The sequence below is a fragment of the Agrobacterium sp. SOY23 genome (assembly GCF_027212525.1).
Lineage (GTDB): Bacteria > Pseudomonadota > Alphaproteobacteria > Rhizobiales > Rhizobiaceae > Agrobacterium > Agrobacterium tumefaciens_I.
The window spans coordinates 342,979-400,649 of record NZ_JAPWDT010000003.1 but is presented as its reverse complement, the minus strand read 5'-3'; the positions used below and the strand labels follow the sequence as shown (position 1 = coordinate 400,649).

The window sequence follows — 57,671 nt, the reverse complement described above, 5'->3', positions numbered from 1 at the left end:
AAAGCCTGCGGCATGAAGGCGGTTGACCATGCCGCTCAGCATCAGCGTCTCGTTGCCGTGAAGATGGTCCGCACCCGCCGTGTCCAGCACCAACCCGTCCGGCGGATCGGCGGCAACGATCGGGGCATAGATGCGCAGGAAATGAAATGCCAGCTGCTGCAGGGCGCGTGCATCGGCCACTGCGTCCAGATTTTCGACGAGAAGACCGGGCACCAACGCCTGCGCCTTGCTGACCGGCGTGCCGGGCCGGATGCCCGCCGCCTTTGCCGCCCTGTCGAGCGCCAGCACCAGCCGGCGACTGCCCTGGCGGCCGATCATGACCAGTGGCTTTTCAACCGGCGGCGCGTCCTTCCCCAAAAGACGCCGGAAGCGATCCGTCGGCCATGTCGGCAGGTAGAGCGAGACGACCCTTTGCATCACAGGCTTCCACTTCAAATTCGGCACTTTCGCCGCCGCGACATCGCAAAAGTTCGAGAAACCAGCGCGGCCTGCCCACCCCCGGCACCGGCAGGGGGGATGAAGGCCGCACGGAAATGCGCCAGCGGGTCACCGCCGCCGTCGGCTCGCCGAACAACGCCACATCGGCCGGACGCCGGAAACGGCGGATGGCGATGCCGGTCACACCGGAGGTTTCCGCCGCCAGTTGCAGCCGCCGCGAGGCGGTCATCGGCAACTTCGCCAATTCGCCCATCACCGCACCGAAACCATTGCAGCGCAGTCCCTCCTCGAAACAGTCGAGCACGCCTTTTTCATCGCGGCATTCGACGATGATGAGCCGGTTCTGAGATAGGCCGGCCTGCATCAGGCCCGGCATGAACAGATCCCGACGGGTGACACACCACAAAACCTTGCCGGAAAGCCTTGCTGCCACACCGGCCGCAAACAGCGCTGCCGCCGCGCCATCGGCAGCGCCATTGCCGCCACCGCTCAGCTCATGCAGGCAACCGAGCTTCAGCCCGCCTCCCGGCAGGTGACGGTCGATGGCATCCACGCCGAAAGGCAAGGTTTCGTGCAGCCGCTCAGGGCCGTTACCGATCCTTTCCAGCCTTTCACGCAGCTCTTCGACAACGAGCAACTGGTCCGCGCGCTTTTGCATGGCATGACAGGTTTCAATTCCGGTTATTCATCTTTATTGTTCTTGTTTTGTTCCTATTTCGACCAAGAGTCAAGCAACGAGCTGCCGCTCTTCAACAGTTTGCACGGGAAGAGGAGATTCTGGCCTTGCAGCTCTTCGTCCCACCGTTAAAACGGAATTGTCCGTTCGCCGTAAAAAACGCGGCGGGGGCATCATGGTTTGGAGGAACCTGCCGATGATCGCCAGCATTCTAATTGCCGTGGTTGCGGCCATCCATATCTACATCGTCATTCTGGAAATGCTGCTGTGGGAAAAGCCGGCCGGCCGCAAGGCGTTCGGTCTTTCAGCGGATTTTGCCCGGCAGACGAAGGTGCTCGCCGCCAATCAGGGGCTTTATAACGGGTTTCTGGCGGCCGGGCTGATCTATGGGCTCGCACAGGGCGATGAAGGGCTGAGCTTCAAGGTGTTTTTCCTGCTGTGTGTGCTGGTGGCCGGTATTTTCGGCGCCGTTACCGCCAATGCTATGAAGATCCTGTTCATTCAGGCGCTGCCCGCCCTTTTGGCGCTTGGCGCGCTCTGGATTGGAGTATGAACCGATGACCGCATGGAACGACAGCCGAGCCAAAGACGCCCTCAACCGGATATTCATGGCGGCAGTCGCAAGCGCTGATCCGGCGAAGGTATTGCAACAGCATCTTCCCTCCCCGCCCAAGGGTCGCTGTGTGGTGGTTGGGGCCGGCAAGGCATCGGCCGCCATGGCAGCAGCGCTCGAAGCGGCATGGCCGCATGTCGATCTCTCGGGTGTGGTGGTGACGCGTTATGGCCATGCGGTCCCAACCTCCCGTATCGAGATCATCGAGGCCTCGCATCCCGTACCTGATGACAAGAGCGCAGAGGCGGCCAAACGCATTCTCGCCGCAGTCGAAGGGCTCACCGACGACGACATGGTGATCGCACTGATTTCCGGCGGTGGTTCCGCGCTGATGGTCGCCCCCGCCGAAGGCATGACGCTTGCCGACAAGATGGCCGTCAATCGTGCCCTTCTGGCCAGCGGTGCGACGATCTCCGAAATGAACGCCGTGCGCAAACATCTCTCCCGCATCAAGGGCGGGCGGCTGGCACTGGCCGCCAAACCGGCGAAGGTGGTCTCGCTGCTGATTTCCGACGTGCCGGGTGACGACCCCTCCGAAATCGGCTCCGGCCCGACGGTTGCCGATCCGAGTGATATTGAAACCGTGCGCGAGATTGTCGCCCGATATGCGCTCGATCTTCCCGAAAATGTGCGCAGGGTGCTGGAAAAAGGTGAGGAAACCCCGAAGTCAGGCGATATCGAAGAGGATGTCAGGATGATCGCGGCGCCCTCGCTTGCGCTGCAGGCCGCGGCGGATGAGGCCGTAAAGCTCGGCCTTACGCCACTGATCCTCGGGGATTCCCTCGAAGGCGAATCCAGGGATGTGGGTGCCGTCATGGCCGGCATCGCGCTTTCCGCCAGCCGCAAGGGTCTGCCGGTCAAAGGCCCGGCCGTGTTGCTTTCCGGCGGCGAAACCACCGTCACGATTGGCAAGGGACCAGCCGGTAAGGGCGGCCGCAACACGGAGTTCCTGTTAAGCCTCGCGCTGACACTGAAAGGCGCAGCCGACATATGGGCGATTGCCGGCGATAGCGACGGCATAGATGGTGTAGAAGATGCGGCGGGTGCCGTGGTGACGCCGGATACGCTGGCGCGCATGCGCGCCGCCGGTGTCGATCCGCGCCAGTCGCTGGTGAACCACGACAGCTATACCGCCTTCAAGGCGGCGGGCGATCTTGTCGTGACCGGTCCGACCCTGACGAATGTCAATGATATCAGGGCGATTTTGATCGGCTGAAAGCGGAAGCCTTCGGGCCGGCTCTCCCGCCCGGTCGCGCGCGTCACCAGGCAGGGGCCGTTTTGACTATGCCGCCCGACAGGTATAAATTAACGACATATCTTTGGGAGCCTCAGCCATGCGTCTTGGAGTGCTCGTACCCGGCCTGATCATGGCCCTTAGCCCCGCTTTGGCGGATGCCCATAATTGCAAATGTCGTAATCGCGGCACCATGTTCGAACTCGGCCAGACATCCTGCCTGAAGGTCGATGGCGTTTCTTATCTCGCGCGCTGCGAGATGAAGCTCAACGTGTCATCCTGGACCAAGATCGAGGATGGTTGCCCGGTGACAGAGCGGACACAGCCGCAGTCGACACGCGTTAATTGATGTCGCCGTTAGGTGGCGGCAGACCGGGCTCCGAAGCGCGGAGGCTTATGCCGCAGCTGCCAGCTTCCGATTGCAATCCATCCCGGGCAGAACTGAGCGATGACAAAGGAAGCGAGCGGATGCCGCTTGCTTCTTCTCCCCGAGGGGGAGAAGGTCGCGGCAGCGGGATGAGGGGGCAAGCTTTCCGCATGTCGCTAGCGTTGCCCCCTCATCCGACCCTTCGGGCCACCTTCTCCCCGGCGGGGAGAAGAAAGACGCGGCAATGTCGTTTTACAGCTTCACCCATCCGCCATTCTTCTTGCCGGATTCGATGCAGGCCGTGACGAAGGCGACACCTTTTACGCCGTCGTCCACCGTCGGATAGATGACCGCCTTGTCCAGCGCCGAACCGGTGCGGCGCGCCTCGATGGCATGCGCCGCCTCGGTATAGATGGTGGCGAAGGCTTCCAGATATCCTTCCGGATGGCCGGAGGGAATGCGGGTAACCCGCGCTGCGGCGGCTCCTGCCCCGGCACCGCCGCGGGTGATCAACTGCTTCGGTTCGCCGAGCTTCGTGAACCACAGGTAATTCGGGTCGGCCTGCGTCCACTCGATACCGGCCTTGTCACCATAAATGCGGATCTTCAGCCCGTTTTCATGGCCAACCGCCACCTGGCTGCACCAAAGCATGCCCTTGGCGGCCTGCTTGCCGCCCTTCGGCTTGAAGCGCATCATCACATGGGCATTGTCATCCAGGCGACGGCCTTCGACGAAGGTGTGCACATCCGCTGCCAGCTCATCCGCTTCCAGACCGGAAATGAAACAGCCGAGATTATAGGCATGGGTGCCGATATCGCCGGTGGAACCGCCAACGCCGGATTGGGCCGGATCGGTGCGCCAGACCGCCTGTTTCGCGCCGGTCTGTTCCACCGCTTCCGTCAACCAGTCCTGCGGATATTCCATCTGCACCAGACGGATGGTGCCGAGTTCACCGGCCTCCACCAGCTCGCGCGCATGCCGCACCATCGGATAACCGGTGTAGTTATGCGTCAGGATGAACAGTGCATCGGCCTTGTCGGCCACCTGCTTCAGCTTTTTTGCATCTTCCAGATTGGAGGTCAGCGGCTTGTCGCAGATGACATGGATGCCACGCTCCAGAAAGGCCTTTGCAGCAGGATAATGCACATGGTTGGGCGTGACGATCGCCACCGCCTCAATACCATCCTCGCGCAGCGCTTCCTTTTCGGCCATTTCTTCGAACGAACCGTAGCAACGCTCAGGGTCGAGCCCCAGCTCACGCCCGGAAGCGAGGGATTTTTCCGGTGTCGAGGACAGGGCCCCTGCCACGAGATCGAAGCGGTTGTCGAGCCGCGCCGCCATGCGGTGAACGCCACCGATAAAGGCACCCGAACCACCGCCGACCATACCAAGACGAATCCGCTTGTTCGCCCCGTCGGTTGTCTTTCCTTCAATAGCCATAATATCTCCCCTGAAATGCTTTCAAAGCCCAAGCATACGGCGGTTGGCCGCATCGTCGGTGCCACCAGATGCGAAATCGTCAAAGGCTTTTTCCGTGACGCGGATGATATGCGCCTTGACGAATTCGGCACCTTCGCGCGCGCCATCTTCAGGGTGTTTCAGCGCGCATTCCCACTCGACCACGGCCCAGCCGTCGAAATCATTGGCCGCCATTTTCGAGAAGATCGCACCGAAATCAACCTGCCCGTCGCCCAGCGAGCGGAAACGACCGGCCCGGTTCACCCAGCCCTGATAACCGCCGTAAACGCCCTGCCGTCCGGTCGGATTGAACTCCGCATCCTTGACGTGGAACATCTTGATGCGATCCTTGTAGATGTCGATATTGTCAAGATAATCAAGGCATTGCAGCACGTAGTGCGAGGGGTCGTAGAGCATGTTGGCGCGGGGATGGTTCTTCACCCGTTCCAGGAACATCTCGAAGGTGACGCCGTCATGCAGATCTTCGCCCGGATGGATTTCGTAGCAGACATCCACACCCTGCTCGTCGGCATAATCAAGGATCGGCGTCCAGCGTTTCGCCAGTTCGTCAAAGGCGGTTTCCACCAGACCGGCCGGGCGCTGCGGCCACGGGTAGACGAACGGCCAGGCAAGCGCGCCGGAGAATGTCGCATGCGCCTTGATGCCGAGATTTCTCGAGGCTTTCAGCGCAAGCTTCACCTGCTCCACCGCCCATTGCTGGCGCGCCTTGGGATTACCGCGCACTTCCGGTGCGGCAAAACCGTCAAAGGCCTCGTCATAAGCGGGATGAACCGCAACGAGCTGACCCTGCAAGTGGGTGGAAAGCTCGGTCACCTCCACGCCGTTCTGGCGCGCCACACCGGCGAACTCGTCGCAATAATCCTTCGATTCCGCCGCTTTTTTGAGATCGATCAGCTGGCCTGCCCAGCTTGGCACCTGAACGCCGACATAGCCTTTTTCCGCCGCCCATTTGGTGATTGCATCCCAGCTGTTGAAGGGGGCAACATCACCGGCAAACTGGCCGAGAAAAAGACCCGGCCCCTTGATCGTTCTCATAAAAATCTCCTCCTGCATCGATACAGTTGCGCGGTAACCCGCTTTTTTCTCCAGCGCCAAGCTAACCGCTCGTGATTTTCAAACAAGCCCCAAAAGCGGAGGGACAAAAGAATTTTCGCACTTCATTAAAAATGCGCATGGCGCTTAAAGCGCCAGGCCGCTGGCCCTGTCGAAGACATGCACACGTTCATGATGCACGGTGGCGGCAAAGGGCGTATTGACCTTCACCGGTTGCTCGCCATCCACCACCGCCGTGACCTGATCACCCGCCAGTTCAAAGACCACATGCGTCTGCGCGCCCGTCGGCTCCACCAGCAGCGTCCTGCCGGATAGCGAAATATCGCCGCCGATGGTCGAGCCGATATGTTCCGGTCTCAAGCCAATCGTCACCGGCTGGCCGCGTTTGACCTTTCTTGAAGCCGCAATGCGGATCGCGGTTCCATCCTTCAGCCGGGCGGCCGGCTGGTCGCCCTCGCCATCGACCACGCCTTCGATGAGGTTCATGGCGGGCGAACCAATGAAGGCGGCAACGAAGAGATTGGCGGGCGTCTTGTAAAGCTCGAGCGGTGTACCCTGCTGTTCGATGCGACCGTGATTGAGCACCACCACCCGGTCGGCCAGCGTCATGGCTTCAATCTGGTCATGGGTGACATAGATGGAGGTCGTACCGACCTTCTGGTGCAATGCCTTGATTTCGCTGCGCATCTGCACGCGCAGCTTGGCATCCAGGTTGGACAGCGGCTCATCGAACAGGAAGACTGCGGGGTTGCGCACCACCGCGCGGCCCATGGCGACACGCTGGCGCTGGCCGCCTGAGAGCTGCGAGGGCTTGCGATCCAGAAGCTTGCCGAGATCGAGCATGCGGGCGGCTTCCGCAACGCGCTCTTCGATGACGTTTTTCGGCTGGCCGGCAAGCTTCAGGTTGAAACCCATGTTTTCGGCCACCGTCATATGCGGATAAAGCGCATAGGACTGGAACACCATGGCGATGTTGCGTTCGCGCGGGGTCATACCGTTGACCACCTTATCGCCGATGAGAATATCCCCATCGGTGATTTCCTCCAGCCCGGCGATCATGCGCAGAAGCGTGGACTTGCCGCAGCCCGAAGGCCCGACCAGTGCGATGAATTCGCCGTCCGTTATATCAAGCGAGATGCCGTGAATGACATCGAGCGCGGCATAGGACTTGCGGATATCCCTAAGTTCGACGGAAGCCATGTTTTGCTCCTTTCACGTCACGATTTGACGGCACCGGCCGTCAGGCCCGCGATGATGTGTTTCTGTGCGAGGAAGAAGACGATGACGGTCGGCAGGATCGTCAGCGTGATGAAGGCAAGCACGAGCTGCCATTCCGTGCCGAATTCGCCGCGATAAACCATGATGCCGAGCGGCCAGGGATATTTCGATTCCGAATTCAGCATGATGAGCGGCAGGATGTAGCTGTTCCAGCTGCCGACAAACGAAACGATGCCGACGGTCGCCACGATCGGCCGCGAAAGCGGCACGGAAATATGCCAGAAGAAGCGCAGATAACCGCAGCCATCCACGAAGGCCGCCTGGAACAGCTCGTCCGGCAGATTACGGAAATAATTGCGGAACAGAAGAATGCTCATGCCAAGCCCGAAAGCTACCTGCGGCAGAACCACACCCCAATAGGTATCGAGCAGGCCGAGATCGCGAATGCGGATGAACAGCGGCAGGATGGCGGTGGCCGCCGGGAACATCAGCCCCAGCAGGAAATAATTGAGCAGGAAGGACGAGCCGAAAAACTTCACATGCGCGAAGGTGAAGGCCGCCATGGCCGAGACCGTCAGCGTCAGGAACACCGTCAACAGCGCGATGACCAGAGAATTGAATATCTGCAGCCAGTAGCGTTTGCCGAGCAGAATGTCCCCGTAATTGGCCCATTGCCATTCGGCCGGAATGCCGAACGGGTTGACGCGCAGGTCTCCCAGCGTCTTGAAGCCGCCGAGCGCCGTCGTCAGAAGCGGGATGAGCACGATGGCCGCAATCAGGCTCAGCGATATATAAAGATAAAGCTTGGTTTGCAGCGGCATGCGGACGGAAGTGGATGTGTCAGTCATGGCGCATGAAAATCCTTTTGTAACCGAAGGCGAGCGTCACGCAGATGACGAAGAGAACGACGCCGACCGCACTGCCAAGCCCCACCTGCATGCGCATGACGCCGTAGGTGTAGAGGAAGGTGACCATGGTCTGCGTGGAGTTGGACGGGCCACCGCCGGTAAGCGGCATGATCATGTCGAACAGCTGCAGCGAGCCGATGACCGCAAAAAACACGGAAAGGCGCACCGTGGAGCCGAGCATCGGCAGCGTAACGTAACGGAATTTCTGCCAGCCGGACGCGCCGTCGATTTCGGCCGCTTCCAGCACGTTCTTGTCGACGGATTGAAGGCCGGCGATGAACAGCATCATGTGGAAACCGAAATATTTCCAGACGATGACACCGAGCACGGCATAGATCGCCACATCCTTGTCGGCCAGCACGTAAGGATTGGCGAAGCCGAAGAAATTGGAGATGGCGGCGAAGAGACCGTAATCACCATCATAAACGAAACGCCAGATCAGACCTGCCGCGACGTCAGCCAGAACATAGGGCAGAAAAAACACCAGCCGGAAGGCGACGACGCCGGGAATACGGTGCGCCAGCATCATGGCAAGCCAGATCGCCAGCGGAATCTGGATCAGGATCGAGATAAGGATGATCAGGCCGTTATTGATCAGGGCCTGCGAGAAGGCGGCATTGCCGAACAGGACCTGGAAATTCTTCAAACCCACAAAATCGGTCGGCGTGCCGTAACCGTTCCAGCGGTAAAGGCTGTACCACGCCGCCTCGCCCATGGGCAGGATGACGAACAGGGTAAAAAGCAGCAGCGCCGGAGGCAGAAACACCAGCAGGGTCAGCGCCCGGTCATGCGCGACCGAACTTTGCTTGCGCCTGGTCTTTGTCGCGCCGCGCGCCGGTATGGACGCAGAAGTCATGGAAATATCCGTCATCTCTATCCGCTTTCATTGAGGCAGATAAGCGGCGCCACATGTTCGGCGGCGCCGCCATGGAAATCATCAGATCAGCGCAGTTCGAATGCGTCCTGAATCTGCTGGGCACCTTCTTCCGCGGTCATCTGGCCGGACACGATCTCGACCGAAATATCGTTGACGACGCGGCCAACGGCGGCACCCAGTGTCTGGTCGAAGAAATTCTGGTGCCAGGTAGAGGCGGCAAGCTGCTTGGCGGAATCCGCGAGCAGCGGGTTCTTCACCGCACCGGCAGCACCCGTCGCAACCGGCAGGATCATGCCGGCGGTCGCCATCTTCTCTTCGCTTGCCTTGCTGGTCAGGAAGGTTGCGAAATCGATCGCTTCCTTGGAAGCATTCTTGGTGACCGCCCAGCCGTTCAACCCGCCCAGCGTATCGGTGGCCTTGCCGGCACCGCCTTCAACGACCGGGAAAGCGAAACGACCGATATTTTCAGGTGCGAGACCCTTGCCGTCGCCGGCATTCTTGCGCTGGTTGGCTTCAGTATTGTCGAAGCCGAGAATAATGGCGGCCTTGCCGTCGCCGAAGACGCCGAGCGCCTGTGGCCAGGTGGAGCCGAGATAACCAGGCTGGAAGGGTTCGAGCTTGCCGAACTCGGCCAGCTGCTCACCCGCCTTGATGATGGCCGGGTCCATGAAGCCTTCGCCTTCGCCCTTGCGCGCGGCATCGAAAACGGCCTGCCCGCCATTGCGCATGACGAGATAGCTCCAATAGAAATGGATCGGCCATTTTTCACCGCCGCCACCGGCGATCGGCACGATGCCCGCTTCCTTGATCTTCTTGACCGTGGCGCTGAAATCGGCCCAGGTCTTGATGTCTTCCGCCTTCACACCGGCCTTGGCAAACAGCGCCTTGTTATAAAAGAAGCTGACGAGGCTGACGCGATAAGGCACGGCCCAGGCCTTGCCGTCAAAAGACAGGCCATCGATGGCCGATGCATTATAGGCCTGACGCAGCTTGCCGCCGTCGGCATCGAAAACCTCGGTCAGATCCTTCAACGCGCCGGTCTTGGACTGTTCCTCAAGGACGCCGCCGCCCCAGCTGTAGAAGAAATCCGGCACGTCGTTGGATTGCAGCAGCGTCGGCAACTTTGCCTTGAATGCCTCGTTTTCGAGGAACTGCAGCTGAATATCGACATCGGGGTGCTTGGCCTCATATTCCTTGGCAATCTCCTCCCAGACGGCCACGGATTTGGGGTCCAATTCCACATGCATCCATTTTACGACCGTCGCGGCCGAGGCGCTTGCGGCGCCGAGCATGAGAGCAATGCTTGTCGTTGCGGCAAAGGCAATCCGCCTGCCGCTCAGGCTTGCGCCTGCGTGCCAATACGTCATGATCGTGATCCTCCCTGGGGTTCCTCACCATTTATTCCCCAATGCGGATTAATTCACCCCACACCCTGCCCGATGTCAAGGCGGCATGCCGATTTTTTACGCGAATGGCTTGACACACCCCTCCCGAGAGACGTTATTTAATCCGCAATCCGATATAAATTCGTTTTAGATCGCACCCGATCGCAGCAGGACCTCATGAAGACCGCAGACCCCGAATTGATGCGCGCGATCAACAGGCTGAGCGTGCTGGACAGCATCCGCCGCCATGGGCCAATCTCGCGGGTGGAAATCAGCGAAAGAACGCAGCTCTCCACCACGACCGTTTCGGCAATCACCGCTTCGCTGCTGGATGACGGGCTTATCCTCACCCGCCATATCGGCGATATCCGGACGGAAGGTGCACGCGGCAGACCGCGCGTGATGCTGGAACTGAACCCGGATGCCGCCCGCGTGGTGGGCGCGAAGATCGCTGCGAACCGCATGGTCTTCGTCGTCACCGATTTTTGCGGCAATGTGCTGTCTACCCTTTCCCTGCCGATCCGCGTCGATCGCCAGCCGATCGGCGTCATCGCAGATCTGGTGGAGGACGGGGTGCGCCGCTGTGTCGTCGATGCCGGTTTTTCGCTTGAGGACGTGGACATGGTCTGTCTCGGCCTGCCCGGCGTCATCGAACACCGCACCGGCAAGATCCGCAGCAGCCCGATCCTGCGGGAGGTGAATGTCAATTTCGCCGAAGAAATGACGGCGCGGCTGAATTCACCAACCATCATCGAAAGCGACGCACACGCCATCACACTCGCCCATCATTGGTTCGGCCATGCGCGCGATCTGGAAGACATGGTGCTGATTTCGCTCGAACAGACGCTTGGGCTTGGCGTGCTGCATCAGAACCAGCTCTTCCGCGGCGCGGGCGGCCTCAGCCACAATCTCGGCGACCTCGTCATCGGCCTTGCCAATGAGGGCACGGTGCGGCTGGCGAGCCAGGCGGGTGAAAATGCCATTTTAGGCTCGCGCCCGGCGGACGGGCGTTTTGCCGAGGCGATCCGGCTCGGTCGCGGCATGCAGCATGCCCATGCGCTGATTGCGGCGGAAGACCACGATCTTATCGCGGCCGCTTTGCGCGCCGGAGCTGCGCTTGGCCTGACACTTGCCAATATCGTCACGCTGTTTGCGCCACCACGGGTCATCATCACCGGCTCCAGCCTTGAACTGGGCGAGCCATTCATCACCAGCATTCGCGACAGCTACAACGCTGCCGTACCGCCCTCGCTGGCCGGTGTCGCGGAACTGGTTTTCGACGTTGCGAGCGACGAATTATGGGCGCAGGGGGCTGCGGCCGTCGCGCTTTATGAACTTTACGAATCGCCATGGAACACCACGGGGCCGGCGCTTTAGCCCACAAGGTTGAGCACGGGATTCGGCATTTCTGATTTACGGGAGGAATCACATGAAAAAGGTCGGTATCGGCATCATCGGCTGCGGCAACATCTCCAGCGCCTATCTCAAGGCCATGGCCTCGTTTCCGATTCTCGATATTCGCGGTCTTGCGGATATGAACGAGGAGGTGGCGAAGGCCCGCGCCGCAGAATTTGGCCTTCAGGCAACGAGCGTCGACGCGCTTCTTTCTGACCCTTCGGTGGAAATCATAGTCAACCTGACAATCCCCAAGGCGCATGTGGAAGTGGGTCTGCGGGCGCTGGATGCCGGTAAACATGCCTATTCGGAAAAACCGCTGGGCATCAATTTCACTGAAGGCAAACGTCTTGCGGATGCCGCAAAAGCGAAGGGCCTGCGCATCGGCTCGGCCCCCGATACATTCCTCGGTGGCGGCCACCAGACCGCACGCCGGCTGATCGACGAGGGCGTGCTTGGCCAGCCGGTCGGCGGAACGGCCACCTTCATGTGCCCCGGCCATGAGCGCTGGCACCCCAATCCTGCTTTCTATTACGAGGTTGGCGGCGGGCCGATGCTGGATATGGGCCCCTATTACATCACCGATCTCGTCAATCTATTCGGCCCGGTCGCCAAGGTGGCGGGTTTTGCCATTGCACCGCGCAATGAGCGCCTCATCACCAGCGAACCGAAAAACGGCGAGAAAATCCCGGTCCATGTCGCGACCCATGTCTCCGGCGTTCTGGCTTTTGAGAATGGCGCCGTGGTGCAGGTGGGAATGAGCTTCGATGTTGCCGGCCATAAACATGTGCCGCTGGAAATCTACGGCACGGAAGGCACGCTGATCGTGCCCGATCCCAACCACTTCGGCGGCGAGGTGCAATTGCTGAAAAAGGGCGGCCAGTTCGAGCCGCAGGCGCTGTCATCCCCCTATGCCGACGGCAATTACCGTTCCATCGGCGTGGCAGACATGGCCCATGCCATCCGCGAGAACCGCCCTCACCGCGCCAATGGCGATCTTGCCCTGCATGTGCTGGAGGTCATGGAAGCCTTCCAGACGGCATCGGACCGCGGCACCACCGTTTCCATCACCACCAAGGTGGAGCGCCCTGCTCCGCTTGAAACATCGCTGGTCGACGGCCAGCTCGGCAAATAATCCTGAGGAGGAAATAAATGCGCGAAGCACTCATCGTCTGGGGCGGCTGGAGCGGCCATGAGCCACAGGAATGCGCCACCATCGTCAAGGACATCCTGGAGGAAGACGGGTTCAAGGTTTATGTCGAGCACAGCACGGAAGCCTTTGCCGATCCTTCCGTGCATGATCTCAGCCTCGTGGTGCCGATCGTCACCATGTCGAAGATCGAGAAGGAAGAAATCAAGAACCTGACGGCCGCCGTCGAGAACGGCGTCGGCATTGCCGGCTTCCACGGCGGTGCGGGCGACAGTTTCCGCGAATGCGTGGAATATCAGTTCATGATCGGCGGCCAATGGGTCGCGCATCCCGGCAATATCATCGATTACACGGTCAACATCACCCGGCCGGATGATCCGCTGATGCAGGGAATTTCCGATTTTCCCTATACGTCGGAACAATATTACATGCATGTCGACCCGTCGAACGAGGTTCTGGCAACAACGAAATTCACCGGCGACCACGCCTGGTGGATCGACGGTGTTGTGATGCCGGTGGTTTGGAAGCGCAAATACGGCAAGGGCCGCGTCTTTTATTCGGCACTCGGCCATCAGGCCAAGGAATTTTCCGTGCCGCAGATGAAGACCATGTTCCGCCGTGGCGCCAACTGGGCGGCACGGTGAGGCTATCGGAGCGACAGCCTTTACCAAAGCGCTATCCGCTCACTCGACGTCATCCTCGGGCTTGTCCCGAGGATGAGGGAGGAGAGGTTTTCACGAACTCGTGGGGTGAGCTACAGCCCCGTCTCAGCCCCGCACGATCTTCTCCGCAGCCATCGCCACACCCAGAACGTGATCATCCGTCCCATGCAGCCCGGAAAGCAGCAGGCCGACCGGCATACCCGCCTCGCCTGCCCCACAGGGGATCGACACGCCGCAGTGATCCAGGAAATTGCCGATCTGGGTGTTGCGCAAGGTCTTGGCATTCATGGCAAAAAAGGCGTCGTCATCCTGAAGCAGCGGCGCCACCTTGGCCGCGACATGCGGCAAAGTCGGCGAAACCAGAAGCTCATCCCTGCCGATCATGCCGGAAAACGCCGCCGTCATGCGTTCGCGCGCCTCGAGAATGGCGATATAGTCAGCCATTGAGATATTCGCGCCGAGCCTTGTTCGGGCAACAACGCGCGGGTCCATGCGTGTGGCATCCGCACCTTCCAGCCGGGCTTTATGCAAGGCGAAGGCTTCCGCCGTTACCAGCGCGCCCTTTTCCCTGATGAGATCAAACAATTCCGAAAAGACCGGAAATGCCTGCCGCCGCACCGAGGCGCCGGCGCGCGCCAGCCGTTCCACGGCCTGCTCGAAGGCAGCCGCGACACCCGCCTCAATACCATCGAAAAACACCGTTTCCGGCACCACCAGTGACAGGCCGGAGAGAGATGCATGCTGCAAATCGGCAGCCGTCCTGCCGCGCATGGCGGCATCCACCCAGACGGCGTCCTGCACGGTGCGGGTGAGCGGCCCGAGCGAATCGAGGCTTTTTGCCAGCGGAAAAACACCACGCATCGAATAACGGCCGCGGCTTGCCTTGTAACCCACCACGCCATTGAAGGCGGCGGGAATGCGTACCGATCCGCCGGTATCCGTGCCGATCGCCACCGGCACCAGACCGGCGGCCACGGCCACACCCGCGCCGGAGGAAGAACCGCCGGGCAGACGGTGGCCATCCGTGGAAGCGGGGTTGCGCGGCGTACCGTAATGCGGATTGATGCCGAGGCCGGAAAAAGCGAATTCGCTCATATTGGTGCGGCCGATGGAGACCATGCCCGCCTGTTGCAGCGCCGTCACCACATCCGCGTCGTGAGATGCCGCAGCATTCTCCGCCAGTACCGTCGATCCGGCCGTGGTCGCCATGCCCTCAAGATCGAAGAGGTCTTTCCACGCCACCGGAATACCATCGAGCACGCCGCAGGAACGGCCCTCGCGAATGCGTTTCGAAGCCGCTTCCGCCTCCGCCATGGCCCGCGCCGCCGTCAACCCGACAAAGATCGCCTGATCATCCTCTTCCCGGATCATGTCGAGCGTCTCTTCCGCCAAGGTACGCGGATCGAGATGGCCGCTCTGGATGAGAACGGAAAGCTGCGCGATGTTTTTGCCCCTGTATGCCATGATATCTTCCCTGAAAACGGCGTGTTACGCACAACATGCCGTTTGGCGGCGGATTGGCAAGGCCAGTCACCACGCCTTTGATGATCCGGCGAGGAGATCGTGACGTTTTGGGCTGCGGGCATCGCAACCGTCTTCAATCCATGATTTTTTCAACCGGAGGTGTAGCGTCGCAGTTTCTTATATAAGCTACGACTATAAAAAGACGGATTAATTCTTAATCGCATCTAAACTTTGTTGAATTATTTAGCAGACACCATTGAAATGCATGCCCTATAAAATTCCATAAAACAATTATAACGCGACATCGCGGGGGACTATCGCGAATGGAAGAGACTGCCTATCGCGGGGATAGACAGGTTGAACCGGGCCACACGCTTCGCTCAACGACGCAACCGGAAACAGGCCGGTTTTCGCGACGGCGCTCGCTCGCCAGCAAGATAACCCTGATATTCCTCGGCGGCGTGATCTTTTCCTACAGCATCGGCGCGCTCGTCGGCTGGTACATGTTCGTTGCCGCCGCCAGCGAACAATGGCTCAACCAGGCCCGCGTCAATTCACAGATCGCCAGCGCCACGCTACGCAGCATCTATACCTATGTCAGCGTCACGGCCGATACCGACGGACAGGTCAACGGCATATTGACCGACAAGCCGATCGGTGATGACGAATCCATTCTCGTCACCGGCTTCAATCCCAGCGACGTTCTTGCCCTCATCGGCGCGCAGACCAAAAATGCGGTCTGGCTTTTCCGTTATGACGAGGCCGATTCCGGCTTCCGGCAGATCGCGGCCGCCTTCGACAACGCCACCGATGACGATGAAAAACCGCTTGCCACCGATCCGATCTTTTCCAGAGATGCGGTCGCCGCGCGCTTTTCCACCGGTTTTGCGACCATCGGCGAATCCAACCATTATATCGGCCTGCTGCCGATCATCAGCACGGAAACGAAGAAGCCGATCGGCGCCGTCGCCGTCAGCATCGGCGGTTCGGACGCGCTTTATGGCGCGCAGCGCAAGCTGATCTACAATTCGCTCGCCGCATTGATCGTGGTGCTGACCGTTACCGGCGTGCTGGTAACGGTTATCGCAAGGCATTTCCTCAAACCGGTCCCGGCACTGGTGCAGGCGACGCTCCGGATCGCCCGCGAGGAAACCGATGTCGCTACGCCGTTTCAGGAGCGGCGGGACGAGATCGGCGACATGGCCACCGCCATCGAAACACTGCGCGAGGCAGTTCTGGAACGCGGGCGCCTGCGGCAGATACGCGACATGGCGCAGCAACTGGAGCACATGGCCCATCATGACGCGCTGACCGGGCTGCCCAACCGTGTGCTGTTGATGAAGACGCTGGAAAACCGGCTCGAACATCTTTCCGCGTCGGGCCAGCCTTTCAATGTCATGCTGCTCGATCTCGACCGCTTCAAGGCCGTCAATGACACGCTGGGGCACGCCGCCGGTGATGCCCTGCTGGTGGCCGTGGCCTCGCGGATTTCTTCCGTCCTCGGTGAAAACGATATGGTGAGCCGCCTCGGCGGCGACGAGTTCGCGATCATACAGGCGACAAACGGTGACTGCGAGAGCGATGCGGCAATGCTGGCCGCGCGGGTGGTGCATGCCGTCTCGCGCAGCTTCAGCCTGGAAGGCAGTGACATCAGCATCGATACCAGCATCGGCATTGCCTGCGCACCGGGCCACGGCACATCCGCCACGCAGCTTTTACAACACGCCGATCTTGGCCTTTACCGGGCGAAATCCATGGGCTGCGGTTATTTTGTGTTTTATGAACCGGGCATGGACATGGCGGTGCAGCACAAGCATGCGCTGGAAATAGACATGAAATCCGCGCTCGAAAACCACGAATTCGAGCTGCATTACCAACCCGTGGTCAATCTGCAGAGCGGCCGCATCGTCGCTTATGAGGCATTGGCCCGCTGGCGGCATGGCAAGCTCGGCCTCATCTCGCCCGATCGCTTCATCGCACTTGCCGAAGAAAACAACTTCATCAAGCCGTTGGGCGAATGGGTTCTGGCACAGGCCTGCATGGACGCGATGACATGGCCGAAAGATATTCGGCTCGCCGTCAATCTATCCGCCGTTCAGCTCTGCAATGACGACATCGTCCCGATAGTCGACCGGGCGCTCGAGAAATCCGGTTTCCCGGCGGAGCGACTTGAACTGGAAGTGACGGAAACCGCAATGCTGGAACGCGACAGCAGTGCGAGAGCTTTGAAGCTGCTGAAGGAAAGGGGCGTCCGCCTCGCGCTCGACGATTTCGGCACGGGTTATGCCGGGCTCAGCACGCTGACCCATGTCGCCTTCGACAAGATCAAGATCGACCGCGAATTCGTCTCCGGCCTGCCGGCCAATCCCATGTGTTCGGCCATCGTCAACACCATCATCGATATGGCCGAACAGATTGGCCTGAAGGTTACTGCCGAGGGTGTGGAAGACCGGGAGCAGCTCGAAGCGCTCAAGCTTTCCGGGTGTGACGAAGCGCAGGGTTATTATTTCGCCCAGCCCGCACCGCTTGCCCGGATTCTCAAAAACCGCGCCGTCATCGCCCCGATCGGAAAAGATGAATTCAGCGATATCGCCCGGCCGACACAGGAAACCTATTGCCCCCCGCAAAAAGCCATTTGAGAAACCGGCCGCCGGCCAAGAGGACATGAAATGCGCCTTTCAGTATTTTGCCTTTTCCTCACATGCTTTGCCCCCATCACCCCGCTACAGGCCGCCGGTGAAGTCGATACGCTTCAGCAGATCGCCAGGACCGCAAAAATCCGTATCGGCTACCGCGAGGCCGAGCCTCCCTTTTCCTATCAATTGCCGAATGGCGAAGTCACCGGTTTCTCAACCGATCTCTGCCGGGCGATCAGCGACGATATTCGCAGGCAGCTGAAGCTCGAGAGGCTCGAACTTGAATATGTCAAGGCGACGCCCGCCACCCGCTTCATTCTCGTTCGCAGCGGCCAGATCGACATTGAATGCGCAGCAACGACCAATAATAGCGAACGCCGCAAGATCGTCGATTTCTCCTATCCCAACTTCATGACCGCGACGCAATTTCTCTCCCGCAGGCAGGACAATCTGAAAAACCTCGCAGACCTCGCCGGCCGATCCGTCACATCCGCCTCCGGCACCGTCAATATCGAGCAGCTCAACGCGGTGAACCGGGCAAAGAACCTCAATATCTCGGTGATGCCGACAAAGACCAACGAGGAGGCCTTCGAACTCGTCGTTTCCGGCAAGGCATCCGCCTTCGTCATGGATGGCATATTGCTCGCGGCGCTGGCGGCAACATCGGAGAACCCGAACCTCTATGCGCTCTCGGAAGAAACGCTGAGCGCGCCCGAACCCTATGGTCTGGTTTTCCGGCGCAACGACCCGGCATTCAAGGCGGCGGTCAATGAAAGCCTTCGGCATATCTTCACCGGACCCGCCATCCACGGGCTTTATGAGAAATGGTTCACCAAACCCATTCCGCCAAACGGCATGAACCTGAACCTGCCGATGGCCGCCTCTTTGAAACAGGCCTACGAAAACCCGAGCGAATACCAGGACTGAGAGCGCTGGGCGCCAACCCGCATTGATTTTCATGAAAATGTTTTGATGGATTATTTTGGCTGGAGATGCGCGATGCAGAGATCGACATTGTGGCTTTTGCCTGTTTTTTTAAGTCTTCTGCCGGCCCCTGCGGTCAGCAATGATGCCCAACCGCCGACACTGGAAACCATTGCCAGAACCGGCACCATCCGGCTCGGCTATGGCGACCGGAATATTCCGTTTTCCTATCTGGGCACCGGCCCGGAGCCGATCGGCTACAGCATCGAGCTGTGCCTGAAGGTAGCCGATTCCATCAAGAAGAAACTCGGCCTGTCGGAACTGAAGGTCGAGTTCGTCAAGCGCACGCCCAGCAACCGCATCATGCTTCTCAATGACGGCACGATGGACATGGAATGCGTGGCGAGCACAAATACGGAGGAACGGCGCAAGGCCGTGTGGTTCTCCTACAGCCATTTCATCACCGGCACCCGTTATGTCGCGCTGAAATCCAGCGGTCTGAACACCGTCGCCGATCTTGCCGGCCGCACCGTGGTCGTGACGACGGGAACCATCAACATCAGCCAGTTGAATGTGCTCAATCGCAAATTGGGACTGAACATCGCCGTTCTGCAAAATGACAGTACGGAAGGCGGTTTCGACATGGTGACGGAAAACCGCGCATCAGCTTTCGTCATGGACGATATCCTCCTGCGATCCTTCGTCGCCGAGACCGGTAGACCGGGAGATTATGTCATCTCGAACGAATATCTCGCCCCGCCGCAGCCCTATGGCCTGATGCTGCGGCACGGCGATACCGGTTTCCGGGATGCGGTCAATGAAGCGCTGAAGCAAATCTACGCCAGCGGCGAAATCGAGGAAATTTACGACAAATGGTTCAACAAGCCGATCCCGCCAAACGGGATGAACCTCCAGCGTCCCCTGCCCGGCGATCTGGCCGAGGCGTTTCGAAGACCCGTGGATACCACGGCGGAATAGGAAACGGCGGCAAGCGTGAGTGTGATGAGTAGGCTTGCCCTCACACTCGACGTCATCCCTTGGGCTTGTCCCAGGGATCTAATCACATCGCGTTAAATCATGACGTTGCAGATGCTCGGGACAGGCCCGAGCATGACGGAAGAGAGCTCTCATTTCGTCGACAGTTTGGCGCCGCCCGGTAGCGGGCGGCGTCCTTCATCGAAGACCTCATGCAGCGCGCAGATCGGCGCCCAGCGGGATTTCAACATCGATCTCCAGGATGGAGACATGTTCGTCGCGATCCATCTTCACATGCACCCGGTCATTGTCGATCTGCACATGTTTGGCGATGACGCCGAGAATTTCTTCCCTGAGGATGGCGACGAGATCGGAGCCCGACGACGCCCTTTCGTGGGCGAGCAGCACCTGCAGGCGTTCGCGCGCAAGCGGTGCCGACTTCTGTTTGCGGAAAAGACTGAAGATGCTCATGCAGCCCTCCTTGCGAAGATCTTGGAGAAGATGCCACGCTTCTCGCCCGGGATGACGACCGGAATTTCCTCGCCGGAGAGACGGCGGGCGGCGTCAAAATAGGCCATGGCCGGCGCGCAACGGGCATCCGCCAGCGTGACGGGCGCACCGACGTTCGAGGCGCGCAGTACATCCGTGCTTTCCGGAATGATACCGAGCAGCGGGATGGAGAGGATTTCCAGAACGTCGTCCACCTTCAGCATGTCGCCACGTTCGGCGCGGGCGGAATCGTAACGCGTCAGGAGCAGGTGCTTTTCCATGCGCTCGCCGCGTTCAGCCTTCAGCGTCTTGGAATCGAGCAGGCCGATGATACGGTCGCTATCACGTACCGAAGAGACTTCCGGGTTGGTCACGACGACGGCCACATCCGCATGGCGCATGGCCAGCGTCGCGCCGCGCTCGATACCGGCCGGGCTGTCGCAGATCACCCAGTCGAAGTGTTTCTTCAACTCGTTGATGACCCATTCGACACCTTCCGGCGTCAGATTGTCCTTGTCGCGCGTCTGCGAGGCCGGCAGGAGGAACAGCGTCTCGAGGCGCTTGTCGCGGATCAGCGCCTGCGTCAGCTTGGCATCGCCCTGGATGACGTTGACGAGATCGTAAACCACGCGGCGTTCAGCACCCATGACGAGATCGAGATTGCGCAGGCCGACATCGAAATCGACAACCACGACCTTCTCTTTGTTCTGCGCCAATGCGGCGCCAAGCGCTGCGGTCGAGGTGGTCTTGCCGACCCCGCCCTTGCCGGAAGTTACAACGACTACCTTCCCCATATGGCTCTCTCCTGTTCCTGTGTGTTTATCTGTTATCAGCCGAGTTTCGCGGCCTTGATCGTATCGTTTTCCAGCCAGAGCTGAACGGGCTGGCCACGCAGCTTGTCGTCAATGTCCTCGGCGACCTTGTAGACGCCATCGATGGCCAACAGCTCCGCTTCCAGCTTGCGGCAGAAGATGCGTGCCGAGACATTGCCGAGCGAACCGGCCATGGCCCGTCCGCGCAGCGCGCCGTAAATATGCACCGAACCGCCGGCGATGATTTCCGCCCCCGAAGCGACCGAACCGATGACGGTGACGTCGCCTTCCGGGAACATGATCGACTGGCCAGAGCGCACCGGCTCATTAATGACCAGTGACTGCACCACGGCGCGAACCTCACCCGAAGCGCGCGGCTTTTCTTCCGGCAATTCGGCAGCGACGGTAACCGGCTCCACCTCGACATCGGAAGCGGGCTTGCCGCCCTTCAGCGACGGCGGCATGCCCGGCTCTATCATCGAAGGGCGAACACCCTCGATGCCCATGATGCCGACATTGCGTTCGGTCAGCGCCGCCAGCAGCTCCTTCAGCCCCGCCTTGTCGAGCGACAGCTCCGACACATCCAGAACCACCGGACGCGACAGGAAGAAACCGGCCGATCGGGCGGCCAGGTCATCGAGCCTTTCCAGCCATTGATCGACCGGAGATTCGGGGGACAGGACGACTGCGAGGAAGGAGCGGCCTTTGATACGGATCGAACGCTGGTCTGTTAGCACTTTGGTCATCTTGGTAAACAAATCGTTGACAATTAGGTACCTCGAATATGGTTAACAAATGGTTAACACCAGTCCCAAAGAGGGGAAACCGTTAAGAAAATTCCATTCGCGAGCATCCTCACGCGGAACTTTCAAAAACTTCCGCTACCTTTTGATTTGACGATGTTCTGCCCTCTGTGAATGCCTATAGTGACACGTCATCCTTGCTGCAGGCTGACGTCCCCGCGGCGTCGCACGCCTCTTCCGCCTCCCCTGCCCCTTCCGCTCGACTCGCTGCGATCCCGGCACGTCCGATTCTGGCACAACATTTCCGACCCGCCTTGAGCCGGCCATCGATTCCGGGATGGAAAAGCGATTCCGTTATGTCTTCCGATACTGTAGATACGGTCTGTCCCGACAGTTCCAACGGAAGAATGAGATGCACAGCAAAGTCCCGCCGCAGAACCAGATTTTTTCGCAAGATTTTGCGGCCTTCCTGTTCGACATGGATGGAACGCTGGTCAATTCGATCGCCGTCGTCGAGCGGGTCTGGCGGGAATGGGCCGTTGCAAACGGCATCGAGCCGAATGCCTTCCTGCAGCGCATTCACGGCATGCGGGCTTCCGAGGTGATCCGCCGCGAGGCCGTTCCCGGTCTCGATGTGGATGCCGAGGCCGATATGATACTGCGCGCCGAGATGGATGATGTGGAAGGCATCATTCAGATACCGGGTGCGGCAGCTTTTCTTGCCTCTTTGCCGGCGGGAAAGTGGGCCATCGTCACCTCCGCCGTGCGCGAACTGGCTGAGCGCCGGCTTGCTGCGGCCGGTATTACGCCGCCACCCGTCATGATCTGTGCAGACGATGTGGTCAACGGCAAGCCGGACCCCGAAGGCTACCGGAAGGCCGCCGAAAGGCTGGGCGTTGCACCGGAACGTTGCGTCGTCTTCGAAGATGCGCCCGCAGGCATTCAGGCCGGCGAACGCATGGGGGCTGCGGTGGTGGTCATCAACGTGACCCATTCCCACCCGATCGAAACACCGCATCTTTCCATCGGTGGTTACGGTGAGCTGGATGTGGTGACTGATGAGAATGGCGGCATGAAGCTGACAAGCAGCAAAGTCTGAAGAGCTGCCGGCGACCACCGACCCGCTGAACCGCCCTCACATAACCCAAAGACTTTTCCAAAACGGCTAATTGACAGCATCGCATAAATGCGCCCTAATGAAATTGGTAAGACCATCTTACCGCTTGCGCGATCGGGGGAGACTTTCGCGCTGGGAGGGATATCATGTTTGTGGCTCTGGAGCCGCGCCGCCTTTACCGGCTGGTCGCGGAACAAATTCGCTTGCTCATCGAAAGCGGGGAGCTGACCGAGGGTCAGCGCCTGCCGGCGGAACGGGACCTTGCGGAGCGCTTCGGCGTATCGCGCCCGACCGTTCGTGAAGCCCTGATCGTTCTGGAAGTGGAAGGCCATATCCATATCCGCATGGGTTCCGGCGTTTACGTCAGCGCTGCCGGCAAGCAGGCCAAGGAAAAGCCGCCGGTGCCGGATGCGCATGGGCCGTTCGAAATCCTGCAGGCGCGCTGCATCATCGAGAGCGCGATTGCCGAAGAGGCGGCACGGCTTGCCACGCCCGAATGCATCGCCAAACTCGATGATATCATCGAACGCATGGCCGGCGCGCTCGACAGCTCACCGCAGGCGCTCAATTTCGACCGGGCCTTCCACACCGCCATCGCCGATATCATCGGCAATTCGGCGCTCAATCGCTTCACCGGCCTGATCTATGACGAGCGCAGCCTGTCACCCTTTTTCGAAAAGCTCGCCAGCTATTTCGAGGGTCCGCACACCTGGAACCTTGCCGTGCAGGAACATCGAGCGATCCGCGACGCCATTGCCGCCAACGACCCGGAAGGGGCCCGCGAGGCGATGCGGCAGCATCTGACGCTGTCGCAAAAGAGATTTTCCGAGAGTTTCGGGGAGGAAACGATCGGAGAAGAGTGACCGTTGCCGCGACCGGCGACGGAAAAAACAACACATCTGGCTTTAATTCGGGAGGAGTTAAGAATGAAAATCAGATTGTCGACTTTGATGGGTGCAACAGCCGCCATCCTGCTTTCCGCCCTGGCGGCGCAGGCGCAGACCACACTGAAATGGGCCCATGTTTACGAAACCTCCGAGCCGTTCCACACGGATTCGGTCTGGGCCGCGGAAGAAATCGCCAAACGGACGGACGGACGCTACAAGATCGATGTCTTCCCGGCCTCGCAGCTCGGCAAGGAAGCCGATATCAACCAGGGCCTGAAGATCGGCACCGTGGATATCATCATTTCCGGTTCGAGCTTCGCCGCGCGTGACTTCAAGCCCATCGGCGTCACCTATTTCCCCTATATCTTCCGCGATCCGAGCCACCTCATCTCCTATACCAAGAGCGATATCTTCAAGCGTCTCGCCAAGGGTTATGAAGACAAGACCGGCAACCACATCGCCGCCGTCAGCTATTACGGAACGCGCCACACCACATCCAACAAGCCGATTGCCGCCTGCGCCGACATGGCGGGGCTGAAGATGCGCGTTCCCGATGTGCCGGCCTATCTTGCCATGCCGCGCGCCTGCGGCGCCAACACCACGCCGATCGCCTTCGCGGAAGTCTATCTGGCGCTGCAGAACGGCACCGTCGATGCGCAGGAAAACCCGCTGACCACCATCGAGGCGAAGAAATTCTTCGAAGTGCAGAAGAACATCGTCCTGACCGGCCACATCGTCGACCATCTCAACACGGTGGTCTCGAAAAACCTGTGGTCGCAGCTTTCGGATGACGACAAGAAAATCTTCACCGAGGTCATGCAGCAGGCCGCCGAGCGCACCACCAAGACCATCGAGGGACGCGAAAAGAGCCTCGTCGAAGACTTCAAGAAGCGCGGCCTGACCGTCGCTGAAGTCGACAAGGCCGACTTCGAAAAGAACGTCATCGAAAAAGTGAAGTTCGAGGACTTCGGTTACGACAAGGCCGACTGGGAAGCCATTCGCGCCGTCAAGTGAAGCAAGATCCGGTGCGGCTCCTTTTTTGCCGCACCGCCCTTTCTCTCCAGACGGGATATCTCAATGTCGCAGGAAATCCATACTCAGGTCACGCCTGAGGAACTCGCCCATACATTCGATGAGGCGCCGCCCGAGGTCGATCTCAAGGTCTATTCATTCGAGGACTGGGTCACGCTCGGCCTTTTCTGGCTGATGACGGGCTGTGTGTTCCTTCAGTTCTTCACCCGCTACGTGCTCAACGACAGCTACGCCTGGACGGAAGAAATCGCCGTCAACTGCCTGATCGGCGTGGTGTTTCTGGGTTCTGTCATGTGCGTGCGCATGTCGCGCCACATCCAGGTGGATGTGCTTTATCACTATGTGCCGCCGCAGGTGGCCCGCGTCATGTCGATCCTTGTCGACGTGCTGCGTATCCTGTTCTTCGCCTACACGTCCTGGCTGATGTGGCGGTATATGGAAATCGTCGCGGACGAAGAAATGGTCACCGTGGCGCTTCCGCGCAGCATTGTTTTTTATACGGTTCTGGCCGCTTTCGTTCTGATGTTCTTCCGGTCCGTACAGGTCTTCATCGCCAATATGCGGCGCGGTTATTCCGTTCTGGAACGGCCTGAAGAATTCCAGAGCGCGGGGGATTGATCACATGCTGCTTCTTATCGGTTCATTTCTTCTGCTGATGCTGATCGGCCTGCCGGTCGCCATTTCCATGGCCTCGGCCTCGCTGCTCTACATCGTGTTCTATAATGTCGCGCCTGATATCATCGCGGCGCAGCGGCTGATCGCGGGCGTGGAAAGCTTCCCGCTTCTGGCCGTCCCCTTCTTCATCCTTGCCGGCAATCTCATGAACACGGCAGGGGTGACGGGACGTATCTATTCCTTCGCCGTGGCACTCGTCGGCTGGATGAAGGGCGGTCTCGCCCAGGTCAACATCATCGGCTCGGTGATCTTCTCCGGCATGTCCGGCACAGCACTTGCCGATGCGGCCGGTATCGGCACCATCGAAATCAAGGCCATGAAGGATCACGGTTATCCGGTCGAGGCGGCCGTCGGCGTCACCGCCGCTTCCGCAACGCTCGGCCCGATCTTCCCGCCCTCGCTGCCCTTCGTCATCTACGGCATGATGGCCAATGTCTCGATTGGCGCGCTGTTCATGGCCGGCATCGTGCCCGGCGTCGTCATGACGCTGCTGATGATGATCACGGTTGCCGTCTTCGCCTATATCAAGGGCTGGGGTTCGGATACACCCTTCAGCCTCAGGACCATCTTCGGCGCGTCGATCGAAGTCTTCGTCGTGATGATGGTGCCGCTCGGCATCTATATCCTCACGGCATTCGGCCTGTCGCTCAACCTGTCGATCCTGATCGTGCTCGTCATCCTGCTCGCCTGCGACTGGTATTTCGACTTTTCCGCCGTCATGGCGCTGATGACACCGGTCATCCTGATCGGCGGCATGACCATGGGCTGGTTCACACCGACGGAGGCAGCCGTCGCGGCCGTTCTGTGGTCGCTGTTCCTCGGCCTTGTCCGTTACCGGACCATGACGTTCAAGACACTGGCGAAATCGACCTTCGATACGATCGAAACGACCGCTTCGGTGCTCTTCATCGTCGCGGCGGCATCGGTCTTCGCATGGTTGCTGACGGTCAGCCAGGCAGCGCAGCTTCTGTCGGCGGCAATCCTGACGATCACCGACAGCAAGTGGATCTTCCTCGTGCTGGTCAACCTGTTGATGCTGTTCGTCGGCTGCTTCCTTGACACCATCGCGGCGATCACCATCCTCGTGCCGATCCTTCTGCCGCTGGTGCTGCAGTTCCATATCGATCCGGTGCATTTCGGCCTCATCATCACGCTCAACCTGATGATCGGGCTGCTGCATCCGCCGCTCGGCATGGTGCTGTTCGTGCTCTCGCGCGTGGCGAAACTCTCCGTCGAACGCACGACGGTGGCCATCCTGCCCTGGCTGGTGCCGCTGTTCGTGGCGCTGCTGCTCATCACCTTCATTCCGGCCATCACACTGTGGCTGCCGACGGAAATGGGCCTGATCCGCTAATGAGAACATCCCTGCCCGCGCGGTTCGCCGCGCGGGCTTCTTTCATTCCATATATATGAGGGCATCGTCATGCAGACACGCGTGGCACGTCTATATTCCCGTGAAGATATCCGCGTCGAAACGCAGGACGTGGCGGCCCCCGGCCCCGGCGAAGTGCTGCTCGCCATGGCAGCGAGCGGCATCTGCGGCTCCGATCTGCACTATTATCAGGATGGCGGTTTCGGCCCTGTGCGGGTGCGCGAACCGATCATCTGCGGCCACGAAGCCTCCGGCCATGTCGCGGCTTTGGGCGCGGGTGTCAGCGGACTGACCGTTGGTCAGCTCGTCGCCGTCAACCCTTCGCAACCCTGCGGCCATTGCCAGTTCTGCCTGAAGGACCAGCCGATCCATTGCCTCGACATGCGCTTCATGGGCAGCGCCATGCGTCTGCCGCACGAACAGGGCATGTTCCGCGACCGGCTCGTCGTTGCAGCAAAACAATGCGCCACATTTTCAGACGCCACCTCACCCGCCGAGGCCGCCTGCACCGAGCCGCTCGCGGTCTGCCTGCATGCAGTCACCCAGGCAGGTGACCTGACGGGCGCTAAAGTGCTGGTGACGGGCGCCGGCCCGATTGGCCTGTTGACCATCGCCGCTGCCCGTCATGCCGGTGCAGGCATTATCGTCGCGACCGATCTCACCGATGCGGCGCTGGAACGCGCGCCCGCCATGGGTGCCGACCGCACCATCAATGTCGCGAAGGATGCCGAGGCGCTTTTGCCCTATCAGGACAATAAGGGTTATTTCGACGTCATCTTCGATTGCTCCGCGGCCGGCCCCGCACTTCGCAGCGCCTTCGCCTGCGTGCGCCCGCGAGGCACCATCGTGCAGGTGGGCGTCACGGGTGACATCACCATTCCGCTCAATGCGCTGGTGGGCAAAGAGATCGTCTGGCGTGGCTCGCAGCGCTTTCATGACGAATTCGCCATCGCCGCCGAACTCATCTCGTCGCGCAAGATCGATGTGCGGCCGATCATTTCCCACAGCTTTCCCCTCGGGGAAGCCAAAGCAGCCTTCGAACAGGCCGGAGACCGCTCCGCCGCCTGCAAGGTGCAACTGACATTTTCCGCAGAATGATATTTGAGGATAAAAGATGAGACATACATGGCGCTGGTTTGGCCCGGTCGACAAGGTCACGGTTCAGGATGCGGCTCAGGCGGGTGCGGAAGGCATCGTCAGCGCGCTGCATCACATCGCCACCGGCGATGTCTGGCCGGTAGACGAGATTGCCAAACGGCACGAGGCTATCAAGGCCGGCGGGCTATATTGGGACGTTGTGGAGAGCGTGCCGGTTTCCGAGGATATCAAGACCCAGACCGGTGACTGGAAAAGCCACATTGCCAACTGGCAGGAGACGCTGCGCCGCCTCTCCGCCTCCGGCATCCGCACCGTTTGTTATAATTTCATGCCGGTGCTGGACTGGACGCGCACCGACCTGCGCTGGGAAACGAAGCACGGCGCCAAGGCGATGCGTTTCGATCTCACCGATTTCGCCGCCTTCGACATCCATATCCTGAAGCGCCCAAACGCGAAGGCCGATTACCCGGACTGGCTGATCGAAGAAGCGACAAAACGCTTCGCCGAGATGCCGGACACGAAAATCGCCGCGCTCGGGCGCAACATCGGCGCGGGCCTGCCGGGTTCGGCGGATGGTTATACGCTTGCCGAGCTTCTGGAAAAGCTGCGCTCCTATCACGGCATCAACCGGGAAAGGCTTCAGCAGAACCTGATCGACTTTCTCTCCGCGGTGACGCCGGTTGCGGAAGAGGTCGGCATCAATATCTGCGCCCATGGCGACGATCCGCCGTGGCCGCTGCTCGGCCTGCCGCGCATTCTGTCAACGGAAGCGGACTATGCCCATATGCTGTCCCAAGTCGACAGCCGCGCCAATGGCGTGACGCTCTGCACCGGTTCCCTTGGCGCACGGGCCGATAACGACCTGCCCTTCATCGCCAGCCGTTTTGCCGATCGCATCCATTTCGTGCATCTGCGCAATGTGACGCGCGATACCGATACCGTCCCATGCTCCTTCTTCGAGGACGAACATCTGGAAGGCGGAACCGACATGGTCGCCGTTATCGCCGCACTCCTCACCGAAGAGGCCCGTCGCCGGGCGGAGGGGCGCGAAGACCACGAAATTCCGATGCGGCCCGACCATGGACAGGAAATTCTCGACGACCTGACGCGCGGCGCGCAGCCCGGTTACCCCGCCATCGGCCGGCTGAAGGGGCTGGCGGAATTGCGCGGTATCGAGCGCACGCTGTCCCACGGCCGTTTCGGGCTTGCGAGCGGCAGAGGCTGAGCAGGGAAACTTGACCGCGGGCTATTACGTCAGCCTGCAGCCAACCGTGCCCGCAACGTGAGATAGGAGAAGGTTGCCAGTCCGCCGGCAACCGCTCCAGCGGCTTTGACGGCGGCGTCCATCAGGTGCGGGTGACGCGTCGGCGAGAGGAATTGCAGCGCCTCGATACCGAAAGCCGCAACAATACCCGTCACGATGACCGCCAGCCAATAACGCGGATAGGCCAGCACGAAGGCCGCCGAACAGAAGGCGAAGGCGGCGGCGCGATCGAGGCCAACAGTCGTCAGCGTGTGCGGACGAAAGCCGATCGGGCAGATTGTAACGATCACGATCAGCAGAAGAACCGACCAGGCGACATATTTCGGAAGTCTGTTTGTCATCATGACGTCATATAAAACGCCGTGCGCGTAAACGGAAGCAGGTCTTTTTTACGTCTCGCCCAATTAATCACACTTTTTGGCCAAATAGTCGAAAAACCGGCTTTCGCTCAGGCCTCACACGGGCTAAGGCAGAAGGCAACCGGACAAGGATCGCGGCTGATGGCCTTGGCGCTGTCGCCTTTCGGTGCGATGTCACGGTGTCGGGTGGATTTTCCACACAGGATCAGATTTTCAGGGAAGAGCACAATGAGTTTCAAGCCGCACGGCAAACATCTGGTTGCAGGAGAATGGGTCGCAACGGAAGCAAAATTCCGCAGCGAGCCTGCACATGGCGAAGCTTTCGATTTTTCGGTCGGCACCGTCGATCTGGTGAACGCCGCCTGTGAGGCAGCCGAAGACGCTTTCTGGAGCTATGGTTACACCACCCGCGAAGAGCGCGCCGCATTCCTCGACACCATCGCCGATGAGATCGAAGCCCGCGCCGACGCCATCACCGAAATCGGCTCGTCGGAAACCGGCCTGCCCGCTGCCCGCCTGCAGGGTGAGCGCGGCCGCACCGTTGGCCAGCTCCGCCTTTTCGCGTCGCATATCCGCAAGGGTGACTATCTCGACCGCCGCCACGATGAAGCCCTGCCGGATCGCCAGCCGCTGCCGCGCCCGGATATCCGCCTGATGCAGCGCCCGATCGGCCCCGTCGCCGTTTTCGGCGCTTCCAACTTCCCGCTCGCCTTCTCCACGGCAGGTGGTGATACGGCCGCCGCGCTCGCAGCCGGCTGCCCTGTTGTCGTCAAGGGTCATTCCGCCCATCCCGGCACCGGCGAAATCGTTGCCGAAGCCGTTCTCGCAGCCGTCAAGAAGCACAATCTGCATCCCGGCGTCTTCTCGCTGATCCAGGGCGGCCGCCGCGATGTCGGTTCCGCGCTCGTGCAGCATCCGCGCATCAAGGCGGTCGGTTTCACCGGTTCGCTCGCCGGCGGCCGCGCGCTGTTCGATCTCTGCGCCCAGCGCCCCGAGCCGATCCCCTTCTTCGGCGAACTCGGTTCGGTCAACCCGATGTTCCTGTTGCCGGAAGCCGTTGCCGCCCGTGGCGAAGCCATCGCCAAGGGCTGGGCCGGTTCGCTCACCATGGGTGCAGGCCAGTTCTGCACCAATCCGGGCATTGCCGTCATTCTCTCCGAGCAGGCGGACGCAGTTGCTGAAACCGCCCGCGCAGCACTTTCCGAAGTCGGCCCGCAGGTCATGCTGACGGACGGTATCGCCGCCGCCTATCGCGACGGCCGTGACCGTATCGCCGCTGGCAATGGCGTGCGCGACGTGCTGACCACCACCTGCAACCTGCGCAACGCAACGCCTTATCTCTACCGGGTTTCCGGCAAGGACTGGGTTGCCAACCACGCGCTTGCTGAAGAAGTCTTCGGACCGCTCGGCCTGATCGTGACAGTCGACAGCGCCGAAGAAATGCTGGAAGTGGCAAAGAGCTTCGAAGGCCAGCTGACGGCAACCCTGCATCTCGATGCCGGCGACGCCGAACTCGGCCGCAAGCTGCTGCCGATCCTGGAGCGCAAGGCGGGCCGCGTTCTCGCCAACGGTTTCCCGACCGGCGTTGAAGTCTCCGAGGCCATGGTTCACGGCGGCCCTTACCCGGCCTCGACGAACTTCGGTGCGACCTCGGTCGGCACCATGTCGATCCGCCGCTTCATGCGTCCGGTTTCCTACCAGAACATCCCTTCGGACGTTCTGCCGCAGGATATCCGCTAAAACAAAGGGGAAGGCGCAAAAGCGCCTTCCCCTCTCATGTCCGATACGGTGGCCTCAGGCCTGCTGTATCGCCTCGATCTTTTTGAGGCCGCCGACAATTCCGGCAAAATCCTGCCAGACACCCTGCGCGCCCCTGCGCCATTCATCCAGCACTTCCGGCTGCAGCACCTTGCCGCCTTTCGAGAGCGCAAGATCGACGGACTTTACTTCATCTTCAACGATCAACTGGTTGAAATAACGGGCACCTTCGCTGGAAGCCTCGGTGAGTACCGCCTTTTCCTCGTCATCCAGCTGGTTCCAGAAGGTTGCACCGTAATAAACCACGCCTGAAGCCCAGATATGGCCGGTCTCGGTCAGATAAGGCACGACCTCATAGAGCTTGAAACCGGCATAGGCCGATTTGGTGAGGTCCATGGCGTCGGCCACCCCGGTTGCCAGCGCATTATAGGTCTCGGTGATCGGAATGCCGACCGGTGTCATGCCGAAGGCGCTCCACAATCTGGTGTGCAGCGGGCTCTGGATGACACGGATTTTCTTGCCCTTCAACTGTTCCGGCCGGGTCACAGGCTCCTTGGTCAGAAGATGACGTGCGCCGTAATTGATGAAATCGGCGGCAATGAATTGCTGTGCAGCGAGCTTAGCCTTCAGCTCTTCGCCGGTCTCGCCCGTCACCACCTTGAGCACATGTTCCCTATTGCGGAACAGAAAGGGCAAATCGAGTATCTGCAGTTCCGGCACCCAGCCGGACAGCGAAGAGACGGTGGAGAGGCTGGCCTGAACCGAACCGAGGCGGATGTTTTCCGCCACCTCCTTTTCGCCACCCAGGGCCCCGCTCTTGACGATGTTGAAGCGGAAACGGCCGGGCAGTTTCGCCTCCACCAGCTCGCTGATCCTGACCCAGATTTTCGTCTCCGGCTTGTCGTCGGCAAACAGCGACGCGACCGTGAGGTTGCGGGTTCTGGCATGCGCCGTGCGCACCAGGGCCGGTGCGGCAAGCGTCGCGGCACCGAGAGCGGAGAGCTTGAGGAGATGACGGCGATCGATAATGGTCATGACGAAAACCTCTGATTTAAAAGAATATGGCCCAGATGCACAAAATTGCGAGGGCAACGAGCAGCGAAACGAGATAGGGAATGACCGCCCGGAAAAGTGCGGAAGCCGGAACACGGGTCACGCCACTGACCACGAAGATCAGCATGCCGAGCGGCGGCGTCAGGCCGTGGATCATCAGATTGACCACCAGAATGACACCGAAATGAATGGGATCGATGCCGGCTGCGACAGCAGCCGGCAGCAGGATCGGCCCGAAGAGCAGGATCGCCGCGCCGATATCCAGCACCAGACCGACCGCGAGCAGGATGAGGTTGGAGAGCAGCAGCACCGCGATCTTGCTGCCGCCAAGCAAAGTGACAAAATCCGTGACGAGGCCGGAGACATTGTCCACCGCCAGCAGAAAGGCGAAAGGACCGGCCGTACCGATCAGAAGGCCGATCGCCGCCGCCTCCCCTGCCGATTGCCGGAAGGTCGCGAAAATGCGGCCGGCGCCCAGCCGGTAACCGAGGCCGAGAAGCAGCGTATAAAGTGCCGCAAGGGCGGCCGCTTCCGTGGTGGTGACGATGCCGATACGGATGCCGACCACCACGATGACACCAAGGCCGAAGGCCGGTATCGCGGCGATGGCTGAGCGCCATCGCTCTGCCCCGGTGGCGCGCGGCAGGGTATCGACGCTGCGCACGCTCAAATGGATCGCCACGCCGAGGCAGGCTGCCATCAGCCCGCCGGCGAAGAAGCCGCCGACCAGCAGCGAACCGACCGAAAGATTGGTGGCGGTGGCGAGGATCAGAAAAGCGATGGAGGGCGGAATGACGTTGTCCAGCACGGATGTCGCGGCGATGATCGCGCCCGCCTGCGCCGGCGGATAGCCATGTTTGACGAGTTCCGGCTGGAAGGTGGAAGCGCCGAAGGCGGCGTTGGCGACCGATGAGCCGGATGCGCCGGAAAACAGCACGCTGGTCAGAAGCGTTGTCTGCGCCAGACCCGCCCGGCGGTGGCCAACGACGGAAGCGGCGAAACGGACGAGCTGGTTGGCGACACCCGATACCGTCAGCAGGCTTCCGGCCAGCAGGAAGAAGGGGATGGCCAGCAGCAGGAATTTCGACATACCGGTCACGGTCGAGGAAACGATGGCCGGCTCCGGCAAGGTGCTACCGAAGGCAATCGCCACATAAGCTGCGGCAAGAAAAGCGTGAGCGAGCGGTGCCGCCAGAACCAGTCCCACCGCCGCCGTCAGCGCCAGAAACAGGCTCGGCGGCAGGTTCGTATCGATAAACACTTCCGGCGGGCCAACATAGGCCGCAAGTGCGATGGCCATGGACAGCAGGACGGCGAGCATCTTGCCTTCGCTGAAACGCTGAAACGCCAGATAGACAAAAATCAGCCCACCGCCCGCGCCAAGAAAGCCGAAACGCACCCATTCCGGCAGGCCGAGCGTCGGCGAAGTACCGCCCAGCATGGCCGCGATCTCCACCCCGCCGAAAGCAAGGATGAGCGCCGCAACAAAGGAGAAAGCATCGGCGAGAATTTCAGTGACGGCATGAAACCGCTGCGGCAGGAAGCGCACGAAGACATCGAGCCGCATTGCCAATGCGCTTTTGAGGCTGAGCGGTGCACCGACGGCGATCATCGCCACATTGAGCCATATGCCGAGATCTTCCGCGCCGATGAAGCCGGTATGGAGCAGATATCGCAGGGTGACATTGACCAGCACCACCACGAGAAGGGCCGCAAGGATCAATGCGGCCACCGCGCCAAGCACGGCATCGAAACGTGACAGCATCACCGCCGCTGCCGTCTCGAAGCTTTTGCGCCACTGCTTTTCCGCTACCGCCATGATCCGCCTTCCGCGCGTGATCGGTGTCACGCGGCCAGAAGCGGTATAGAAGAATGTCCCCCCGTGTAAAGCGCCGCGCTCTGGGAAAACGGGGCAGCAGTTAGAGCGCCACGAGATGGCCGGGCGAAACCTCGCGATATTCACGCGGCTTGACGGCATAATCGACAGCGCGGATCGGGCTTTTCAGCTCGTCATTCGCCGCACCGCGCCTTGTGTTGCGGCGGTCCGGGTCCGGCACCGGCACGGCGGCCATCAGCTTGCGGGTATAGTCGTGCTGCGGATTGTCGAATACTGCCGAGCGCGGGCCGATTTCGACGATTTCGCCGAGATACATTACCGCCACCCGATGGCTGACGCGTTCCACGACAGCCATGTCATGGGAAATGAACAGGAAGGCGAGATCGAGGCTCTGCTGCAGATCCAGCATCAGGTTGATGACCTGCGCCTTGATCGAAACGTCCAGCGCCGAAACGCTTTCATCGGCGACGATCACCTTAGGCTGCAATGCCAGCGCGCGGGCGATGCAGATGCGCTGCCGCTGGCCACCGGAAAACTCATGCGGGTAACGCGCCGCCATATCGGGCGAGAGGCCGACCTTCTTCAGCATGTCGGCCACCACCTCCTTCGCTTCGCGGGCGCTTCCCATGCGGTGTTCCAGAAACGGTTCGGCAATCGCCGCCCCCACCGTCATGCGCGGATTGAGCGAGGCGAAAGGATCCTGAAAGATCATCTGCACCGTCTTGCGCATCTCACGCATGCCTGATTTGTCGAGGGTGAGAATATTCTCGCCATTGACGACCACCGAACCGGCATCCGGCTCGATCAGCCGCATGATGGCGCGACCGGTCGTCGATTTGCCGCAACCGCTTTCGCCAACGAGAGATAATGTTTCACCAGCCCTGAGATCGAACGACACATTCTCCACCGCATGCACGCGGCCGCTGAGCCGTCCGAGAAGACCGGAGTGGATGTCGAAGCGCTTGGTCAGCCCCTCCACCTTGAGCACCGGCTGGGCGCTGGCATCGACGGTATCGGCCGGGCGGGCCGGTTCCTGTGTTTCCCCCGTGGTGGTGTTGACGATGGGAAACCGCAGCGGTCTTTCCTCGCCCTTCATCGACCCCAGAACCGGAACGGCGGACAGAAGCGCCCGGGTATAGGGATGTTTGCCACGATGGAAGATATCGGCCGTCGCGCCGACTTCCACCTGCTCGCCGCGATACATGACGACCGTTCGGTCGGCGATTTCCGCCACCACGCCCATATCATGGGTGATGAACAGGACGGAGGTGCCCTCCTCTTCCTGCAGCGTCTTGATGAGGTCGAGAATCTGGCCCTGAATGGTCACATCGAGCGCCGTCGTCGGTTCGTCGGCGATCAGCAGTTTCGGCCGCGAGGCCAGCGCCATGGCGATCATTACACGCTGGCGCATACCGCCGGAAAAGCGGTGCGGATATTCATCGAAACGCGAGGCGGCGGAAGGGATGCGTACCTTTTCGAGAAGGCGGACCGTCTCCGCCCTTGCTTCTGCTTTCGACATCGGCTGATGGCACAGCAGAGCCTCGGAAATCTGGTCGCCGATGGTGAAGAGCGGATTGAGGCTGGTCATCGGCTCCTGAAAGATCATCGCCACTTCATTGCCCCGCACCCGCCGCATGGCGTCTTCGGAAAGGGACAGAAGGTTGCGACCACCGAGCAGGATTTCACCCTTTACCCTGCTGCTTTCCCGATCCAGCAACCGCATGATGGAGAGCGAGGTTACGCTTTTGCCGGAACCGCTTTCGCCGACGATCGCGACCGTTTCGCCGGGGCCCACATCGAAGGAAATATCACGCACAACGGGTTTCCAGCCGCCATCCACGAAGAAGGACGTGGTGAGATTGCGGACGGAAAGCACGGCATCTTCGGCACCAAGCGGTGCGGCCTGCGGCATGGTCATGATCGTTCCCTTCTTTTCTTCTCGTTTGAACTGTTCAGGCTCGGCGTTGCCGCCCGTTTCTTCTCCCCGCCGGGGAGAAGGTGGCCCGAAGGGTCGGATGAGGGGGCAAGGTTTCCGAAATCCGGCGAGGGTGCCCCTCATCCCGCTGCCGCGGACTTCTCCCCCTCGGGGAGAAGAAACTCGCGGCACCCGCTCGTTCCACTCAGTCCGGCCAGCGCAGCATGCCGTCGAAACGGTGGCGGCTGCGGTCTTCGAACGGCGTGGCGATCACCTCGTTGGAGGCGCGCGCCTTATCCAGCTCTTCCGCCAGACGGGACGCGACAATGGTCTCCTGACCGGGATGCAGGTTGCAGGGGTCGAGATAGAAATAGCGATGCTCGACCTCGTGATCACGGGTAATGATCGGCGGATTACCCCTCGCCAGCGCCGTCGTCAGGTCCCACGCGGTGATATGCGCTTCTTCGGCATCGATGATGACGCGCAGCCGGTCGAGCGGGTTATTGGTCGGGTCCGGTTCGATCAGCGCCGTCACGCCCGGGCGTCCGTCCAGCGTCTTTTTCCAGAGGTTGAGATAACCTGTTTCCCGCTCGCGAATACCGGCATGGTCACGCTTTTCCCACGCTTCCAGCGCGGCCATGACGCCATAGATGCTTTCCTTGCCGACCTTCATGCCGCGGCCGATACCCATATTCTGCAGGAAGGCATGGCGCACCAGTTCCTTCTTGCCGGCAACGATGCCCGACGTGGGGCCGCCGAGGAACTTGTGGCCGGAATAAAGCACCACATCCGCGCCGGTGGCCAGAAACAGTTTCAGGTCATATTCGGAAGCCGCATCGACGATAACAGGTACGCCCCTGGCATGGGCAATCTCGACGAATTCGGAAAGATGCAGCAGGCCGTAGTCGACTACATGATGCGAGACGACATAAACCGCCGCCGCCGTTTTTTCGGTGATGGCGTTTTCCATGTGAAAACGGTGGGTCGATGTCGCCTGCCCGATCAGCACCACCTTGCCGCCGCCGAGCCGGATCGCCTGATCCACCGGCGCGCCGTAGCTCACCACATGCCCCATCTGCACCAGAACCTCATTCTTTTCAGGCGCGATGTCGGGCAGTTTTTCAATGGCCAGCAGATTATTGCCGGTGATCGCACCCGCCACCGCAAGGCTGATGCCGGACGAGCAGGAGGCCGTGACGAAACCGGCCTCGCCGCCCGTCAGCCTTGATATCACCGCGCTCGCCTTGCGTTGCAGATCATTGATCTCGACGAATTGCGGCAGGATGGCCGCCATGGCCTGAACGGCCTCGGGAACGACAATCGAAGCGCCGAGCGAGGTCATGGTGCCCGAGACGTTGATGACCGGGCGAAGGCCGATCCTGCTTCTGATATCCTCGGTCATGTCTTTCTCCTGTTCTTGCGATGCGATGGGCATCGACATATATGCCATAATAATGTAATAGCTTCTCAAAATGCATGAGGAGCCAAAATTGGACGCCCATAAACTGGACGAAATGCCTTCAACCGCCCTGCCCGACGCCGCTGAAAACGCGGACACGAAGACGTCCAAGCGCTCGCGCGTCAGCGGCATCGACCGCGCTCTTCAGGTGATTGATTATCTTTACGAAACCGGTTCTCCCGCCGGCGCTTACGCCATCGCCAAGGCGATCAAGGCGCCGCTTTCCACCGTTTATGTGATCGTCGACGATCTCGTCGAAAAGAACATGCTGGCGCGCAATGCCGATGGCAACATCTGGCTCGGCGCGCGGCTTTACCATTATGGCCTTGCCTATGCCCGCTCTCTGGATTTCATGGGTGTCGCCACCCACGAAATGCACGATCTGTGCCGCCATGCGGGCGAGACCGTGCAGCTTTGCGGCCGCGATGGCGACCATATGCTTGTGCTGGCCATGGCCGATGGTCCGAGCCATTTTCAGGTCGCGTCGCGCGTCGGCACCCGTGTTCCCCTGAACTGGACGGCGTCCGGCCGCCTGCTCGTCGGCCATCTGCCGGAGGCGGAGCGCCTCGAACTTTTTCGACGTTGCGCCCGCTCCTCGCCGACCGGCCGTGCGGAAATCAATCCCGAGACCCTGTCGCAATCGGCGGCGGCCGCTTTCCATGACCGGCTGTCGATACAGGTCGCCGAATCCGATTATGCCGTCGCCTGCATCGCCTCGCCGATCTGCGACAACAGGGGCGAATGCGTCGCAACGATTTCCATCGTGCTGCCGGAACAGAAGGTTCTGGCGGACGAGAACCATTATACCGAACAGGTCAGGGTCTCGGCGGAACGGATCGAAAAGCTGATGGGCTGGCGCAACCATTGAATAGCCTCAACCCTTCAGCGCGACGATGGCTTCGATCTCGACGGTGATGTTGCCCGGCAGCGAGCCGAAACCCACGGCGGAGCGGGCGTGCTGCCCGGCATCGCCGAACACATCGATGAAGAGATCGGAACAGCCGTTGATGACGCTCGGGTGATCGCGAAAATCGCTGACGGCATTGACCATGCCGAGCAGCTTGACCACCTTCTTCACCCGCGACAGATCGCCCAGCGCCTCATGCATGACGGCAAGCAGGTTGATGCCGGTGAGGCGCGCATGGTTATAGGCCTCTTCGAGCCCGATTTCCGCGCCCACCTTGCCGGCGTAGAGATGGCCGTTTTCCTCCCGTGGCCCCTGGCCCGAAAGATAAAGCATGTTGCCTTCCACCACATGCGTGACGAAATTGGCAATCGGCGGCGGCGGCGGCGGCAGGGAGATGCCAAGCGCGGCGAGCCGGTCATAGGGCGAAAGGTGCCCTTCTGCATCAAGCGAAGACTGTTTCACGCGAATTCCTCATAATGCCGGGACTTGTATCCCGTAATATCTGCGGAAGGCGGAGGGCATGCGCCCGCCTTTCCATTCGGGTTCAGCGCCAGGAATAACCATGGCTGTGGCGCACCAGCTTGCGCGCCCTTGGAATATAACGGCTGGCGGCGATGGCCTCGGCACCGATGACCGCGTAGCGCGGCTCGAACAGGCGCTTCAGACGCGAGACGTCGCCATTGGAATCCGTCGCTTCCAGATCGGAATCCACGAGATCGAAAATGGTGAAATCGGCTTGGCTGCCGACATCGAGGCGGTTTTCCATGTCGAGACGGATGATGGAGGCCGGGTTGTGGGTGACCGCCTCGACCACGTTTTCGAAGGGCATATCGACCGACAGCAGCTTCGACATGGTGGTCGCGAGATCCCAGACCGGGAAATTCATCGAATGGCCGTGCAGATCCGTCGAGATCGAGAAAGGCAAAAGGCCGCGCGCAATCGCCGCTTCCGCCACCTTGAAGGAGAAGGATGCCCCGCCATGGCCGATATCCAGCCGGATGCCTTCACCGGCGCAGCGTTCGGCAAGGTTGAACAGGTCCTCGTCTTCCATGATGCTGGAGCCTGACTTACCGTTGAAGCAATGGGTCACGACATCACCGGGGCCGAGAATTTCCAGCACTTCATCATAAAGTGCGGGCGGTTCGCCCACATGCACCATCATCGGCACTTTCAGGATCTTGGCGATCTTCTTGCCGAGCTTGACCGGCGTCACACCCCAGGAGCCGGTGATGACATGGCTCGCCCGCACCTTGATGCCGACGATATGTTCGCTGTTTTCGGCATAAACTTCGAGAATGCGATCAAGGTCAATGTCCTTGATGTCGCGCAGTTCCGGCACGCGGTTGCAGGCAACAAGGCCGATGGAGCCGAGATTGAGGAAGGCCTTGATGCGCTCTCTCGAAGGCTCAATGATATATTCCCGGAAACCATGGAAATTCGCTTCGCCCGCCGAGCCGGCATCCACCAGCGTGGTCACGCCGCGCTCAGCCCCGCATTCGGAGGGACGGATGGAGATATCGGTGCCGCCATGCCAGATATGCACGTGCAGATCCACCCAGCCGGGCGAGATGAAGGCGCCCTTGGCATCGATACGCTGCGCATCCGCAGGCGCCTGCAGGGCAGAGCCTACCGCGGCAATCTTGCCGTCGCTGCCGATCAGAATATCGGTCGAAGCCTGTGATGCGCCCTTTCCGAAACCGACGGGTTTGACGTTGGTGAGAAGAATGGGAGCTTGAAGAGGCGTTTTCGCCTGTTCGCCGGACGACATATTACAAATCCCTTCGCAGTCTTGGGTCGAGCATGTCCCGCAGCCCGTCGCCGACCATTTGCAGCGACAGCACGGAAAGAATGATGGCAAAGCCGGGGAAATAGGTCATCCAGTCGGCTTGGCCGATATATTGGCGGCCGGCGGAAATCATGGTTCCCCAGGTTGGTATTTCAGGGCTGACGCCGAGCCCCAGGAACGACAGGCCGGCCTCGGCCAGCATGGCGCTGGCGAAAAGGAAGGTGCATTGCACGAGGATCGGCGAGACCAGATTGCGCAGCACATGCCGCGTCATGATGTGGAAGGTGGAAATGCCGAGCGCCTTGGCCGCCTCCACATAGGGCAATTCACGGATCACCAGTGTCGAGGCGCGCACGATGCGGGCAAGGCGCGGCGAGTAGACGACAGCCAGCGCGATGATGACAGTCGTGAGCGACGGGCCGAGTGCCGCCACCAGCGCAATCGCCAGCAGAATATCCGGAAAGGCCATCATCGCATCGATCAGCCGGGCGATCGGCGTGTCCAGCTTCTGGAAGAAACCGGCAAGCAGCCCGAGGGTGATGCCGATCAGCGCCGAAAGCGCCACCACGGCGGCCCCCACCAGAAGCGACAACCTTCCGGCATAGATGGTGCGGGAAAAGACGTCGCGGCCGAACTCGTCGGTGCCGAACCAGTAGAGTTCGCTTGGCGGCTTCAGGCGGTTCACGATCGACAATTTCGATGGCGAATAGGGTGCGATCATCGGCGCGAAGACGGCGAGCAGCACGAAAACGAAGAGAACAATGACGCCGGCGGCCACAGTCTTGCGTTTGAGAAAGCGCCGCAGGAACAGGATGGTCGGGTTGCGCGCCGGTGGGGTGGTGGAAACAATATCGGCCATCAGTAACGAACCCTCGGATCGACCAGCAGGTAAAGCATGTCGATTGCAAAATTGATGAGCACGTAAAGCCCGGCGATAACGAGAAGCGCACCCTGAATGACCGGATAATCACGCCGAAGCACAGCGGAGACGACGAGGTTGCCGACACCCGGCAGGCCGAAGACGGTTTCCGTGACGACCGCCCCGGAAATCAGCACGGCGGCGGTGAGGCCAAGCACGGTGAGGATGGGAATGAGCGCATTCTTCAGCGCATGTTTCATCACCACCCGGCGCTCCTTGACGCCCTTGGCTCTGGCGGTGCGGACATAATCGTCGCCGAGAACATCCAGCATCGAAGCGCGGGTGAAGCGCAGGATGAGGGCAGAGGAAACGAGGCCGAGCGCGATTGCCGGAAGGGTCAGGTGATACATGCGCTCGAGGAAACTTGCGCCCGGCCCGCCGTAACCCGACACCGGGAACATATCGAGCCGGACGGCGAAGACCTGCATGAGGATGAGGCCGAGCCAGAAGCTCGGAATGCTTGCCGCCAGCATCGCCACCGTGGTCGCCGCCTGATCCACGAAAGAACCGCGCCGGTAAGCGGCATAGATGCCGATGGGAAGGGCGATGACACTGGCAATCAGCAGTGAAAATATCGTCAGGAAGAAGGTCGGTTCCGCCCGGTCAAGAAGCGCTGAGCCGACCGGCATGTTGAGAAAGATCGACTGACCGAGATCACCCTTCAGCAACTGGCCAATATAATAGACATATTGCACCCCGAGCGACTGATCGAGACCAAGCCGGGTGCGCAGTTCCGCAATGTCCTGCGCCGAGGCATCCGGCCCCAGCATCACGGCGGCCGGGTCTCCGGGTGTGACGCGCAGGATGACGAAAACGATGGTGACGACGAGGAACATCACCACGATCATTCCCGCAAGTCTCTGGAAAATATAGCGTATCACGTATGAAAGCTCCGAAGCGCGTGATTGCCGCAACCAGGCGACGGTTGAACTGGGTTGACGATGAGTGTCGGCACCTCGCACTCAGGGTCGGGAAAAACGCTTGCTTCCGTCATGCCGGACTTGATCCGGCATCCAGCCACCACGCGTCCGCGTGGTGAAAGAGACTCTTGCGATCAAGGACTTGATCGCGCTGGATCGCGGCTCAAGGCCGGGATGACGGGGGTGCGGATGTAATACCCTGCACCCCGAGACCAAGCTGATCCTACTTCTTAACCGAGGCGTTCCAGAAATAAGGCCATGGAGCCGGATCGACGCCTTCCAGCTTGTTGGACTTGGCGGCCACGGCGTTGAAATCGCCGATCTTGATGAGCGGCAGCTCCGCATAGATCGTCTTCTGCACATTGGCCCAGAGTGCGACGCGCTTGTCCGGATCTGCCTCGGAAGTGAAGGCATCAACCGCCGCCTTGCGCGCCGGCGTATCCCACCAGCCCGGCGAGCCGGTGGAGAGCGCACCGATCAGCGCCGGTTCCGGCAGGAAGGGGCTGTGGGTGATGTAGATGTCCCAGAGTTTCGAATCGGCGCGGCGCTGCGTCAGCGTCGCCCAGTCCACCACCTGCATGTCCACCTTGAAACCGGCAAGCTTCAGATATTCGGCGGCGACCTGCGCCATCTTGTAGTGGAATTCATATTGCCGGCTGGTGAGAATACGCAGCGGCTCGCCATTATAACCGGCCGCCTTCAGCTTTTCGGCAGCGGCCTCCGGGTTTCCGATATTATAATTGCCCTCGACACCCTCTTCCGAATGCCAGGAGAAATTGTCAGGATAATAGGCGCCATCAAGCGCATAAAAATCCGTGCTGCCGAAAGCGGCCGCCAGCATGTCTTCCATGTTCAGCGCTTCGGTTACCGCCTTGCGGACCTCAAGCTTGGAAGACAGCCCCTCCTTTGTGTTGAACACGAAGACCGGATAACCGAAAGGCTTCAGCATCAGCGGCTGCGAGGCCGACGAGGATTTCACCTTGTCGAAGGATTCTACCGGAATGGAATCGACGTAATCATATTGCCCGGAAACGGCGGCTTCGACGCGGGTGTTCGGATCAGGCACCGGAACGAAGCGAATTTCATCGAGATATTGGTGGCGTGCGCCACCGTAACCGTCACTATCCCCCTCGCGGGACTTGTAGCCGTCAAAGCGGACGAGCTGGATATATTGATCCGCCTTGCGTTCCTTCAGCATATAGGGACCGGTGCCGATAAATTCGGCCATCGGCTCCGCCTGCTTTTCCGCCGGCAGGATGATGGCCGCCGAATTGTTGAAGGCGAGCAGCGAGGCCAGCGGCGCATAGGGCTGCTTGAGGGTGATCGTCACCGTTCCGGCATCGGGTGCGGAAATGTTGTCGATGAAACCGGCGGCCTGTTTGCCGCGCGAGGCGATCTTCATCCAGCGGCCGAGCGAGGCGACGACGTCTTCAGACGTCATGTCGCTGCCGTCATGGAACTTGATGCCCTGGCGCAGCTTGATCGTGTAGGTTTTGCCGTCCGCGCTGATCTCAGGCAGGCTTTCGGCCAGAAGCGGCGTCACCTTCCAGCCCTTGTCGAAGGTGTAGAGCGTCTCGAAAATATGCTGCGTGACGATGCCGACGAGATCGGCGGTCGAGGCCATGGGGTCGAGTGTCGGCGGCTCGCCAATCGTTGCGACGTTGATCACGCCGCCCTTTTCCTGAGCCATCATCACCCCCGGCGCAAGCAGCAAGGCGGCGGTGGCGAGAAATGCAAGTTTACGTCTCATGGTCAAGCTCCCAGCTCTTTGTTCCAACCTGATGTTCCATTATTATGTTATATGCATCTTTATAAGAGAATATCTCGATAAGACGCCTTGTCAATGACCCTCACCGGGGAAGATGGAAGCCGGGGGGCGCCGATAGGAGAAGGAGGCTTTGCGAGAAGGGAGAACTGGGGGCAAAAATAACAATGATTTTTGCTGGAAAACGAGTGGCTGCACGCTGCATCGACAGGGGGCTCAAGGAAGCCGGACGATAAAGATCGATGGCAGACAGCGAATTAAGACGGCGGGATATTTCGCATCTGCGAACAAAGTGCTATTGGAATAGCTGGAAAGACAAAATTCCGACAGACATCGCCTGCCATTGATATTATAATTACGTCATTCGTTTCCATCAGCCGTGTTTTTAAGGGCTGCAGACAAAGTCGATATTCCACACCGCCGAACTTTATCCAAAGGCGGATCATAATTTTTTATTACGTTGAAATTATTGAGGAAATCATGAAGACGGCAATCGTGCATGACTGGCTCACCGACAGGGGTGGGGCTGAAAAGGTGCTTCACAATCTCCTGGAGATTTATCCGGACGCGGATATTTATTGCCTTGTCGACTTCATGAGCGAGCGCGACCGGGGATTTCTCGGCGGCCGGCAGGTCCACACCTCCTTCATCCAGAAACTGCCCTTCGCCCGGAAAAAATATCGCTCCTATCTGCCGCTGATGCCGCTTGCCATCGAGCAATTCGACATGAGCAGCTACGATCTGGTGATTTCCTCGAGCTATGCGGTCGCCAAGGGTGTCATCACCGGCCCGGGCCAGTTCCACGTTTCCTATATCCACAGTCCCATTCGTTACGCCTGGGATCTTCAACACCAGTATCTCAAGGAAACGCGGCTCACGCGCGGCTTCACCTCCTGGATCGCCCGCGCCATTCTTCATTATATCCGCATGTGGGATATCCGCACCGCCAATGGCGTCGACCTGATGACGGTCAACTCCAAGTTCATCCGCAACCGGGTGCGCAAGTGTTATGGCCGTGATTCCACCGTGATCTATCCGCCGGTGGACACCTCCCACCTGTCTCCTTCCGACCGCAAGGGCGACTATTTCGTCACCGCCTCCCGGCTGGTGCCCTACAAGAAGGTGCACCTCATCGTCGAAGCCTTTGCGAAGATGCCCGACAAGCGACTGGTCGTCATCGGCGACGGGCCGGACATGAAACGCATTCGCGAAATCGCGACGCCCAATGTCGAAATCCTTGGTTTTGTCGGCAATGAGGAGCTTCATAAATACATGGCCGAAGCCAAGGCCTTCGTCTTTGCGGCTGAAGACGATTTCGGCATCGTACCGGTCGAATCCCAGGCGCTCGGCACGCCTGTTATCGCCTATGGCAAGGGCGGCGCGCTCGAAACCGTCATCCCGCTCGGCGCCTCCAATCAGCCGACCGGTCTTTATTTCCGCGAACAGACGCCCGAAGCAATCCGTGGCGCGGTGCAGGAATTCGTCGACAATTCAGACAGTTTCGACAAAAGCGCCTGCATCGACAATGCCGCACGCTTCTCACGCGAAAGGTTCCTGCGGGAATTCGCCGATACCGTGAATTTTGCGCTCGCCGAAAGGGCCTGACCAGCGCGGGTAAAATTAAAAAATCTTTACGCAACAATTAATTAGAAAGATTTTTATACCGACAGGGAAGAAACCTCGCAAGCGTGACAAAACTGCACTAGCGCAATGTAGCCATTGCGGGGATTATTGCAGACAACCGAATATTGACGAGCAGCGATACTGGAACATTCGGGAACGCGAATATTGAAAATGGCGTGGATTCTTCCAACGCGATTTAGCAATGAATAAACTTGAAGCGTCGCCAGAACTTGGGCATATGCCCTGAGGAAAGCGTTATTATTTCACAATGCGATTCTGCTGATCGATTGGTAATGTCGGCGGGGGTTTCTTTACCAAATTATTTTATAAAGTGATTATTTTAGAAACCTATACGATGTCCGGATTGTTCCCGCTTTTTGGACGATATTCATTTTGAGGACCAAATGCGTTTATTGAATGTTTCGATTCTGCTTGCCTCTGCAGCGCTGGCCGGTTGCACGGTTACCGCGGCATCCGGCCCCGATGCCGCGTCAATCGAATCCAACGCCTCCGTGAAGTTCACCTCCAAGGACAAGAAGAAAACCGCAGGTGTCGACTACGCGCTGATCGACATAAACAGCTCCGTTCTCAATTACATCGGCGATACCACCTCCTCCACCCTGCTCGGCAGCTTCGGCGGTGGCAAGGGTGGCGTTCCGGCGCTGCCCATGGGTGTCGGCGACGTGGTCCAGGTTGCGATCTTTGAAAGCCAGGCGGGCGGCCTGTTCATTCCAAACGACGCCGGCAGCCGTCCCGGAAACTTCATCAGCCTGCCGAACCAGACGGTGGACCGCGAAGGCAATATCAGCGTTCCCTATGCCGGCAAGATCCGCGCCACCGGCCGCAATGTCGAGGACGTGCAGAGCGAAATCGAGGAGCGGCTGGCCAACCGCGCCATCGAACCGCAGGTTCTCATCACCAAGATTTCCAGCCGCTCCGCGCAGGCCTCCGTGCTCGGTGACGTCAAGGAAGCGACGAAGGTTCAGCTTTCGGAAGCGGGTGACCGCGTTCTCGACGTCATTTCTTATGCGAAGGGCCTCAGCGCGCCGAACATCGAATCCTACGTCACGCTGATCCGTCGCGGGAAGACCGCCCGCGTCAACTATAACCACCTGGTCAGCACGCCGTCCGAAAACATCTATGTGGTTCCGGGCGACACGATCATGGTGGAGCGGGAACGCCGCACCTATCTCGCCTTTGGCGCTTCCGGCCTGAATGGACGTTTCGAGTTCGAAGATGCCGATCTCAAGCTTTCGGATGCGCTCGGCAAAGCGGGCGGACTGGTCGATTCCCGTGCGGACCCTGCACAGGTCTATGTCTATCGTATCGTCAAGCGTGACCTTCTCGTGAAGCTCGGCATCAATACGTCGAAATTCCCCGGGGAGGACGTTCCGGTCATCTTCCGCGCCAATCTGCGCGACCCGTCGACCTTCTTCGCCAGCACGAAGTTCCCGATGCAGGATCGCGACATCATCTACGTCACCAATTCGCAGGCCACCGAACTCTACAAGTTCCTGGATCTTGTCGGCTCTGTTCCGGCAACGACGGGCAATATTGCCGACGACGTGGTTACGACGCGCAACGCCATCCGGGCCTTCTGACTTCGGCATGCCCATACGCATACCAAAGCCGCCCCGGAAACGAGGCGGCTTTTTCTTTGGCCAGAACCCGCGGCGACAGGAAGCGCGACAGAGTAGGCCGGCACCTGGCCCGAAAATCACTCCAGCCCCTGCATCGCAGGGCGATCGAGCCACGGACATTGTCGCGGCCATTACAAAAGTTTAAGGTGATTTTGCAGCGCATTGGGTGTCTTGTGGGGGAAAGCTGCTCCCAAGGCTTGCCGCACATGTTCGGGAAACATGTATCGCTCTCATTTCGCGGAATCGTCAGATGAAACGTTTCTGGACCGCCCTCAGCGTTCTTGCCATCGCCGCCGCCGGCGCTTGGTACTTCAAGGACCGCCTGCCGCTCGACCAAATTCCCTACCTTAAACAATTCGCCAGCGTTTCTCCGCAGGCCGGCACCGAAACTGCAACACAGTCCTCCCAGAGCGGCCAGCCAGCCCGGCAGCAGGGACAAAGACAGGGCGGTGGGCGGCGCAATGGCGGACCACCCACCGTCAGCACCATCGCGGTCAGCAAGGCAACGCTGCCGATGGATGCAACGGCGACGGGGTGGGCGATTGCCGCCGACATCACCAATATCGCACCGCTTCAGGCTGGTCTCGTCACCGAAATCGAAGCGAAGGACGGCCAGCATATCAAGGCGGGCGATTTGATCCTCAAGATGGATGACCGCATCGCCCGTGCCGCCGTCGACAAGGACAAGGCCAATATCGCCGCCGATCAGGCAACGCTGGAACAGACGGAAGCCGCCTTCCAGCGCGCCGCCAATCTCGTGAAGCAAAGCGCCGAATCCCAGCAGGTGCTGGATCAGGCAAGGGCGGCGCGCGATAGTGCCAGCGCCAAGATCGATGCCGACCGCGCAATGCTTGCCTCCGACGAAGTGGCGCTCGAACATATGGAAATCCGTGCCCCCTTCGACGGGCGGCTCGGTGATATCAGCGTCAGTCCCGGCGCCTATCTCAGCGCCGGCATCAATATCGTGACAATCACGAAATATGATCCCATCTCGGTCAGTTTCCGCCTTTCTCAGCGTTACCTGCCACAATTGCGCGAAGGCGTGGCGAAGGACACCGCCGTCGATGTCGACCCAACCGCGACGGGCGGCGAGCCCATGCGCGGCGTGCTGCGGTTTTACGACAACACGGTGGACCAGACTTCCGGCACCGTGCTGGCCAAGGCGGAATTCAAGAACGATCGCGGTCTTTTATGGCCCGGCCAATCCGTCAATGTCACTGCGCATTTCATTTCGGATGTGGAAATGATCGTGGTGCCGACGGTTGCCGTGCGGCCGGGTCCAAAGGGCAATTTCGTCTATACCGTCGATAGCGACCACCATGCCCATATGACGCCGGTGGAAGTCGCCCGCTCGAATGGCGATCTCACCGCCATTGCAAGTGGCCTCAATGGCGGCGAACATATCATCGTCGAGGGTCAATCCGAACTTGCCGACGGCCAGTTTGTGGTCGAGCAATTTTCCGACAAGGGCGGAGCGGCCGGCAATCTGGCCGCCAATATTCCGCAGGAACAGGTTGGCGGCCAATGATCCCTAATTTCTGCATCAACCGGCCCGTCGCCACCACACTTCTCGCCATCGGCCTCGTGCTCGCCGGGCTTGCCGGCTTCCGCCTGCTGCCCGTTGCCGCCCTGCCGAAGGTGGATTTTCCGACGATCAACGTCTCTTCGTCGCTCTCCGGCGCTTCGCCACAAACCATGGCCACATCGGTCACCACGCCGCTGGTCAAGCAGTTCGAGACCATTCCGGGCGTCAGCGAAATCAGCGCCACCAACACGCTCGGCAACAGCTCGATCGTGTTGCAATTCGATCTCAACCGCAATATCGATGCGGCTGCGGCCGATGTTCAGGCCGCGATTTCTCGCGCGCAACGGCAATTGCCGAGCAACATGACGACGACGCCGAGTTATCGCAAGACCAATCCGGCCGATGCGCCGGTGCTGCTGCTTGCCGTCAACAGCAAGGAAATGCCGACCAGCAAGGTGGATGAAATCGCCGAGAACATCATCTCGCCGCTTCTCTCCACCATTTCCGGCGTTGCGCAGGTGAGCATCTATGGTGCACAGACCTATGCCGTGCGTATCGGCCTTGATCCGACGCAGCTTCAGGCAAGAGGGCTCGGCGTTGATACCGTCACAACGGCCATCGCCCAGGCGAATAATCAGGTGCCCGTTGGCGCCCTGCAGAACGATAACCAGCGCCTGACGATCGAGGCCGATACCCAGCGCACCGATGCGGCCGCCTTCCGCTCGCTGGTCGTCTCGACCAACAAGGGCGCGCCCATCCATCTCGGCGATATCGCCAATGTCACCGACAGCATCGACAATACCAATGCCGGAAGCTGGTTCGATGGCGAACAGGCCATCATTCTCGCCGTGCAGCGTCAGCCGGACGCCAATACCGTCGAAGTGGTTGATGCCATCAAGGCCAAGCTGCCGGCGCTTCACCAGCAATTGCCGCCATCCGTCAATATCCACGTCATGAATGACGCTTCGACCGCGATCAAGGATGCGATCTCGGACGTCCAGTTCACCCTGTTCCTCACCATCGGGCTGGTGGTTGCGGTCATCTATCTCTTCACCGGGCACCTGACGGCGACCATCATTCCGGGCCTTGCCGTGCCTTTGTCGCTCATCACCGCTTTCGGCATGATGTATGTTCTGGGCTACAGCATCGACAACATCTCGCTGCTCGGGCTGACACTATCGGTGGGTCTGGTGGTGGATGACGCCATCGTCATGCTGGAAAACATCCTGCGCCTGCATGAAAAAGGCCTGCCCATGCGCGAGGCGGCGCTGCAAGGTGCGGCAGAAGTCAGCGGCACCATCCTGTCCATGTCCATCTCGCTGGTGGCCGTCTTCATTCCCATTCTGTTGATGGGCGGTGTGATCGGCAGGCTTTTCAACGAGTTCGGCATGGTCGTCACGCTTGCGATCATGGCCTCGGCGCTGGTTTCACTGACGGTGACGCCCATGCTCGCTTCACGCCTGTCGGGCCATTCCTCCCGGCCGCCAGCCATCATCCGCTGGTTCGATGCCGGCTTCGAGCGCACGCTTCGCCTCTATGGCAAGGCGGTCGGCTGGTGCCTTTCCCATCGCCGCACCGTGCTTGCCTCGTTTCTCGCCTCGGTCGCTGCCTCGGTCTTCCTGTTCGAAACCCTTCCCTCCAGCTTCTTCCCACAGGAAGATATCGGCCGTCTTTCGGTCTCGACACAGGCGCGTGAGGATATTTCCTACACGGCAATGCGCGATCTCCAGGCACAGGTTGCCGATCAGATCCGCAAGAACCCGGCCGTGGTGCATGTCACCTCTATCGTCGGCGGCAATTCGCGCAATCCGCTGAACAACGGTTCGATGTTCGTGGAACTGAAACCCAAGGAAGAACGCGCGCCGCTCAGCCAGGTGCTGACCGAACTGGGTCAGGCCACCTCGAAAGTGGCTGGCATTCGCACCTATATCAACCCGCAGCAAAGCCTGCGTTTCGGCGGGCGCAGTTCCGCCAGCCAGTACCAGCTCGTCGTTCAGGGCCTGAATGCCGATACGACCAATGAATGGTCGAACAAGCTGATGGAGGCAATGCGCCGCGACCATACATTCACGTCCGTCACCTCCGACGCCCAGAATGGTGCGATCGCCGCCACGATCTCTGTCGATTCAGAAAAGGCGGCGGCCTTCGGCATTACCAATGACCAGCTGCGCAAGACACTGGAAATGTCCTTTGGCGGTTATACGGCGGCGCAAATCCAGTCGACCGGTGACAGCTACGATGTCATCGTGGAATTCGACAGTTCGAAACCCTGGAATGATGATTTCCTCAGCGATATCAACATTCTTTCCGCAAAATCCGGGGTTCTGGTTCCGCTTTCCAACTTCGCCTCGCTGACCCGTACACAGGCGCCGGTTACCATCAACCAGACGGGCCAGCTCGTCTCCACGACGATTTCCTTCAACCTGCCTGATGGCGTCGCACTTTCCGATGCCACAAGCCGGATCGACCAGATCAAGACCACGATCGGCCTGCCGCAGGATGTGTTCACCAGCTATGGCGGCACGGCGGCGATCTTCCAGCAGAGCCAGGGCAATACCGGCATCCTCATTCTGGCGGCAGTGCTGACCATCTATGTGGTGCTTGGTGTGCTTTATGAAAGCTTCATCCACCCGCTGACCATCCTGTCCGGCCTACCGGCCGCCGCGTTTGGCGCTCTCGTGGCGCTGAAGGTGATGGGCATGGATTTCTCGATCATCGCACTCATCGGCTTGCTGATGCTGATCGGCATCGTCAAGAAAAACGCGATCATGATGATCGACGTGGCGGTGGAGCTGATGCGCGAAAAAGCGGAACCGCCCGCAACCGCCATTCACGAGGCCTGCGTGCGCCGTTTCAGGCCGATCATGATGACGACTTTCTGCGCATTGCTGGGCGCTTTGCCCATCGCGCTCGGCTCCGGCGCAAGTTCGGAACTGCGCCAGCCGCTCGGCATCGCCGTGGTCGGTGGTCTCATCGTCTCGCAATTGCTGACGCTGTTCATCACACCCGTCATCTTCGTGGAGATGGACCGGTTCGGCCACTTCCTCACCGGGCTATTTTCCCGCCGGAAGAACGTCGAACCCCATGCTAAGCAGCAAAAACCGCAAGGCAAGACCGAGCCGGATTCCGTGGCGGCCTAACGCACTTCCCCGAGGCGTTTCAGCGCCTCGGGAAAACCTTTGCCCTGCAGCTGGAACGACACGATACGGCCCTGCAGATCGGGCGCCTCGATGGTGAGTGTCTGTTCCGCCTTCAGCGCCGAGACCAGCTCGATGAACGGCGTGAAGGACACGATGCAGCCCACCGGCAGACAGGTGCTGACCTGTACTTCCTGCAGGCGCATATTTCCCGATTTCACCGAAAACAGCTTGGTGACGGCCAGGCCGAACGGCAGCACCATGGTGCCGGTGAGTTTGTCCGGCGCTGCCGCATTGTCGATCCGGAACTCGACGGAAACGACCAGCTTGCGGGTTTTTTCCTCCAGCTGCACCTGGGCGATGGCGCAAACCGGCTTCGTCTCTCCCCCTGTGGAGGGTGCGGCATCGGCGCCGTCTTTTTTTGCGGGAGCCGCACAGGCAAGCTGCCAGCTTCCGTAAGCCTCATGTAATGGCACTGCGCTTTCCGCCGCCTGCTGCGCAGCCGCGCCACTCGCCGTGACACCGGTATGAAAAAGAACCGCAAGGGCCGTTTTCGCGATGCGGTTTCGACGATGTCCCATCAGAAACGAACTCCAAGTTCCGCAGCAGCGGATTGATCCAGCACGCCAGCCCCGAAAACCGCACCATAACGAAATGTCAAAGTGGCGGAGGGGGTGAGATCGTAGCTCAGCCCCAGATTCAATATTGCGGCATCGCGCGGGCTCGACGTACTTGAGACTGAAAATGAACCGCCACCCTCGTAGAACAGGCTGCTGCCCACGGCAGGGTCGCCATAATTGTGGCGCCACGCCAGATCGAACATCGCGCGGCCAAGCATGCCTTCAAGCGCGATATCGCGGCTGATCCGCGCACCGAGCGTGGTGTAAAACTGATCGTAGCGCGCGGAGCCGGCGGAAACCGCTGCAATGCCACCATTTTCCCGGAAGGAATCCGTGCGGCTATTCACATAGGCAATATTGGCATAGGGCTCGATATGGGTGAGGTCGAAATCGAAGCGCCAGGCGGCTTCGGCAAAGACCTGTGAGGTGGAGCCGCCGTAGTTGGCGGAAAGGCTCTCCTCCAGCGTGGAGAAGGAAATCGACCGACGGGTTTCGACATTCTGGAAAGCGTGGATTGCGCCAAGCCGCAGCGAGGCGGGACCTATCGCCGTGCCCGCATAAGCGGCCACATAATAGCTGTCGACATCGGCCGAGGCGGCAAGCGCCGTATGGTTGATATCGTCATGGCCATAACCGGCCGCCACCCCGGCGCGCCAGCTTTCACCAACTTCTCCATCCAGACCGAAGAGGACACCACCGCCTCTCATATCGGCGGACGAACCATTGCCGTCACCATCGATACGCCCGCGCGACCCGAAACCGCTGGACCAGAAGGTAAGCGCGCCTTCATCAAGGGCGACAGGGTTCTCACCGCCTTCCGCATAAGCGACCGGCAGGATCGGCCGCGCATCGACCCCCTCGAAAGCGCTGCGCAGCCGGTTGAGAATGACATCGCGGGTTTGCCCGCTGCGATTGATCAAGGCCATGGCGAGTGAAGGATGGATTTCTCCGGCAAGCTGCGAAAAGGCCGATTGCGTTTCGCCCTCCTGGAGAAAGACGGCGGCCTGGTACAAAGGCGCGTTTTCTCCAAGCGCTTCGACCGCATTGGCGGCGGCACGTGCGTTGGCTGTCGATTCTCCCGCTGCAAGGAAGCCGGCAGCCTTAGATGTCGGGCTGAACGACAGATAAGCGGTGCCCGTATCGGCGCTTTTTGCGACGCTGGCGGTAAGAAAGGCAAAATTTTCGTCGATGCGGGAAAAGGTGCCGGTTACGCCGCCCGTCGCGGTCAATATCGCATAGCGCGTATTGAGACTGAAGGCGGAATGGTTCGTCAGCGGGGTGACGACAAGGCTGACATCGTTATCGATGGTGATGGTGCCGGTCACGGCGAGCTTGTCGGAATTGCCATTGGCGTCTATTTCAACCGCATAGCCTGAGCCGCTCGCAAATGTCGCGTTACCCGTGGAGGTCAGCGTGCCGATCGAATTGCCCGGTGCGAGCGTGCCGCCCGAGCCGACCGTCACGCCACCAATCGTGCCGGAACCGCCGAGCGTCGCGCCGCTCGCCACCGAAACCGCGCTTGCGAGCGAACCATTGACGCTAAGTTTTCCGGCTGAAACGGCGGTCGTACCGGTATAGGTGCTGTCTCCCGTCAGGACCAGATTGCCCTCGCCGGTCTTTTCAAAACTGCCGCTGCCGCTCATCATGTTCGAAAACGTGCCGGCCCCCTCCACGATGAGCCGCGCATTATTGGCGATATCGCCTGAACCGAAACTTCCTGCCGTGCCTTGCAAGGTACCGCCCGAAATCGTGGTGCCACCGGAATAGCTGTTATTGCCCGCAAGCCGTGTGACGCCGTTTTCCGCAACGACGCTGCCCGCCCCGGAAACATCGGCCGAGAGCAAATAAGCCGTCTCGGAATGATTGAACACAATCCTGCCATTGCCGGCGCCGAAGCTGATTGTCCGCGCGTCCACGGTGCCAGCCGAACGGGCCGTCTGCCCCGACGCGGCGCCAATGTTCAGAACACCCGTCGAACCCGCTGCCGAGGCAATGACGACCGTAGATGCGGCAAGCGCCGACCCGCCCGTCACCTCGACGGAGCCGCTTCCGGCAGCGCCGATCACCAGCATGTCCCCGACCGAAGCGCGCGAACCCGTGCCACTGACGAGCACGGCTCCATCCGCCCCCGCCGCCGAGCCGACATAAAGCTGATAGGCATTCAGCGATGCGCCATTCGTGACCGTAAGATCGCCGGAACCGGATTGTCCGACCGTCATGCGACCGGAAGTGCCGAGACCGCTATCGACATAGGCGGTGACATTCGAGCCTGCGCCGGTAATGGTCATTGTCCCGGAAGAACCGATGAGATCACCAAGGACCACCTGTCCTGCCCGGATGTTTCCTGCAGCGCTAACCATGACATTTGCCGAAGAGGTGTTTTGATAACCCGCAATCAAGGTGCCGGTCATCTTCCAGCTGGAACCGCCGCCGGTGATGGTGACCGATGAAGAGGAACCGCCGAGCGCAGCAACGATACCGTCATTGCTCTCCACAGTACCACCAGCCTCGACCACCAGCGTACCGTTGCCGCCGCGTCCCACCGTGAGGTCACCGTCACCGCGCAGCATGCTGCCAGCGCCGGAAATCCGGGCGGAGCCGCTGCTGCCGGCACCGTTGGCAAGCACAACGTTTTGGGCTTCGACGAGGCCTCCGCCGGTGACGGCCAACGATCCCGCCCCTTCGGCGCCGATATTCAGGCCGCCGCTACCGACATTCCAGGCCGACCCCTGCCCGTCAACGACGGCAACCCCTGTTGCCCCGGCAACCGCGCCGAGCCGGGCGGAGGTGCTTTGTACCGTTCCGCCCGCAGTGATGTTCAAGGTCCCGTTCCCTGCCGCCCCGCCGGAAACGGCAACATCGCCGCCGACCTGCAGGTCGCCGGTCGTCCAACTAGAACCGTCACCGGTTACCGTCGCCACGGATGTGGAATGGCGGCCGATGATCGCGCTGCCACTGGTGGCTGTCGCTGCCGCCTCAACGGTCAGGCGCGCGTCCCCTTCATTTCCGACGATCAGCCCGCCGCTTTCCAGTGACGAACCAAGTCGGCTGAGCGTGACTTCACTCCCCGATGCGGAGGCAAGATTGGCGATGATGGTTGTGGTCTGACTGACGAGTTTCCCACCGCCCGTGACCGTCAGTGTGCCTATACCGGCATTGCCGACAACCATGCCGTCCGCGACCGTCCAGCGGCTGCCTGCACCTGAGACGAGCGCCGTGCCTTCCGTCCCGAGCCCCTGCCCCAGGGCGGCTTTATTACCGCCAACCGTGCTCCCTGCGAGGATGTTCAGGTTGCCCTGCCCGCCAGTGCCAGAGGGTGTGGAACTGCCACCGTACCCCACGAAAACAGTACCGAAGCTGGTGAGGCTGGACGAATTGTCCAGCGTGAGCGATCCGCTTCCCGTCGGCCCTTTGCCGATATAGACGGTGCCGGACGACGCGGAGGTTCCGTGCAGGAGGTCAAGTCTGCCAGTCCCATCGCCACCAATGGACAAAACACCACGATTCTCCATATCCGCGCCGGACATCGTCACCGTACCGGAAACACCATTGGCGATGCCGAGGCTGAGCGAGTTGGAAAGCAGGCCGCCGTTTACAACCAGAGTGCCGGGCGCGCTTTGCCCGACCGAAACGGCATTGGCGACGGCGGCCGAGCCGATTGCGACCGTCGGCCCACCGCTGTCGATCACCACATCGTCGGCGGCCGTGGGCACGCGGGTTGAAGCGGCCCAGTTCGTACCGGTCGACCAATCGCCGCCCGCAGCACCGGCCCAATTCAGTGTTTGCGCCGTGGCGTTCTGGCCGGCGGCGACGCAAAGCATGACTGACAAAAATCCGGTCGCGCCGCTGGTCGCGATCCGGCCGAACGCCCTTCTGCGCGCGCGTCTTTCCGGAGAGGTTTCCCTTTCCAAAAAGAGGCAAAAACAACCGGACATTCAATCTTCCCCAATGGAGCGGCGCACTATGTCTATGATTCGGCGAATCATTTTTCGCCAAACCAAGTGCATTAAGCCATTTCGGAAGGTGAACGCCAGCTATAACATCATGACGATCCTGTTTTACTATCGATGCCAAGATGAAGCGAAAGAAAAACAGGCATAACGCCTTGCATTTCCAGTAGATATTTTACCGCAACGGCAGAAAGGACCACCCCTGCCTATTGCCGGGAGAACCGGCCGAAGGCCCCGCCCGAAAAGCACAGCGGATCACCATCGCGATGGGCGGCACGCAGCACCTCGCCAACGATGATGGTGTGGTCGCCCGCATCATGGGCCGCAGCCCGGCGGCATTCGAAACGGGCGAGCGTTCCGGGAATAACCGGCACACCTTCGTCGTTGATTTCCCAGTCCAGATCATCAAAGGCACGGCCATTGCGGGTGAAGCGGGCGCTCAAAACGTCCTGATCGGCGCTCAGCACATGAATGGCGAAATGGGTCGCATCACTGAAAGCTGAATAACGGGACGAGCTTTTCGCCGGTGACCACAGGACCAGCGGCGGATCGAGAGAAACGGACGCGAAACTGTTGACCGTCATGCCGATAGGACCGTTCGGCGTCGTGGCGGTCACCACCGTGACACCAGTGGTGAAAGCGCCAAGCGCATCGCGAAAGCTGCGGCTGTTTTCGCCGCCAGGAACGAATACATGCTCATTGGGCATTTTCATCGCCTCTGCCACTGTCATCACGGCACCTCTTTTCCAATCGCAAGGGTGTAGAGTTCGAACCAGGTCTGGCGGTCCATCGTCACGCGAAGCGCATCGGCAGCGGTTCTGATACGCTCGATATTGTTGGTGCCCAGTACCGGCACGATCTTTGCCGGATGACGCAGCAGCCAGGCGATCGCAACAGCCGTTGCATCGACGCCCTGTTCCTTGCCGATGCGCTGCAGGGCAGCCATGGTGCCGCCATGCGCGCCGGAGAACAGCGAGCCACCGCCGAGCGGCGACCATGCCATGGGCGAGACGCGCTTTTCCTGCAGGAAGGCCAGATCGCCATTGGTGAAGCAATCGGTGGCAAGAAGGCTCATTTCGATCTGGTTCGTCACGAGCCGGTTGCTCATTGCCGATTGCAGCAGCGAAAAATCCCATGGACGGAAGTTCGAGACGCCAACAGCCTTGGCCTTGCCGGAAGCCACCAGCGCATCGAGCGCCTTGCCGGTTTCTTCCGCGTCGATCAGTGGGTCCGGGCGGTGAATGAGCAGCAGATCGACGTGATCCGTTCCCATGTCGCGCAGCGATGCCTCAACCGAAGCATTGATGTGGCCAGCCGTCGTATCGTAATGCTTGACGCGGGCGGCGGAGTGACGGCCGGCCGGTGCAACGATGCCACATTTGGTGACGATTTCGATCTTGTCGCGCAGTCCGGGGGTCGCCTTCAGGCCATCGCCGAGAATGGCTTCCGCCGTGTATCCGCCGTAAATATCGGCCTGATCCATGGTGGTGATGCCCTGCGCGAGGCAGGCCTCGATCTTCGCCTGCACGTGGGCGGGCGAGGTGTCGGTATCGTC

49 protein-coding genes (2 of these 49 only partly in view) are annotated in these 57,671 nt (G+C 60.2%); 23 read left to right on the top strand and 26 right to left on the bottom strand.

Features of this window, described 5'->3' with window-relative positions:
* Positions 1 to 417, bottom strand: partial view of a Y-family DNA polymerase gene (locus O3S81_RS10685; RefSeq protein ID WP_269342992.1) — the 5' portion only. 1,101 nt of this gene lie to the left of the window's left edge; the window shows 417 of its 1,518 coding nt (coding positions 1-417); its start codon is at positions 415 to 417; its stop codon lies off the left edge, out of view.
* Positions 332 to 1,096, bottom strand: a complete 765-nt coding sequence (locus tag O3S81_RS10680) for an ImuA family protein (RefSeq protein WP_269342990.1) — start codon at positions 1,094 to 1,096, stop codon at positions 332 to 334. The genes O3S81_RS10685 and O3S81_RS10680 overlap by 86 nt, the downstream gene beginning before the upstream one ends.
* 214 nt (positions 1,097 to 1,310) lie before the next feature.
* Between O3S81_RS10680 and O3S81_RS10675 the strand changes: the two genes are divergently transcribed.
* The 3 genes from O3S81_RS10675 (at position 1,311) to O3S81_RS10665 (ending at position 3,310) form a co-directional block, all read left to right on the top strand.
* Complete coding sequence (locus tag O3S81_RS10675; RefSeq protein ID WP_269342988.1) at positions 1,311 to 1,667, top strand: DUF1304 domain-containing protein; 357 nt, start codon at positions 1,311 to 1,313, stop codon at positions 1,665 to 1,667.
* A 4-nt stretch (positions 1,668 to 1,671) separates the two neighbouring features.
* Positions 1,672 to 2,943 carry a glycerate kinase type-2 family protein gene (locus O3S81_RS10670; RefSeq protein WP_269342987.1) on the top strand — a complete coding sequence of 424 codons (1,272 nt, stop codon included), beginning with the start codon at positions 1,672 to 1,674 and terminating at the stop codon, positions 2,941 to 2,943.
* Between the two features lie 118 nt (positions 2,944 to 3,061).
* A complete protein-coding gene (locus O3S81_RS10665) occupies positions 3,062 to 3,310 on the top strand; it encodes a hypothetical protein (RefSeq protein WP_269342986.1) in 249 nt (82 codons plus the stop codon).
* A gap of 270 nt (positions 3,311 to 3,580) precedes the next feature.
* Here the strand turns inward: O3S81_RS10665 and O3S81_RS10660 are convergent, their stop codons facing one another.
* The 6 genes from O3S81_RS10660 to O3S81_RS10635 form a co-directional block, all read right to left on the bottom strand.
* Positions 3,581 to 4,768, bottom strand: coding sequence for a Gfo/Idh/MocA family protein (locus tag O3S81_RS10660; protein WP_269342985.1), 1,188 nt, complete (start codon positions 4,766 to 4,768; stop codon positions 3,581 to 3,583).
* Between the two features lie 21 nt (positions 4,769 to 4,789).
* Positions 4,790 to 5,842: a sugar phosphate isomerase/epimerase family protein gene (locus O3S81_RS10655; protein ID WP_269342984.1), complete on the bottom strand. Its 1,053-nt coding sequence runs from the start codon at positions 5,840 to 5,842 to the stop codon at positions 4,790 to 4,792.
* Between the two features lie 144 nt (positions 5,843 to 5,986).
* Positions 5,987 to 7,060: an ABC transporter ATP-binding protein gene (locus O3S81_RS10650; RefSeq protein WP_269342982.1), complete on the bottom strand. Its 1,074-nt coding sequence runs from the start codon at positions 7,058 to 7,060 to the stop codon at positions 5,987 to 5,989.
* A gap of 17 nt (positions 7,061 to 7,077) precedes the next feature.
* Positions 7,078 to 7,926, bottom strand: a complete 849-nt coding sequence (locus O3S81_RS10645) for a carbohydrate ABC transporter permease (protein ID WP_022563716.1) — start codon at positions 7,924 to 7,926, stop codon at positions 7,078 to 7,080.
* A complete protein-coding gene (locus tag O3S81_RS10640) occupies positions 7,919 to 8,857 on the bottom strand; it encodes a carbohydrate ABC transporter permease (RefSeq protein ID WP_269342979.1) in 939 nt (312 codons plus the stop codon). The genes O3S81_RS10645 and O3S81_RS10640 overlap by 8 nt, the downstream gene beginning before the upstream one ends.
* 71 nt (positions 8,858 to 8,928) lie before the next feature.
* Positions 8,929 to 10,230 carry an ABC transporter substrate-binding protein gene (locus O3S81_RS10635; protein ID WP_269342977.1) on the bottom strand — a complete coding sequence of 434 codons (1,302 nt, stop codon included), beginning with the start codon at positions 10,228 to 10,230 and terminating at the stop codon, positions 8,929 to 8,931.
* Between the two features lie 195 nt (positions 10,231 to 10,425).
* Between O3S81_RS10635 and O3S81_RS10630 the strand changes: the two genes are divergently transcribed.
* Genes O3S81_RS10630 through O3S81_RS10620 form a run of 3 tightly spaced genes read left to right on the top strand, consistent with a single transcriptional unit; the run spans position 10,426 to position 13,437 of the window.
* Positions 10,426 to 11,625: an ROK family transcriptional regulator gene (locus O3S81_RS10630; protein ID WP_269342976.1), complete on the top strand. Its 1,200-nt coding sequence runs from the start codon at positions 10,426 to 10,428 to the stop codon at positions 11,623 to 11,625.
* 52 nt (positions 11,626 to 11,677) lie between these two features.
* Positions 11,678 to 12,778: a Gfo/Idh/MocA family protein gene (locus O3S81_RS10625; RefSeq protein WP_269342975.1), complete on the top strand. Its 1,101-nt coding sequence runs from the start codon at positions 11,678 to 11,680 to the stop codon at positions 12,776 to 12,778.
* Positions 12,779 to 12,795: 17 nt separating this feature from the next.
* Positions 12,796 to 13,437, top strand: coding sequence for a ThuA domain-containing protein (locus tag O3S81_RS10620; RefSeq protein ID WP_269342973.1), 642 nt, complete (start codon positions 12,796 to 12,798; stop codon positions 13,435 to 13,437).
* 123 nt (positions 13,438 to 13,560) lie between these two features.
* On the opposite strand, the gene O3S81_RS10615 is transcribed toward O3S81_RS10620, so the two are convergent.
* The gene (locus tag O3S81_RS10615; protein WP_269342971.1) at positions 13,561 to 14,919 is read right to left on the bottom strand and encodes an amidase; all 1,359 of its coding nucleotides are present in this window, start codon (positions 14,917 to 14,919) and stop codon (positions 13,561 to 13,563) included.
* 323 nt (positions 14,920 to 15,242) lie between these two features.
* On the opposite strand from O3S81_RS10615, the gene O3S81_RS10610 reads away from it, so the two are divergent.
* The 3 genes from O3S81_RS10610 to O3S81_RS10600 all read left to right on the top strand — a co-directional run bounded on the left by O3S81_RS10610 (position 15,243) and on the right by O3S81_RS10600 (position 19,457).
* Positions 15,243 to 17,558, top strand: a complete 2,316-nt coding sequence (locus O3S81_RS10610; RefSeq protein WP_269342969.1) for an EAL domain-containing protein — start codon at positions 15,243 to 15,245, stop codon at positions 17,556 to 17,558.
* A gap of 30 nt (positions 17,559 to 17,588) precedes the next feature.
* Positions 17,589 to 18,482, top strand: coding sequence for an amino acid ABC transporter substrate-binding protein (locus tag O3S81_RS10605; protein WP_269342967.1), 894 nt, complete (start codon positions 17,589 to 17,591; stop codon positions 18,480 to 18,482).
* A 72-nt stretch (positions 18,483 to 18,554) separates the two neighbouring features.
* Positions 18,555 to 19,457, top strand: a complete 903-nt coding sequence (locus O3S81_RS10600) for an amino acid ABC transporter substrate-binding protein (protein ID WP_269342966.1) — start codon at positions 18,555 to 18,557, stop codon at positions 19,455 to 19,457.
* Positions 19,458 to 19,664: 207 nt separating this feature from the next.
* On the opposite strand, the gene minE is transcribed toward O3S81_RS10600, so the two are convergent.
* The 3 genes from minE to minC are packed head-to-tail and all read right to left on the bottom strand — an operon-like array spanning position 19,665 to position 21,501.
* Complete coding sequence (gene minE / locus O3S81_RS10595) at positions 19,665 to 19,925, bottom strand: cell division topological specificity factor MinE (protein ID WP_020809474.1); 261 nt, start codon at positions 19,923 to 19,925, stop codon at positions 19,665 to 19,667.
* Positions 19,922 to 20,737, bottom strand: a complete 816-nt coding sequence (gene minD / locus O3S81_RS10590) for a septum site-determining protein MinD (RefSeq protein ID WP_269342963.1) — start codon at positions 20,735 to 20,737, stop codon at positions 19,922 to 19,924. Before minD ends, minE begins: the two co-directional genes overlap by 4 nt.
* A gap of 35 nt (positions 20,738 to 20,772) precedes the next feature.
* Positions 20,773 to 21,501 carry a septum site-determining protein MinC gene (gene minC / locus O3S81_RS10585; protein ID WP_269342962.1) on the bottom strand — a complete coding sequence of 243 codons (729 nt, stop codon included), beginning with the start codon at positions 21,499 to 21,501 and terminating at the stop codon, positions 20,773 to 20,775.
* A 409-nt stretch (positions 21,502 to 21,910) separates the two neighbouring features.
* Between minC and O3S81_RS10580 the strand changes: the two genes are divergently transcribed.
* From O3S81_RS10580 to uxuA, 7 genes are all read left to right on the top strand, one after another.
* On the top strand, positions 21,911 to 22,597 hold the full coding sequence (locus O3S81_RS10580) for an HAD family hydrolase (protein WP_269342960.1): 687 nt from the start codon (positions 21,911 to 21,913) through the stop codon (positions 22,595 to 22,597).
* Between the two features lie 164 nt (positions 22,598 to 22,761).
* The gene (locus tag O3S81_RS10575) at positions 22,762 to 23,478 is read left to right on the top strand and encodes a FadR/GntR family transcriptional regulator (RefSeq protein WP_020809475.1); all 717 of its coding nucleotides are present in this window, start codon (positions 22,762 to 22,764) and stop codon (positions 23,476 to 23,478) included.
* A gap of 63 nt (positions 23,479 to 23,541) precedes the next feature.
* Positions 23,542 to 24,516 carry a sialic acid TRAP transporter substrate-binding protein SiaP gene (locus O3S81_RS10570; protein ID WP_269342958.1) on the top strand — a complete coding sequence of 325 codons (975 nt, stop codon included), beginning with the start codon at positions 23,542 to 23,544 and terminating at the stop codon, positions 24,514 to 24,516.
* 63 nt (positions 24,517 to 24,579) lie between these two features.
* Positions 24,580 to 25,152: a TRAP transporter small permease gene (locus tag O3S81_RS10565; protein WP_269342957.1), complete on the top strand. Its 573-nt coding sequence runs from the start codon at positions 24,580 to 24,582 to the stop codon at positions 25,150 to 25,152.
* Between the two features lie 4 nt (positions 25,153 to 25,156).
* Entirely contained in the window at positions 25,157 to 26,563 is a 1,407-nt protein-coding gene (locus O3S81_RS10560; protein WP_269342956.1) for a TRAP transporter large permease, read from the top strand.
* A 69-nt stretch (positions 26,564 to 26,632) separates the two neighbouring features.
* The gene (locus O3S81_RS10555) at positions 26,633 to 27,679 is read left to right on the top strand and encodes an L-idonate 5-dehydrogenase (RefSeq protein ID WP_269342955.1); all 1,047 of its coding nucleotides are present in this window, start codon (positions 26,633 to 26,635) and stop codon (positions 27,677 to 27,679) included.
* 16 nt (positions 27,680 to 27,695) lie between these two features.
* Positions 27,696 to 28,904, top strand: a complete 1,209-nt coding sequence (gene uxuA, locus O3S81_RS10550; protein ID WP_269342953.1) for a mannonate dehydratase — start codon at positions 27,696 to 27,698, stop codon at positions 28,902 to 28,904.
* A gap of 29 nt (positions 28,905 to 28,933) precedes the next feature.
* Here the strand turns inward: uxuA and O3S81_RS10545 are convergent, their stop codons facing one another.
* The gene (locus tag O3S81_RS10545; RefSeq protein WP_269342951.1) at positions 28,934 to 29,284 is read right to left on the bottom strand and encodes an antibiotic resistance protein VanZ; all 351 of its coding nucleotides are present in this window, start codon (positions 29,282 to 29,284) and stop codon (positions 28,934 to 28,936) included.
* Positions 29,285 to 29,530: 246 nt separating this feature from the next.
* Here O3S81_RS10545 and O3S81_RS10540 point away from each other — a divergent pair, with 246 nt between their 5' ends.
* The gene (locus tag O3S81_RS10540; protein ID WP_269342950.1) at positions 29,531 to 31,042 is read left to right on the top strand and encodes an aldehyde dehydrogenase (NADP(+)); all 1,512 of its coding nucleotides are present in this window, start codon (positions 29,531 to 29,533) and stop codon (positions 31,040 to 31,042) included.
* 54 nt (positions 31,043 to 31,096) lie between these two features.
* On the opposite strand, the gene O3S81_RS10535 is transcribed toward O3S81_RS10540, so the two are convergent.
* From O3S81_RS10535 to O3S81_RS10520, 4 genes are all read right to left on the bottom strand, one after another.
* A complete protein-coding gene (locus tag O3S81_RS10535) occupies positions 31,097 to 32,095 on the bottom strand; it encodes a TRAP transporter substrate-binding protein (RefSeq protein ID WP_269342949.1) in 999 nt (332 codons plus the stop codon).
* A gap of 16 nt (positions 32,096 to 32,111) precedes the next feature.
* Positions 32,112 to 33,878, bottom strand: a complete 1,767-nt coding sequence (locus tag O3S81_RS10530) for a TRAP transporter large permease (RefSeq protein ID WP_269343503.1) — start codon at positions 33,876 to 33,878, stop codon at positions 32,112 to 32,114.
* A 154-nt stretch (positions 33,879 to 34,032) separates the two neighbouring features.
* Positions 34,033 to 35,868, bottom strand: coding sequence for an ABC transporter ATP-binding protein (locus tag O3S81_RS10525; protein ID WP_269342948.1), 1,836 nt, complete (start codon positions 35,866 to 35,868; stop codon positions 34,033 to 34,035).
* A gap of 202 nt (positions 35,869 to 36,070) precedes the next feature.
* Entirely contained in the window at positions 36,071 to 37,267 is a 1,197-nt protein-coding gene (locus O3S81_RS10520; RefSeq protein ID WP_269342947.1) for an aminotransferase class V-fold PLP-dependent enzyme, read from the bottom strand.
* 112 nt (positions 37,268 to 37,379) lie between these two features.
* Between O3S81_RS10520 and O3S81_RS10515 the strand changes: the two genes are divergently transcribed.
* Complete coding sequence (locus O3S81_RS10515; RefSeq protein ID WP_269343502.1) at positions 37,380 to 38,192, top strand: IclR family transcriptional regulator; 813 nt, start codon at positions 37,380 to 37,382, stop codon at positions 38,190 to 38,192.
* A 6-nt stretch (positions 38,193 to 38,198) separates the two neighbouring features.
* Here O3S81_RS10515 and O3S81_RS10510 read toward each other — a convergent pair whose 3' ends face one another.
* From O3S81_RS10510 to O3S81_RS10490, 5 genes are all read right to left on the bottom strand, one after another.
* Positions 38,199 to 38,693, bottom strand: a complete 495-nt coding sequence (locus O3S81_RS10510; RefSeq protein WP_020011822.1) for a RidA family protein — start codon at positions 38,691 to 38,693, stop codon at positions 38,199 to 38,201.
* An 82-nt stretch (positions 38,694 to 38,775) separates the two neighbouring features.
* On the bottom strand, positions 38,776 to 39,999 hold the full coding sequence (locus O3S81_RS10505) for an amidohydrolase/deacetylase family metallohydrolase (protein ID WP_269342944.1): 1,224 nt from the start codon (positions 39,997 to 39,999) through the stop codon (positions 38,776 to 38,778).
* 1 nt (position 40,000) lies between these two features.
* Positions 40,001 to 40,876, bottom strand: a complete 876-nt coding sequence (locus O3S81_RS10500) for an ABC transporter permease (RefSeq protein ID WP_269342942.1) — start codon at positions 40,874 to 40,876, stop codon at positions 40,001 to 40,003.
* Entirely contained in the window at positions 40,876 to 41,817 is a 942-nt protein-coding gene (locus tag O3S81_RS10495) for an ABC transporter permease (protein ID WP_265612558.1), read from the bottom strand. The genes O3S81_RS10500 and O3S81_RS10495 overlap by 1 nt, the downstream gene beginning before the upstream one ends.
* A 262-nt stretch (positions 41,818 to 42,079) precedes the next feature.
* Positions 42,080 to 43,606: an ABC transporter substrate-binding protein gene (locus O3S81_RS10490; protein ID WP_269342939.1), complete on the bottom strand. Its 1,527-nt coding sequence runs from the start codon at positions 43,604 to 43,606 to the stop codon at positions 42,080 to 42,082.
* 495 nt (positions 43,607 to 44,101) lie between these two features.
* Here O3S81_RS10490 and O3S81_RS10485 point away from each other — a divergent pair, with 495 nt between their 5' ends.
* From O3S81_RS10485 to O3S81_RS10470, 4 genes are all read left to right on the top strand, one after another.
* A complete protein-coding gene (locus O3S81_RS10485; RefSeq protein WP_269342937.1) occupies positions 44,102 to 45,226 on the top strand; it encodes a glycosyltransferase family 4 protein in 1,125 nt (374 codons plus the stop codon).
* 422 nt (positions 45,227 to 45,648) lie between these two features.
* On the top strand, positions 45,649 to 46,845 hold the full coding sequence (locus O3S81_RS10480; RefSeq protein ID WP_269342936.1) for a polysaccharide biosynthesis/export family protein: 1,197 nt from the start codon (positions 45,649 to 45,651) through the stop codon (positions 46,843 to 46,845).
* Between the two features lie 289 nt (positions 46,846 to 47,134).
* Positions 47,135 to 48,412 carry an efflux RND transporter periplasmic adaptor subunit gene (locus O3S81_RS10475; RefSeq protein ID WP_269342935.1) on the top strand — a complete coding sequence of 426 codons (1,278 nt, stop codon included), beginning with the start codon at positions 47,135 to 47,137 and terminating at the stop codon, positions 48,410 to 48,412.
* The gene (locus O3S81_RS10470; RefSeq protein ID WP_269342934.1) at positions 48,409 to 51,549 is read left to right on the top strand and encodes an efflux RND transporter permease subunit; all 3,141 of its coding nucleotides are present in this window, start codon (positions 48,409 to 48,411) and stop codon (positions 51,547 to 51,549) included. The genes O3S81_RS10475 and O3S81_RS10470 overlap by 4 nt, the downstream gene beginning before the upstream one ends.
* On the opposite strand, the gene O3S81_RS10465 is transcribed toward O3S81_RS10470, so the two are convergent.
* Positions 51,546 to 52,127 (bottom strand): invasion associated locus B family protein, encoded by a 582-nt coding sequence (locus O3S81_RS10465; RefSeq protein ID WP_269342933.1) that lies wholly within the window; start codon positions 52,125 to 52,127, stop codon positions 51,546 to 51,548. The genes O3S81_RS10470 and O3S81_RS10465 overlap by 4 nt on opposite strands.
* Positions 52,127 to 56,101: an autotransporter domain-containing protein gene (locus tag O3S81_RS10460; RefSeq protein WP_442864901.1), complete on the bottom strand. Its 3,975-nt coding sequence runs from the start codon at positions 56,099 to 56,101 to the stop codon at positions 52,127 to 52,129. The genes O3S81_RS10465 and O3S81_RS10460 overlap by 1 nt, the downstream gene beginning before the upstream one ends.
* Between O3S81_RS10460 and O3S81_RS10455 the strand changes: the two genes are divergently transcribed.
* A complete protein-coding gene (locus O3S81_RS10455; RefSeq protein WP_269342930.1) occupies positions 55,986 to 56,267 on the top strand; it encodes a hypothetical protein in 282 nt (93 codons plus the stop codon). The two genes, O3S81_RS10460 and O3S81_RS10455, sit on opposite strands and share 116 nt — an antisense overlap.
* 55 nt (positions 56,268 to 56,322) lie before the next feature.
* Here O3S81_RS10455 and O3S81_RS10450 read toward each other — a convergent pair whose 3' ends face one another.
* Positions 56,323 to 56,847: a flavin reductase family protein gene (locus tag O3S81_RS10450; RefSeq protein WP_269342928.1), complete on the bottom strand. Its 525-nt coding sequence runs from the start codon at positions 56,845 to 56,847 to the stop codon at positions 56,323 to 56,325.
* Positions 56,847 to 57,671, bottom strand: the 3' portion of a protein-coding gene (locus O3S81_RS10445; RefSeq protein WP_269342926.1) for an aldo/keto reductase. Its footprint extends 69 nt past the window's final position; the window shows 825 of its 894 coding nt (coding positions 70-894); its start codon lies off the right edge, out of view — the gene reads right to left on this strand; it ends in the stop codon at positions 56,847 to 56,849. The genes O3S81_RS10450 and O3S81_RS10445 overlap by 1 nt, the downstream gene beginning before the upstream one ends.

Excerpts from the sequence above, each read along its gene's own strand:
- O3S81_RS10465 (WP_269342933.1), bottom strand. The coding sequence starts at position 52,127 with ATGGGACATCGTCGAAACCGCATCGCGAAAACGGCCCTTGCGGTTCTT.
- O3S81_RS10645 (WP_022563716.1), bottom strand. The coding sequence starts at position 7,926 with ATGACTGACACATCCACTTCCGTCCGCATGCCGCTGCAAACCAAGCTT.
- O3S81_RS10450 (WP_269342928.1), bottom strand. The coding sequence starts at position 56,847 with ATGACAGTGGCAGAGGCGATGAAAATGCCCAATGAGCATGTATTCGTT.
- O3S81_RS10670 (WP_269342987.1), top strand. The coding sequence starts at position 1,672 with ATGACCGCATGGAACGACAGCCGAGCCAAAGACGCCCTCAACCGGATA.
- O3S81_RS10485 (WP_269342937.1), top strand. The coding sequence starts at position 44,102 with ATGAAGACGGCAATCGTGCATGACTGGCTCACCGACAGGGGTGGGGCT.
- O3S81_RS10475 (WP_269342935.1), top strand. The coding sequence starts at position 47,135 with ATGAAACGTTTCTGGACCGCCCTCAGCGTTCTTGCCATCGCCGCCGCC.
- O3S81_RS10535 (WP_269342949.1), bottom strand. The coding sequence starts at position 32,095 with ATGACCATTATCGATCGCCGTCATCTCCTCAAGCTCTCCGCTCTCGGT.
- O3S81_RS10630 (WP_269342976.1), top strand. The coding sequence starts at position 10,426 with ATGAAGACCGCAGACCCCGAATTGATGCGCGCGATCAACAGGCTGAGC.
- O3S81_RS10650 (WP_269342982.1), bottom strand. The coding sequence starts at position 7,060 with ATGGCTTCCGTCGAACTTAGGGATATCCGCAAGTCCTATGCCGCGCTC.
- O3S81_RS10470 (WP_269342934.1), top strand. The coding sequence starts at position 48,409 with ATGATCCCTAATTTCTGCATCAACCGGCCCGTCGCCACCACACTTCTC.
- O3S81_RS10540 (WP_269342950.1), top strand. The coding sequence starts at position 29,531 with ATGAGTTTCAAGCCGCACGGCAAACATCTGGTTGCAGGAGAATGGGTC.
- O3S81_RS10525 (WP_269342948.1), bottom strand. The coding sequence starts at position 35,868 with ATGACCATGCCGCAGGCCGCACCGCTTGGTGCCGAAGATGCCGTGCTT.
- O3S81_RS10565 (WP_269342957.1), top strand. The coding sequence starts at position 24,580 with ATGTCGCAGGAAATCCATACTCAGGTCACGCCTGAGGAACTCGCCCAT.
- O3S81_RS10625 (WP_269342975.1), top strand. The coding sequence starts at position 11,678 with ATGAAAAAGGTCGGTATCGGCATCATCGGCTGCGGCAACATCTCCAGC.
- O3S81_RS10460 (WP_442864901.1), bottom strand. The coding sequence starts at position 56,101 with ATGTCCGGTTGTTTTTGCCTCTTTTTGGAAAGGGAAACCTCTCCGGAA.
- minD (WP_269342963.1), bottom strand. The coding sequence starts at position 20,737 with ATGGGGAAGGTAGTCGTTGTAACTTCCGGCAAGGGCGGGGTCGGCAAG.
- O3S81_RS10575 (WP_020809475.1), top strand. The coding sequence starts at position 22,762 with ATGTTTGTGGCTCTGGAGCCGCGCCGCCTTTACCGGCTGGTCGCGGAA.
- O3S81_RS10655 (WP_269342984.1), bottom strand. The coding sequence starts at position 5,842 with ATGAGAACGATCAAGGGGCCGGGTCTTTTTCTCGGCCAGTTTGCCGGT.
- O3S81_RS10600 (WP_269342966.1), top strand. The coding sequence starts at position 18,555 with ATGCAGAGATCGACATTGTGGCTTTTGCCTGTTTTTTTAAGTCTTCTG.
- minE (WP_020809474.1), bottom strand. The coding sequence starts at position 19,925 with ATGAGCATCTTCAGTCTTTTCCGCAAACAGAAGTCGGCACCGCTTGCG.
- O3S81_RS10455 (WP_269342930.1), top strand. The coding sequence starts at position 55,986 with ATGACTGACAAAAATCCGGTCGCGCCGCTGGTCGCGATCCGGCCGAAC.
- minC (WP_269342962.1), bottom strand. The coding sequence starts at position 21,501 with ATGACCAAAGTGCTAACAGACCAGCGTTCGATCCGTATCAAAGGCCGC.
- O3S81_RS10530 (WP_269343503.1), bottom strand. The coding sequence starts at position 33,878 with ATGCTGTCACGTTTCGATGCCGTGCTTGGCGCGGTGGCCGCATTGATC.
- O3S81_RS10610 (WP_269342969.1), top strand. The coding sequence starts at position 15,243 with ATGGAAGAGACTGCCTATCGCGGGGATAGACAGGTTGAACCGGGCCAC.
- O3S81_RS10490 (WP_269342939.1), bottom strand. The coding sequence starts at position 43,606 with ATGAGACGTAAACTTGCATTTCTCGCCACCGCCGCCTTGCTGCTTGCG.
- O3S81_RS10555 (WP_269342955.1), top strand. The coding sequence starts at position 26,633 with ATGCAGACACGCGTGGCACGTCTATATTCCCGTGAAGATATCCGCGTC.
- O3S81_RS10500 (WP_269342942.1), bottom strand. The coding sequence starts at position 40,876 with ATGGCCGATATTGTTTCCACCACCCCACCGGCGCGCAACCCGACCATC.
- O3S81_RS10545 (WP_269342951.1), bottom strand. The coding sequence starts at position 29,284 with ATGACAAACAGACTTCCGAAATATGTCGCCTGGTCGGTTCTTCTGCTG.
- O3S81_RS10580 (WP_269342960.1), top strand. The coding sequence starts at position 21,911 with ATGCACAGCAAAGTCCCGCCGCAGAACCAGATTTTTTCGCAAGATTTT.
- O3S81_RS10675 (WP_269342988.1), top strand. The coding sequence starts at position 1,311 with ATGATCGCCAGCATTCTAATTGCCGTGGTTGCGGCCATCCATATCTAC.
- O3S81_RS10620 (WP_269342973.1), top strand. The coding sequence starts at position 12,796 with ATGCGCGAAGCACTCATCGTCTGGGGCGGCTGGAGCGGCCATGAGCCA.
- O3S81_RS10520 (WP_269342947.1), bottom strand. The coding sequence starts at position 37,267 with ATGACCGAGGATATCAGAAGCAGGATCGGCCTTCGCCCGGTCATCAAC.
- O3S81_RS10515 (WP_269343502.1), top strand. The coding sequence starts at position 37,380 with ATGCCTTCAACCGCCCTGCCCGACGCCGCTGAAAACGCGGACACGAAG.
- O3S81_RS10605 (WP_269342967.1), top strand. The coding sequence starts at position 17,589 with ATGCGCCTTTCAGTATTTTGCCTTTTCCTCACATGCTTTGCCCCCATC.
- O3S81_RS10615 (WP_269342971.1), bottom strand. The coding sequence starts at position 14,919 with ATGGCATACAGGGGCAAAAACATCGCGCAGCTTTCCGTTCTCATCCAG.
- O3S81_RS10660 (WP_269342985.1), bottom strand. The coding sequence starts at position 4,768 with ATGGCTATTGAAGGAAAGACAACCGACGGGGCGAACAAGCGGATTCGT.
- O3S81_RS10570 (WP_269342958.1), top strand. The coding sequence starts at position 23,542 with ATGAAAATCAGATTGTCGACTTTGATGGGTGCAACAGCCGCCATCCTG.
- O3S81_RS10505 (WP_269342944.1), bottom strand. The coding sequence starts at position 39,999 with ATGTCGTCCGGCGAACAGGCGAAAACGCCTCTTCAAGCTCCCATTCTT.
- O3S81_RS10665 (WP_269342986.1), top strand. The coding sequence starts at position 3,062 with ATGCGTCTTGGAGTGCTCGTACCCGGCCTGATCATGGCCCTTAGCCCC.
- O3S81_RS10480 (WP_269342936.1), top strand. The coding sequence starts at position 45,649 with ATGCGTTTATTGAATGTTTCGATTCTGCTTGCCTCTGCAGCGCTGGCC.
- O3S81_RS10635 (WP_269342977.1), bottom strand. The coding sequence starts at position 10,230 with ATGACGTATTGGCACGCAGGCGCAAGCCTGAGCGGCAGGCGGATTGCC.
- O3S81_RS10680 (WP_269342990.1), bottom strand. The coding sequence starts at position 1,096 with ATGCAAAAGCGCGCGGACCAGTTGCTCGTTGTCGAAGAGCTGCGTGAA.
- O3S81_RS10640 (WP_269342979.1), bottom strand. The coding sequence starts at position 8,857 with ATGACGGATATTTCCATGACTTCTGCGTCCATACCGGCGCGCGGCGCG.
- O3S81_RS10560 (WP_269342956.1), top strand. The coding sequence starts at position 25,157 with ATGCTGCTTCTTATCGGTTCATTTCTTCTGCTGATGCTGATCGGCCTG.
- uxuA (WP_269342953.1), top strand. The coding sequence starts at position 27,696 with ATGAGACATACATGGCGCTGGTTTGGCCCGGTCGACAAGGTCACGGTT.